At 75.3% G+C, this 55790-nt stretch carries 54 protein-coding genes, 2 tRNA genes, 1 other RNA gene and 1 pseudogene (2 of these 58 cut by a window edge); 32 read left to right on the forward strand and 26 right to left on the reverse strand.

Annotated elements, in window-relative coordinates; all coding sequences use genetic code 11:
• Window positions 1-452, reverse strand: partial view of a LacI family DNA-binding transcriptional regulator gene (locus ACQPX6_RS02185; RefSeq protein ID WP_433785115.1) — the start only. It extends 616 nt beyond the left edge of the window; only the first 452 of its 1068 coding nucleotides appear in the window; it begins with the start codon at window positions 450-452; the stop codon falls past the left edge of the window.
• 98 nt (window positions 453-550) lie between these two features.
• Here ACQPX6_RS02185 and ACQPX6_RS02190 point away from each other — a divergent pair, with 98 nt between their 5' ends.
• The 3 genes from ACQPX6_RS02190 (at window position 551) to ACQPX6_RS02200 (ending at window position 3782) form a co-directional block, all read left to right on the forward strand.
• Window positions 551-841 carry a hypothetical protein gene (locus ACQPX6_RS02190; RefSeq protein ID WP_433785116.1) on the forward strand — a complete coding sequence of 97 codons (291 nt, stop codon included), beginning with the start codon at window positions 551-553 and terminating at the stop codon, window positions 839-841.
• 103 nt (window positions 842-944) lie between these two features.
• Window positions 945-1838, forward strand: a complete 894-nt coding sequence (locus ACQPX6_RS02195; protein ID WP_433785117.1) for a hypothetical protein — start codon at window positions 945-947, stop codon at window positions 1836-1838.
• Between the two features lie 186 nt (window positions 1839-2024).
• Window positions 2025-3782 (forward strand): histidine kinase, encoded by a 1758-nt coding sequence (locus ACQPX6_RS02200; RefSeq protein ID WP_433785119.1) that lies wholly within the window; start codon window positions 2025-2027, stop codon window positions 3780-3782.
• 61 nt (window positions 3783-3843) lie between these two features.
• On the opposite strand, the gene ACQPX6_RS02205 is transcribed toward ACQPX6_RS02200, so the two are convergent.
• Complete coding sequence (locus tag ACQPX6_RS02205) at window positions 3844-4119, reverse strand: hypothetical protein (protein WP_433785120.1); 276 nt, start codon at window positions 4117-4119, stop codon at window positions 3844-3846.
• 222 nt (window positions 4120-4341) lie between these two features.
• Between ACQPX6_RS02205 and ACQPX6_RS02210 the strand changes: the two genes are divergently transcribed.
• Together ACQPX6_RS02210 and ACQPX6_RS02215 are read left to right on the forward strand one after the other, a co-directional pair.
• Window positions 4342-5151 (forward strand): hypothetical protein, encoded by an 810-nt coding sequence (locus ACQPX6_RS02210; RefSeq protein ID WP_433785122.1) that lies wholly within the window; start codon window positions 4342-4344, stop codon window positions 5149-5151.
• Window positions 5152-5243: 92 nt separating this feature from the next.
• Window positions 5244-5819: an LLM class flavin-dependent oxidoreductase gene (locus tag ACQPX6_RS02215; protein WP_433788170.1), complete on the forward strand. Its 576-nt coding sequence runs from the start codon at window positions 5244-5246 to the stop codon at window positions 5817-5819.
• Between the two features lies 1 nt (window position 5820).
• On the opposite strand, the gene ACQPX6_RS02220 is transcribed toward ACQPX6_RS02215, so the two are convergent.
• The 4 genes from ACQPX6_RS02220 to ACQPX6_RS02235 form a co-directional block, all read right to left on the reverse strand.
• Window positions 5821-6951, reverse strand: coding sequence for an ROK family transcriptional regulator (locus ACQPX6_RS02220; protein WP_433785123.1), 1131 nt, complete (start codon window positions 6949-6951; stop codon window positions 5821-5823).
• 89 nt (window positions 6952-7040) lie between these two features.
• A complete protein-coding gene (locus tag ACQPX6_RS02225; protein ID WP_433785124.1) occupies window positions 7041-8042 on the reverse strand; it encodes a Gfo/Idh/MocA family protein in 1002 nt (333 codons plus the stop codon).
• A gap of 13 nt (window positions 8043-8055) precedes the next feature.
• Window positions 8056-8868 (reverse strand): LmeA family phospholipid-binding protein, encoded by an 813-nt coding sequence (locus ACQPX6_RS02230; RefSeq protein WP_433785125.1) that lies wholly within the window; start codon window positions 8866-8868, stop codon window positions 8056-8058.
• A 61-nt stretch (window positions 8869-8929) separates the two neighbouring features.
• A tRNA-Ser gene (locus ACQPX6_RS02235) sits at window positions 8930-9017 on the reverse strand.
• Window positions 9018-9091: 74 nt separating this feature from the next.
• On the opposite strand from ACQPX6_RS02235, the gene ffs reads away from it, so the two are divergent.
• Together ffs and ACQPX6_RS02245 are read left to right on the forward strand one after the other, a co-directional pair.
• Window positions 9092-9186, forward strand: an RNA gene (gene ffs / locus ACQPX6_RS02240) — signal recognition particle sRNA small type.
• Window positions 9187-9233: 47 nt separating this feature from the next.
• Complete coding sequence (locus ACQPX6_RS02245) at window positions 9234-11279, forward strand: DNA polymerase III subunit gamma and tau (RefSeq protein WP_433785126.1); 2046 nt, start codon at window positions 9234-9236, stop codon at window positions 11277-11279.
• Here the strand turns inward: ACQPX6_RS02245 and ACQPX6_RS02250 are convergent.
• A complete protein-coding gene (locus ACQPX6_RS02250) occupies window positions 11276-12316 on the reverse strand; it encodes an aldo/keto reductase (protein ID WP_433785127.1) in 1041 nt (346 codons plus the stop codon). The genes ACQPX6_RS02245 and ACQPX6_RS02250 overlap by 4 nt on opposite strands.
• Before the next feature lie 78 nt (window positions 12317-12394).
• On the opposite strand from ACQPX6_RS02250, the gene ACQPX6_RS02255 reads away from it, so the two are divergent.
• On the forward strand, window positions 12395-12991 hold the full coding sequence (locus ACQPX6_RS02255; protein WP_433785129.1) for a TetR-like C-terminal domain-containing protein: 597 nt from the start codon (window positions 12395-12397) through the stop codon (window positions 12989-12991).
• Window positions 12992-12997: 6 nt separating this feature from the next.
• On the opposite strand, the gene ACQPX6_RS02260 is transcribed toward ACQPX6_RS02255, so the two are convergent.
• Window positions 12998-14824, reverse strand: a complete 1827-nt coding sequence (locus ACQPX6_RS02260; protein WP_433785130.1) for an alpha/beta fold hydrolase — start codon at window positions 14822-14824, stop codon at window positions 12998-13000.
• A gap of 52 nt (window positions 14825-14876) precedes the next feature.
• On the opposite strand from ACQPX6_RS02260, the gene ACQPX6_RS02265 reads away from it, so the two are divergent.
• The gene (locus tag ACQPX6_RS02265; RefSeq protein WP_116708628.1) at window positions 14877-15230 is read left to right on the forward strand and encodes a YbaB/EbfC family nucleoid-associated protein; all 354 of its coding nucleotides are present in this window, start codon (window positions 14877-14879) and stop codon (window positions 15228-15230) included.
• 5 nt (window positions 15231-15235) lie between these two features.
• Complete coding sequence (recR, locus tag ACQPX6_RS02270; RefSeq protein ID WP_433785132.1) at window positions 15236-15844, forward strand: recombination mediator RecR; 609 nt, start codon at window positions 15236-15238, stop codon at window positions 15842-15844.
• Here recR and ACQPX6_RS02275 read toward each other — a convergent pair.
• Window positions 15841-16068, reverse strand: coding sequence for a hypothetical protein (locus ACQPX6_RS02275; RefSeq protein ID WP_433785134.1), 228 nt, complete (start codon window positions 16066-16068; stop codon window positions 15841-15843). The genes recR and ACQPX6_RS02275 overlap by 4 nt on opposite strands.
• Window positions 16069-16331: 263 nt before the next feature.
• Here ACQPX6_RS02275 and ACQPX6_RS02280 point away from each other — a divergent pair, with 263 nt between their 5' ends.
• Together ACQPX6_RS02280 and ACQPX6_RS02285 are read left to right on the forward strand one after the other, a co-directional pair.
• Entirely contained in the window at window positions 16332-17201 is an 870-nt protein-coding gene (locus ACQPX6_RS02280; RefSeq protein WP_433785135.1) for a helix-turn-helix domain-containing protein, read from the forward strand.
• Between the two features lie 77 nt (window positions 17202-17278).
• Window positions 17279-17458: a DUF397 domain-containing protein gene (locus tag ACQPX6_RS02285; protein WP_433785136.1), complete on the forward strand. Its 180-nt coding sequence runs from the start codon at window positions 17279-17281 to the stop codon at window positions 17456-17458.
• Window positions 17459-17532: 74 nt separating this feature from the next.
• Here the strand turns inward: ACQPX6_RS02285 and leuA are convergent, their stop codons facing one another.
• Window positions 17533-19344: a 2-isopropylmalate synthase gene (gene leuA / locus ACQPX6_RS02290; protein ID WP_433785137.1), complete on the reverse strand. Its 1812-nt coding sequence runs from the start codon at window positions 19342-19344 to the stop codon at window positions 17533-17535.
• A gap of 317 nt (window positions 19345-19661) precedes the next feature.
• On the opposite strand from leuA, the gene ACQPX6_RS02295 reads away from it, so the two are divergent.
• The 6 genes from ACQPX6_RS02295 (at window position 19662) to ACQPX6_RS02320 (ending at window position 25102) form a co-directional block, all read left to right on the forward strand.
• Entirely contained in the window at window positions 19662-20021 is a 360-nt protein-coding gene (locus ACQPX6_RS02295) for a hypothetical protein (protein WP_433785139.1), read from the forward strand.
• Window positions 20022-20113: 92 nt separating this feature from the next.
• Window positions 20114-21379 carry an aspartate kinase gene (locus ACQPX6_RS02300; protein WP_433785140.1) on the forward strand — a complete coding sequence of 422 codons (1266 nt, stop codon included), beginning with the start codon at window positions 20114-20116 and terminating at the stop codon, window positions 21377-21379.
• Window positions 21380-21382: 3 nt separating this feature from the next.
• A complete protein-coding gene (locus ACQPX6_RS02305) occupies window positions 21383-22435 on the forward strand; it encodes an aspartate-semialdehyde dehydrogenase (RefSeq protein ID WP_433785141.1) in 1053 nt (350 codons plus the stop codon).
• Window positions 22436-22495: 60 nt separating this feature from the next.
• Window positions 22496-23050: a Fur family transcriptional regulator gene (locus ACQPX6_RS02310; protein ID WP_433785142.1), complete on the forward strand. Its 555-nt coding sequence runs from the start codon at window positions 22496-22498 to the stop codon at window positions 23048-23050.
• On the forward strand, window positions 23047-24525 hold the full coding sequence (locus ACQPX6_RS02315; RefSeq protein ID WP_433785143.1) for a catalase: 1479 nt from the start codon (window positions 23047-23049) through the stop codon (window positions 24523-24525). Before ACQPX6_RS02310 ends, ACQPX6_RS02315 begins: the two co-directional genes overlap by 4 nt.
• Window positions 24526-24625: 100 nt before the next feature.
• The gene (locus ACQPX6_RS02320) at window positions 24626-25102 is read left to right on the forward strand and encodes a Dps family protein (RefSeq protein WP_433785145.1); all 477 of its coding nucleotides are present in this window, start codon (window positions 24626-24628) and stop codon (window positions 25100-25102) included.
• A 79-nt stretch (window positions 25103-25181) separates the two neighbouring features.
• Here the strand turns inward: ACQPX6_RS02320 and ACQPX6_RS02325 are convergent, their stop codons facing one another.
• Entirely contained in the window at window positions 25182-27053 is a 1872-nt protein-coding gene (locus tag ACQPX6_RS02325; RefSeq protein WP_433785146.1) for a S9 family peptidase, read from the reverse strand.
• A gap of 82 nt (window positions 27054-27135) precedes the next feature.
• On the opposite strand from ACQPX6_RS02325, the gene ACQPX6_RS02330 reads away from it, so the two are divergent.
• Both ACQPX6_RS02330 and ACQPX6_RS02335 read left to right on the forward strand, forming a co-directional pair.
• Entirely contained in the window at window positions 27136-27927 is a 792-nt protein-coding gene (locus ACQPX6_RS02330) for an SAM-dependent methyltransferase (protein WP_433785148.1), read from the forward strand.
• Between the two features lie 31 nt (window positions 27928-27958).
• Window positions 27959-28690 carry an enoyl-CoA hydratase gene (locus ACQPX6_RS02335; protein WP_433785149.1) on the forward strand — a complete coding sequence of 244 codons (732 nt, stop codon included), beginning with the start codon at window positions 27959-27961 and terminating at the stop codon, window positions 28688-28690.
• Here ACQPX6_RS02335 and ACQPX6_RS02340 read toward each other — a convergent pair.
• Both ACQPX6_RS02340 and ACQPX6_RS02345 read right to left on the reverse strand, forming a co-directional pair.
• Window positions 28687-30150: an HAD-IB family hydrolase gene (locus ACQPX6_RS02340; RefSeq protein WP_433785151.1), complete on the reverse strand. Its 1464-nt coding sequence runs from the start codon at window positions 30148-30150 to the stop codon at window positions 28687-28689. The genes ACQPX6_RS02335 and ACQPX6_RS02340 overlap by 4 nt on opposite strands.
• A complete protein-coding gene (locus ACQPX6_RS02345) occupies window positions 30137-32512 on the reverse strand; it encodes a glycerol-3-phosphate 1-O-acyltransferase (protein WP_433785153.1) in 2376 nt (791 codons plus the stop codon). Before ACQPX6_RS02345 ends, ACQPX6_RS02340 begins: the two co-directional genes overlap by 14 nt.
• A 199-nt stretch (window positions 32513-32711) precedes the next feature.
• Here ACQPX6_RS02345 and ACQPX6_RS02350 point away from each other — a divergent pair, with 199 nt between their 5' ends.
• On the forward strand, window positions 32712-33725 hold the full coding sequence (locus ACQPX6_RS02350) for an alcohol dehydrogenase (protein WP_433785154.1): 1014 nt from the start codon (window positions 32712-32714) through the stop codon (window positions 33723-33725).
• A gap of 4 nt (window positions 33726-33729) precedes the next feature.
• Here the strand turns inward: ACQPX6_RS02350 and ACQPX6_RS02355 are convergent, their stop codons facing one another.
• From ACQPX6_RS02355 to ACQPX6_RS02375, 5 genes are all read right to left on the reverse strand, one after another.
• Entirely contained in the window at window positions 33730-34764 is a 1035-nt protein-coding gene (locus tag ACQPX6_RS02355) for a hypothetical protein (protein ID WP_433785155.1), read from the reverse strand.
• A 65-nt stretch (window positions 34765-34829) separates the two neighbouring features.
• The gene (locus tag ACQPX6_RS02360) at window positions 34830-36074 is read right to left on the reverse strand and encodes a hypothetical protein (protein WP_433785156.1); all 1245 of its coding nucleotides are present in this window, start codon (window positions 36072-36074) and stop codon (window positions 34830-34832) included.
• Between the two features lie 242 nt (window positions 36075-36316).
• Window positions 36317-36390: transfer RNA gene (locus ACQPX6_RS02365), tRNA-Pro, on the reverse strand.
• Between the two features lie 24 nt (window positions 36391-36414).
• Window positions 36415-37392 carry a metallophosphoesterase gene (locus tag ACQPX6_RS02370; protein WP_433785157.1) on the reverse strand — a complete coding sequence of 326 codons (978 nt, stop codon included), beginning with the start codon at window positions 37390-37392 and terminating at the stop codon, window positions 36415-36417.
• Window positions 37389-39758, reverse strand: coding sequence for a penicillin-binding protein (locus tag ACQPX6_RS02375; protein ID WP_433785159.1), 2370 nt, complete (start codon window positions 39756-39758; stop codon window positions 37389-37391). The genes ACQPX6_RS02370 and ACQPX6_RS02375 overlap by 4 nt, the downstream gene beginning before the upstream one ends.
• A 270-nt stretch (window positions 39759-40028) precedes the next feature.
• Here ACQPX6_RS02375 and ACQPX6_RS02380 point away from each other — a divergent pair.
• Window positions 40029-40304, forward strand: a pseudogene (locus ACQPX6_RS02380) (WhiB family transcriptional regulator); the annotation flags it as partial.
• 162 nt (window positions 40305-40466) lie between these two features.
• On the opposite strand, the gene ACQPX6_RS02385 reads toward ACQPX6_RS02380, so the two are convergent.
• Window positions 40467-41663 carry an ArsA family ATPase gene (locus ACQPX6_RS02385; protein WP_433785160.1) on the reverse strand — a complete coding sequence of 399 codons (1197 nt, stop codon included), beginning with the start codon at window positions 41661-41663 and terminating at the stop codon, window positions 40467-40469.
• Entirely contained in the window at window positions 41663-42679 is a 1017-nt protein-coding gene (locus ACQPX6_RS02390) for an ArsA-related P-loop ATPase (protein ID WP_433785162.1), read from the reverse strand. Before ACQPX6_RS02390 ends, ACQPX6_RS02385 begins: the two co-directional genes overlap by 1 nt.
• Window positions 42680-42774: 95 nt before the next feature.
• On the opposite strand from ACQPX6_RS02390, the gene ACQPX6_RS02395 reads away from it, so the two are divergent.
• From ACQPX6_RS02395 to ACQPX6_RS02420, 6 genes are all read left to right on the forward strand, one after another.
• Window positions 42775-42942, forward strand: a complete 168-nt coding sequence (locus tag ACQPX6_RS02395) for a hypothetical protein (protein WP_433785163.1) — start codon at window positions 42775-42777, stop codon at window positions 42940-42942.
• Window positions 42939-43412 (forward strand): RidA family protein, encoded by a 474-nt coding sequence (locus ACQPX6_RS02400; protein ID WP_433785164.1) that lies wholly within the window; start codon window positions 42939-42941, stop codon window positions 43410-43412. Before ACQPX6_RS02395 ends, ACQPX6_RS02400 begins: the two co-directional genes overlap by 4 nt.
• Before the next feature lie 62 nt (window positions 43413-43474).
• Window positions 43475-44149 carry a hypothetical protein gene (locus tag ACQPX6_RS02405; RefSeq protein ID WP_433785166.1) on the forward strand — a complete coding sequence of 225 codons (675 nt, stop codon included), beginning with the start codon at window positions 43475-43477 and terminating at the stop codon, window positions 44147-44149.
• On the forward strand, window positions 44142-46595 hold the full coding sequence (locus ACQPX6_RS02410; protein ID WP_433785167.1) for a hypothetical protein: 2454 nt from the start codon (window positions 44142-44144) through the stop codon (window positions 46593-46595). Before ACQPX6_RS02405 ends, ACQPX6_RS02410 begins: the two co-directional genes overlap by 8 nt.
• 223 nt (window positions 46596-46818) lie before the next feature.
• Window positions 46819-47640, forward strand: a complete 822-nt coding sequence (locus ACQPX6_RS02415) for an NUDIX hydrolase (RefSeq protein WP_433785168.1) — start codon at window positions 46819-46821, stop codon at window positions 47638-47640.
• Entirely contained in the window at window positions 47637-48455 is an 819-nt protein-coding gene (locus ACQPX6_RS02420; RefSeq protein ID WP_433785169.1) for an MBL fold metallo-hydrolase, read from the forward strand. Before ACQPX6_RS02415 ends, ACQPX6_RS02420 begins: the two co-directional genes overlap by 4 nt.
• Before the next feature lie 4 nt (window positions 48456-48459).
• Here ACQPX6_RS02420 and ACQPX6_RS02425 read toward each other — a convergent pair whose 3' ends face one another.
• Window positions 48460-49134 (reverse strand): Crp/Fnr family transcriptional regulator, encoded by a 675-nt coding sequence (locus ACQPX6_RS02425; RefSeq protein WP_116708603.1) that lies wholly within the window; start codon window positions 49132-49134, stop codon window positions 48460-48462.
• Between the two features lie 244 nt (window positions 49135-49378).
• The gene (locus ACQPX6_RS02430; RefSeq protein WP_433785170.1) at window positions 49379-49633 is read right to left on the reverse strand and encodes a hypothetical protein; all 255 of its coding nucleotides are present in this window, start codon (window positions 49631-49633) and stop codon (window positions 49379-49381) included.
• A 188-nt stretch (window positions 49634-49821) separates the two neighbouring features.
• Here ACQPX6_RS02430 and nth point away from each other — a divergent pair, with 188 nt between their 5' ends.
• From nth to ACQPX6_RS02450, 4 genes are all read left to right on the forward strand, one after another.
• The gene (gene nth / locus ACQPX6_RS02435) at window positions 49822-50508 is read left to right on the forward strand and encodes an endonuclease III (protein WP_433788171.1); all 687 of its coding nucleotides are present in this window, start codon (window positions 49822-49824) and stop codon (window positions 50506-50508) included.
• Entirely contained in the window at window positions 50505-51158 is a 654-nt protein-coding gene (locus tag ACQPX6_RS02440) for a TlpA family protein disulfide reductase (protein ID WP_433785172.1), read from the forward strand. The genes nth and ACQPX6_RS02440 overlap by 4 nt, the downstream gene beginning before the upstream one ends.
• Window positions 51159-51256: 98 nt before the next feature.
• Window positions 51257-51922 carry an NUDIX hydrolase gene (locus ACQPX6_RS02445; protein ID WP_433788172.1) on the forward strand — a complete coding sequence of 222 codons (666 nt, stop codon included), beginning with the start codon at window positions 51257-51259 and terminating at the stop codon, window positions 51920-51922.
• Window positions 51919-53115 carry a MarP family serine protease gene (locus ACQPX6_RS02450; RefSeq protein ID WP_433785173.1) on the forward strand — a complete coding sequence of 399 codons (1197 nt, stop codon included), beginning with the start codon at window positions 51919-51921 and terminating at the stop codon, window positions 53113-53115. The genes ACQPX6_RS02445 and ACQPX6_RS02450 overlap by 4 nt, the downstream gene beginning before the upstream one ends.
• Before the next feature lie 73 nt (window positions 53116-53188).
• On the opposite strand, the gene ACQPX6_RS02455 is transcribed toward ACQPX6_RS02450, so the two are convergent.
• The 4 genes from ACQPX6_RS02455 to ACQPX6_RS02470 form a co-directional block, all read right to left on the reverse strand.
• Window positions 53189-54037, reverse strand: a complete 849-nt coding sequence (locus ACQPX6_RS02455; protein ID WP_433785174.1) for an alpha/beta fold hydrolase — start codon at window positions 54035-54037, stop codon at window positions 53189-53191.
• Between the two features lie 71 nt (window positions 54038-54108).
• Window positions 54109-54597 (reverse strand): phage holin family protein, encoded by a 489-nt coding sequence (locus tag ACQPX6_RS02460; protein ID WP_433785175.1) that lies wholly within the window; start codon window positions 54595-54597, stop codon window positions 54109-54111.
• 211 nt (window positions 54598-54808) lie between these two features.
• Window positions 54809-55276 carry an alternative ribosome rescue aminoacyl-tRNA hydrolase ArfB gene (gene arfB / locus ACQPX6_RS02465; RefSeq protein ID WP_433785176.1) on the reverse strand — a complete coding sequence of 156 codons (468 nt, stop codon included), beginning with the start codon at window positions 55274-55276 and terminating at the stop codon, window positions 54809-54811.
• A gap of 17 nt (window positions 55277-55293) precedes the next feature.
• A protein-coding gene (locus ACQPX6_RS02470) for an acetate uptake transporter (RefSeq protein ID WP_433785177.1) crosses the window boundary here: on the reverse strand, window positions 55294-55790 show its 3' portion. 157 nt of this gene lie beyond the right edge of the window; the window shows 497 of its 654 coding nt (coding positions 158-654); its start codon lies beyond the right edge, outside the window; it ends in the stop codon at window positions 55294-55296.

Consider the following 55790-nt stretch of genomic DNA (forward strand, 5'->3'; position numbering starts at 1 on the left):
ACGACGACGAACGGCAGGCCGCGGTCGACGATGGCGGCGAGCTTGCCGTCGGCGGGCACGTCGCAGTAGCAGATCACCGCGTCCACGAGCGCGACGCGCGCGACCGCGCCGGCCGGGCCGCCACTGATCAGCACGAGTGCGAGGTCCTCGTGCTCGCAGACCTCGCTGACGCCCTGGAGGAAGAGGACCGCGGCCGGGTCGCTGAACGCGAAGGACATCGGGTCGTCGTAGACCAGCCCCAGCGCGTTGACCCGGCCCCGCGAGAGCATCGCCGCCAGCGGGTGCGGCCCGGCGTAGCCCAGATCCCGCGCGGTCTGCAGCACCCGCAGGCGCAGCGGCGGGCTGAGGCGCTCGGGGTGGTTGTAGGCGTTGGACACCGTCGCGCGGGAGACGCCGAGCGCGCTCGCCACCGTCGCGAGCGTGACCCGTCCGCTCGTCCGGCCCGTCTCCACGCCCCGATCCTCCCGCGCGCCGTCCGGAGCCGCGGAGCCCCTTGTGCGGGCGCACTTTGAACCGGTTTAGTAGACGGGCGACGACGAGGAGGGGCGCCATGGACCGGCGACGCGTGGGGCAGTGGTGGCGGGAGCGGTTCGGCGCCGGGCGTGCGGCGGCCCGCGAGGTCGCGCGCGAGGCCGAGCGGGTGGTCGCCCGGGTCGCGGCGCGCGACCGGCTCCGGGCGGTGGAGGCCGAGATCGCCCGGCTGCTCGCGGACCCGGACGTGCCGGCGCGCGGGCGTCGCCTCGCGGCGCTGGGGCTCGCGCGCGACGACCTGGAGGCGGAGCTCGCCGCGCCCGGCGACGTCCCCGTCCGCCGTTCCGCGCGCGGCGTGGCGCAGGGGTAGACAAGAGGAGGGGAGTATGGGCGGGTCGGTCCTGCGATCGGACTCCGAACGGTCGAACCGACGGCCGCCCACGGGCGAACACTGCGCGGAGACCGACGAGGAGGTGAGCGCGCGTGGACCGGTCAGCGGCCGCTTCGGCGAGGACGGCCCGCGCGTCGGCGTGAGCGGCTGTGTGCAGGCGGCCGACGTGGTCGGCGGCGCGTTCTCGGCCCTCGAGCCCGACGAGGAGCGCCTCCTCCAGGAGCACCTGGCGAGCTGCGCGGACTGCCGGCGCCTGCACGACGAGGCGAACGAGGTGGTCGCCGCGCTCGGCGCCGCCGTGCCGTCCGTCGAGCCGCCCCCCGAGCTCCGCCGCCGGATCCTCGACGCCGTGGAGGCCGAGCCCGCGCCCCCGCGGTCCCGGCCGACCCGGCGCGCCGACCCGTCGGGCCCGCCCGTCGCCGACACGCCCCGCCGCCGCGCCGCGTCGGCGCCCGGTGGTCACCGTCGCTGGGCCACCGCGATGCTCGGACTGGTCGCCGCGGTGGTGCTCGGCGTGGCGCTCGTCGCCGTGGGCGGCGTGCTCTCGACCCAGGACCGCGGCCCGGACACCCCGACGGTGGCCCTCGACGCGCAGGCCGACCGCGTCGTCGCCGACGCCCGGTCCCGTGACCCGGGGCTGCGCTCCGCGGTGCTGCGGGGCGAGCGCGGCGACGCGGCCGCGGTCGTCCTCGACCCGGCCGACGCCGCGGCGCCGCTGCGGATGGTGCCGCTGGCCCTGCCGCCCGCCGGTCCGGTGCGCGACTACGTGGTCTGGGCCACGGGGCTGCCGGGCAACGCGCCGGTGGCCGTGGCCGTCATGGACCCCGGCGACGGCGTGACCCGTCCCGTCGAGGCGGCGGGCGGTCCGTCGGGGCCGGGTGCGCCGGCTCCCCGCGGGTGGGCGGTGTCGGTCGAGCCGGACGGCCCCGTGCCCACGCGGCCCTCGACGGTCGTCGCCGTCGGACTGGCGGCCTGACCGGCCTTCCCCCGGGTGCGCCACACCGCACTGCGCCGTTCGTCGCGTCTCGCTGGTCCCCGGTCGCAACCGCCGCGTGCCGCGTGCGCGAGAGCGCTGTCACCGTCGGGCCGCGCGATTACCGTGGTGCACGTCGGCGATCACCTGGCCGGCGGGCGCGGCGAGTGCGGTCGGGGAGGTGGCGCGGTGACGGGTGTGGCGACCCTGGCGGACACCGACCTGCCCGGCGGCGCCGGTCCGGGCGAGGCGGCCCCGGGGCGCCCGATGCTCGCCAGCAGCGGGGACCTCCCACGCGGCGCCGGCTGGGCCTTCGAGTTCCTGTGGGACGGGCTGCGCTGCCTCGCGCGCACGGGCGAGGACGGGCTGCGCCTGGTCACCGACGCCGGGCGGGACGTCACCTCGCACTTCCCCGAGCTCGGCGTGGCCGCGCCGTGGACGGCCACGAGCGGGCTGGTGCTCGACGGCGTCGTGGTGGCGCTCGACGGGGTCGGGCGGCCCAGCGCGGGCAAGCTGCGCCGGCGCCACCGCGTCGCGCACCCCTCGGAGATCCTGCAGGCGCGGGTCCCGGTGTCGTACTACGTCTTCGACGTGCTCGAGGTCGCGGGCGTCTCGACGCGGCGGCTGCCCTACCGCCAGCGCCGCGAGCTGCTCGGCGAGCTCGACTTCTCGGGCAGCAAGGTGGTCATCCCGCCGTTCTTCCAGGGCGTCGACGCCGACGCGGTGATCGAGACGGCCCGGCGCTACGGTCTCGACGGCATCGTCGCCAAGCGCCTCGAGTCCACCTACCAGGTCGGGCGGCGCTCGCGGAGCTGGATCGAGACGCCGGTGCGCCGCAGCCAGGAGGTCGTCGTCGGCGGCTGGGTCCCCGCGCGCGGACGGCCGGACGTCGTGGGCGCGCTGCTGGTCGGCGTGCCGGGCGAGGCGGGGCTGCGGTACTCCGGGCGCGTCGTCACCGGCATCACCGCCGCCGCCCGCCGCGAGCTCCAGGGGGTGCTCGAGGTGCTCGAGCGCCCGGACAGCCCGTTCGCCGAGGCCCTGCCCGACGAGGCCGGCAGCGCGGTGCACTGGCTCGCGCCGCGCCTGGTGGGGCAGGTGGAGCACCGCCGCTGGACCGCCACCGGCCTGCTCGAGCGTCCCACGTGGCAGGGCCTGCGCCCGTCGCACCCCGCCACGGTCGCCGCGCCCGTGCTGGCCGCCCCGGTGGTCGACACCGACCTCGAGCTCGACGACCTCGAGACCACCGAGGGCCCCGAGGCGCCGGGTGCCCCGATCCGCCGCGTGGGCAGCGACCTCGTCGCCGCGCCGACCGCTGCGGACGTCGAGTCGGCGCTGCGCTCGCGGTTCTCGGCGCACTTCGTGCACAACACGCTCACCGCGATCGCGTCCTACGTGCGCACCGACCCGTCGCGGGCGCGCGAGCTGCTCACCGAGTTCGCCGACTTCACGCGCTACTCGTTCCGCTCGGGCGGGGAGATGACCACGGTCGGCGACGAGCTGCTCAACGCCGAGCGCTACCTCGTCCTCGAGCAGGCCCGGTTCGGGAACCGTCTGCGCGCCGAGGTGGCCGTGGCCCCCGAGGTGCGCAGCGTCCTCGTCCCGCCCTTCGTCGTGGCGCCGCTGGTGGAGAACGCGGTGCGCCACGGCATCGAGCCGGTGCCCGGGGGCGGTGCGGTCAGCGTGTTCGCCTCCGGCTCGGGGTCCGACTGCGTCATCACGGTGTCCGACGACGGCGCCGGCATGGGCCCCGACGCCACGCGCGCGGCGTCCCAGGTCGACCAGCGCCACGGCGGCATCGCCGAGGTCTCCCGCCGCATGCGCGCCGCGTTCGGCTCGCAGTGCGACCTCCACGTCGACACCCGCCCCGGCGTCGGCACGGCCGTGCGGCTCCGCCTGCCCGCGGTCACCGTCGCCGCCGCGGCCGCCGACCAGGTCCTGGTCGGCTGAGTCGGTCGAGCAGCGCGGGACCGGCCACCCCGGCCCCGCGCTTCGTGCTCGTCAGTCGATCTCAGTCGTCGTCGGCCCCGTCGTCCGCGATGGCGCAGGCCGCGTCGGTCGCCCCGTCGGTGCCGCCGAGGATGTCGGACAGGATCGGGACGCCCACGTCGAGCCCGCACGCCTGCACGGGCAGCAGGGTCAGGTCGTTGAGCAGCGCGATGCCGGTGATGTCGTCGTCGGTGGGGGGCGCCGGGGCGGGCGCGGCCTGGGCGAGCGGGGCAGCGGCGAGCAGCCCGGCGGTGGACAGGGCGGCCACCGAGAGGGAGGCAGCAGCGCGTCGGAACATGAGGGCGGACTCCTGACGAGCGGGTGAGGGGGGACGACCGTTCGTCGTACTCAATGTTGCGACGAACGGTCGAGAAGGACTCAACCCCTCGCCCACGGGCCGGGCAATCTGCGCGACGAAGGGCCACCGGAAAGCGTGGTGGCCGGTTGACCGCGTTCAGCGGCGCGCAACGCGCGACGGACGGTCGTGCTGACGCGAGGAGTGGTCGAGAGGAGACGATCCGTGGAGGTGCTCGCGGTGGACTGGTCGGGCGACCGGCGCACCGCCCGCCGGCGCATCCGCGTGGCCCGCGCGGACCCCGGGCGGCTGCTCGCGGTGCGGGGCGGGCTGGACCGCGAGGGGGTGGTCGAGTTCCTGCTCGCCCGTGCCGCCGCCGGCCCGGTGGTCGCCGGCCTCGACTTCTCGTTCGGCCTGCCGGCGTGGTTCGCGCGCGAGCAGGGCTGCGCCGACGTGGCGGCCCTGTGGGACCTGGTGGCCCGCGAGGGCGAGGGCTGGCTGGAGGCGTGCCGGCCGCCGTTCTGGGGGCGCGGGCCGCGGCCCCGCCCGCCGCTCGACCCCGCCCGGCCGGGCCTGCGCGTCACCGAGGCCGCCGCGCGCGCCGACGGGCTCGACCCGCGCTCGACGTTCCAGATCGGCGGCGCCGGCGCGGTCGGCACCGGGTCGCTGCGCGGGATGCCGCACCTCGCCCGGCTGCGGGCGGCCGGGTTCGCGGTGTGGCCGTTCGACGACGCCGGACACGCGACGGTCGTCGAGATCTACCCGCGCGTGCACACGGGGCCGGTGGTCAAGCGCTCGCCCGCCGCGCGGGAGCGCGTCGTCGACGCCGACGCGCGGATCCCGGCGGCCCTGCGCGACGACGTCGTGGCGAGCGAGGACGCCTTCGACGCGGCCCTCTCGGCCCTCGCCATGGCCGAGCACCTCGAGGACCTGCAGGCCCTGCGCGCGGCGCCGCCGGACCGCGCCGAGGCGATCGAGGGCGCGCTGTGGCGCCCGCCCGGTGACGGCGCTCCGGCGGACGGAGGCAGGATGTAGCCCGGCAGGGGCAGTCGGGGGGCAGGCGAGGAGGAGGAACGCGTGCGCCTCGGGTCAGCTCCGGTGCGCGTCGGGATCGTCGGGGCCGGCTGATCGTCGGGGTGGGCGTGGGCTGGGCGGGCGAGGAGTTCGCCGCGCTGGGCGTCGACCCGGACCGGCGCGGCGCGATCACCGACGAGTACCTGCGTGCGGTGCTGGCCCTCTGGGCCGGCGACGTCGTCGACGTCGCCGGTCGGGACGTCGACACCCGCCCGCGCCCTCGCCAGCGGCCCCACCCGCCGCTGTGGGTCGGCGGCAACACCGCCCCTGCCCGGCGCCGCGCCGTGCGGCTGGGTCAGGCCTGGCACCCCCTGCGCTTCCCCGCCGGCTGGCTGCGCGACCACGGCCTGCCGGGCCTGCGGGCGGCGGCGCAGGAGGCGGGCCGGCCCGTCCCGGCGCTCGCGCCGCGGATCGTGCTGCACCCCACCGCCGAGCACCGGCCCGACGACGCGCGACTGACCGGGCAGGGCCACCGCGACCAGATCCGCGCCGACCTCGACGAGCTGCGGGCGCTCGGCGCCACCCACGTCCTGCTCGACCCGCACCCCGACGCCGACGCCGCGGCCCGCGACGACGGTGCCCGTGACCGCGCGGTGGTCAAGGAGGCGGCGACCTGGGTGCTCGGGTGACTCACCCCCGCCCCGAGACCAGCGCCCCCCACGCCCGCCGGCGCGCCTCGGCCAGCGCGCCCCACAGCGGCGCCGTCCCGCCCAGCGCGCCGACCACCACCGGCACCTCGCGCGGCGCGAGCTCGGCCACCGTCGCGATGACGTGGGGGAGCAGCCCGGGCACCAGGCCCACCGGGCCGCCGAGCACGAGCAGGCCGGGGTCGACGGTCGCGCAGACCGCGACGGCCGCCTCGCCCAGCGTCCGCCCGGCGGCCTCGAGCGCGGTGTCGTCGATGGAGGCGCCGTCGTCCGGGGCCCGCAGCCCCCGCGCCGCCATCGCCTCGCCGAAACGGAAGCGCCCCTCGCCCGGCCCCACGGGCAGGTAGCCGATCTCGCCGGCGAGGCCGCGCGCGCCGCGGACGAGCAGCCCGTCGAGCACGAGGCCCAGCCCGACGCTGTGCCGCTCGCCGACGTAGAGGTAGGCGAAGGTCGACGTGCCGAGCGCGGCGCCGTGGTCGCGCTCGGCCAGCGCCGCGAAGTTGACGTCGTTGTCCAGCACGACCATCGCCGGGTCGACGCCACGGACGTCGTCGGCGCCGAGCACGCCGGCCGGGAACGCCGACTCGCGCAGCTCGACCACCCGCCCGGTCGCCGGGTCGACGGGGTTCGCGATCGACACGGCCACCGCCCGCAGCGGCCGTCCCTGCCCGCACCACCGCGCGCGCACGGCCTCGAGGACCTCGTCGAGCCGAGCCACGACGTCGTGGTCGTGCGGCGGGTCGTGGTCGGTGCTCTCGAGCGTGTGCCCGACCAGGTCGGCCACCGCCGTGCGCACCACCGACCGGTTGATCTCGACGGCCGCCACCACCCCGGTGCCCGGCGCGAGGTCGTACAGCGTCGCGACGGCACCGGGCACCCCCGAGCGCGGCCCGACCGAGACCAGGACCTCGTCGGCCTCGAGCCGCCGCACCGCCTCGCTGATCGCGGGCGGCGAGATCGACGTCCTCCGCGACAGCTCGGCGCGCGTAAGCGGCCCGTCCTCGTCCGCGACGCAGTCCAGGATCGCCCGCTCGGTCGTCGCGCGGCGCAGCCCACTGTGCGGCGACCCGGCACGCGGCCCGGGGACCGGTACCGCCTGTTCCCCCTCCGGCATGGCCCACCTCCCCCCTCGTCGCGTGCAGGGTAGGGGCCCTCGCCCGGCGGACACGCCCGTCACCCACGGTTGCGCCGTCCGGCTCGCCGTCACACGGTCGAGTCGTCCTCCCGGAAGACCAGTCCCAGTTGGTCGGCCGCCTCGGCGAGCACGCCCTGCACGGCCAGCGTGTCGTCCAGCGGCATAACCGTGGACTCGGTGGCGCCACGGCGCAGACAGTCGGTCACCTCCACCAGCTCGTGGTAGAGCCCCGAGCCGGTGGCGGGCAGCTCGATCCGCTCGCCCTCGTCGTCGGCGTCGTGGTGCAGCACGATCACGGTCGGGTGGTGGAACCGGGGCAGCACGTCGATCCAGCCGGTCGACCCGAACACCCGCGCCTGGCCGGGCGACGGGCTGTGGAACGAGGTGTGCATGGTCGCGAAGCGGCCCTCGGGGAAGCCGAGCAGCATCGCGCCGTCGGCGTCGACGCCGGTGGACTCGCGGGTGGCCACCGCGTGGACGCGGTCGGGCGTGCCCAGCACCATCTGCGCGAACGACACGGGGTAGACGCCCAGGTCGAGCAGCGCGCCGCCGCCGAGCTCGAGGGAGAACAGCCGGTCGTCGGGGTCGACGTCGCGCACGGTGCCGAGGTCGGCCTGCACCGAGCGGGGCTCGCCGATGGCGCCGTCGGCGATCAGCTCGCGCATCCGCACCACGGCGGGCTGGAAGCGCGTCCACATCGCCTCCATGGCGAACACTCCGTGGGTGCGGGCCGTGTCGACCACCCGCCAGGCCCCGGCCAGCGTCGCGGTGAACGTCTTCTCCACCAGCACGGCCTTGTCGGCCTCGAGGCAGGCCACCGCCAGCGCGGCGTGCTGCGGGTGGGGCGTGGCGATGTAGACGACGTCGACGTCCGGGTCGTCGACCATGGCGCGGTAGCTGCCGTGGGCGCGGGTGTCGGGCCCGCCGTGCTCGTCGGCGAAGGCGCGGGCGCGCTCCGGCGACCGCGAGCCGACGGCGGCCAGCGTCGTGCCCTCCACCAGGGCGAGGTCGGCGGCGACCTTGGCGGCGATGCGGCCCGGGCCGGCGACCGCCCAGCGGATGTCCTGCATGGCGCTCACTGTGTCAGGCACCCGGGGGGTCGAGGAGGTCGACGTCCTGCGCGGTCCCAGACACCACGAGCACCCCGTCCTCGGCGCGCAGCTCGGTCGCGGTGATGGCGAACGGGAGCTGCCCGGGGTCGACGCTCGTCGAGAACCCGGACAGCTGCTCGCGCAGCGCGGCGGCGGCCACGCGACCGTTCGCGTCGTCGGCGCCCTCGGTGCGGATGTCGCGGGCCTGCAGCGTGATCCGCCCGCCCGAGAGCCGGAACGACGCGACCACCGCGACCTGCACCGACTGGCCGCCGACCGTCGTCGTCGAGGTCAGGCGCACCGACGACGCGGGGTCGACGCCGGCGAGCGCGCGGCTGCTGCCCGAGGCGCCGGAGTCGTCGGCGTCGGCCTCGCTGCGCAGGCGCTCGAGGTCGGCGGCGGTGAGCGGCTCGATGGTCAGCTCGCCGACGTCGAGCAGCCGCGCGAGGTCGGTGGGGTTGACGCGCGCGGACGCGGTGACCCGCTCGGCGGGGATGCGCCGCACCTGCCCGTTGACCAGGTTCTCCAGCGGCACCGACACGCCCTCGAGGTCGGCGGTCAGCGTGATGTCGCGCAGCTCGCCGTAGGCGATGCCCGGCGCCGAGAGCCCGACGTCGTCGTAGCGCCCGGCGACGGCCTGGGTGAGGAACGGGAAGCCGCGGACGTCGACGTCCGGCGGGTTCGGCAGGTCCAGCGCGTCCTGCAGCGCGACGCCGACGCGGTCCTCGGCCACCCAGCGCGCCGCGAAGTCGACACCGACCAGGATGGCGACGATGACGACCAGGGTGATGAGGAGTCCGCGCACGGGCCCACCGTGTCATCGACGACGGTGGGCCCTCCGCTGCGGGTCGAGCCCGGCGGGCGGGTGGCGGAGGATACGGGATTCGAACCCGTGAGGGTGTGAGCCCAACACGATTTCCAATCGTGCGCCTTAGGCCGCTCGGCCAATCCTCCGCCGGAGAGACTACAGCCCCGGCACCGGTGGACCCCGGGGGCCGGGGCCGTCGCGGCGGCTTCGATACACTGTGGTCGGACCCCGCGCGGCGTCCATCCTGTGAACTCCCCCAGGGCCGGAAGGCAGCAAGGGTCAGCGGGCTCTGACGGGTGCGCGGGGTCCCCTTCTGTCTCGGTCCCCGTCTCGTCGTCGGACCGTCCGCGTAGCCTCGGGCCGTGGCTCTGGCGCTCTACCGCAGGTACCGGCCCGCGACGTTCGCCGAGGTCGTCGGGCAGGAGCACGTCACCGACCCGCTGCGCACCGCGCTGTCGGCCGGCCGGGTCAACCACGCCTACCTGTTCTCCGGGCCGCGCGGCTGCGGCAAGACCTCCAGCGCCCGCATCCTCGCCCGCTCGCTGAACTGCGTGCAGGGCCCGACGCCCGAGCCGTGCGGGGTGTGCGAGTCCTGCATCGCCCTCGCGCCCAACGGCCCCGGCTCCCTCGACGTCACCGAGATGGACGCGGCCAGCCACAACGGCGTCGACGACGCCCGCGAGCTGCGCGACCGCGCCCACTTCGCGCCGGTGAGCTCGCGGTACCGCGTCTTCATCATCGACGAGGCGCACATGGTCACCACGGCGGCGTTCAACGCGCTGCTCAAGGTGGTCGAGGAGCCGCCCGAGCACCTGATCTTCGTGTTCGCCACCACCGAGCCGGACAAGGTGCTCACCACCATCCGCTCGCGCACCCACCACTACCCGTTCCGCCTGCTGCCGCCCAGCACGCTGCGCGGGCTGCTCGAGCGCATCTGCACCGAGGAGGGCGTGACGGTCGAGCCGGCGGTCTACCCGCTGGTCGTGCGCGCCGGCGGTGGCTCGGCGCGCGACTCGCTGTCGGTCCTCGACCAGCTGCTGGCCGGTGCGGGCCCCGAGGGCGTCACCTACGCCCACGCGGTCGGTCTGCTCGGGGTCACCGACGTGGCGATCCTCGACGACGTCGTCGACGCGCTCGGCGCACAGGACGGGCCCGCGGTGTTCGGAGCCGTCGACCGCCTCGTCGAGGCGGGGCACGACCCGCGCCGCTTCGCCGCCGACCTGCTCCAGCGCCTGCGCGACCTCATCCTCGTCCACGCCGTGCCCGACGCCGGCGAGCGCGGCATGGTCGACGTCCCCGCCGACGAGCTCGAGCGCATGGTCGACCAGGCCCAGCGTCTCGGCCCGGCGGCGCTGGCCCGGCACGCCGAGCTGGTGCACACCGCGCTCACCGAGATGCGCGGGACCACCGCGCCGCGCCTGCTGCTCGAGCTGGTCTGCGCGCGGATGCTCCTGCCCGCGGCCTCGTCGGCGGACGCGGCGATGATCCAGCGCCTCGAGGGCGTCGAGCGGCGCCTGGCGGTGGGCGCGCCCGGGCCGGGCGGCGCCGGCGACGAGGGCGGGCGCTTCAGCCGGCCGTCGCAGCGCTCCGACGAGGAGGCCCCGCCCCGGGCCAGCGAGCTCGACGCCACCGTCGTCCCGCCCACCGACCGCCCGACGGCCACGGTCGCGAGCCGCGACGACCCGCCGCGCGACGCCCCGGCGCGGGCCGAGCGGCCCGCCCCTCCCGAGCGGCCCGCACCACCGGCGCGGCGGGAGACCCCGGCGCCGGCCCCGGAGCCGACACCGGAGCCGGAGCCCGCTCCCGCTCCCGCGCCCACCGGCGCGGTCGACGCCGCGGCGCTGCGGCGGGTGTGGCCCGAGGTCATGAACCAGGTGCGCGAGCGCAACAAGCCCACCCACGCGTTGCTGCAGAACGCCACGGTGACGGCGGTCGAGGGCACTACGGTCACGCTCGGCATGCCGACGCCGCCGCTGGCGCGCCAGCTCTCGCAGCCCAACCGCGCCGACCACGTCGCTGCAGCGCTCGGGGTGGTGCTGTCCGGGCAGTGGACGGTGCAGGCCGTGCATGGCGCGGGCGGCGGCGACACGGGCGGTGCCCGGCGGCCCGAGCCCGCGCGCCAGCGGCCCGACCCGCCGCGCCGGCCGGAGCGTCCGTCCCCTGAGGCCCCGGCGCGCCAGGGCGCCGGCTCGCCCCCGGCCCCGCCGGCCCGCCGGTCGGCGCCGCCGTCGGACATCCCGCCCCCGCCCGAGCCGCCGGAGGACGGTGACGTCACGGAGGACGACATGTACGCCGAGGCCGCCGCCGACCCCGGCGGCACCAGCGGCGGCGCGCGGATCGACCCGGAGGAGGCGGCGATGGAGCTGCTGACCTCGCAGCTCGGCGCGCGGCGGGTCGACGGGCGCTAGCGAGCCGCGATCGGCGGGTTGAGCCGGGCGAAGCCCTCCTGGCGCTCGTACGGGAAGTGCGGGTAGGGCGCGGGACGACGGCTGACCGCGTCGAGGCGGGCGAGCTGGTCGTCGTCGAGGTCCCAGCCGACGGCGCCGAGGTTCTGCTCGAGCTGGTCGAGGTCGCGGGCGCCGACGATCACCGAGCTCACCGTCGGGCGGGTCGTGAGCCAGTTCAGGGCGATCTGCGGGACGGTCCGCCCGGTCTCGCCGGCGATCGCCTCGAGGACGTCGACGACGTCGTGGAGCAGCTGGTCGTCCACCGGTGGCCCCGCGGCGGCGGTGGTGTGCAGCCGGCTGCCCTCCGGGAGCGGGGCCCCGCGGCGCACGCGCCCGGTGAGACGGCCCCACCCGAGCGGGCTCCAGACCAGCGCGCCGACGCCCTCCTCGGCGGCGAGGGGCATGAGGTCCCACTCGTAGTCCCGCCCGATCAGTGAGTAGTAGACCTGGTGGGCGACGCAGCGGGGCCATCCGTGCTGGTCGGCGCGCTCGAGGGCCCGCATGAGCTGCCACCCCGAGTGGTTGGAGACGCCGACGTACCGGATCGCCCCGTCGGCGACCAGCTGGTCGAGGGTCGAGAGCACCTCGTCGACCGGGGTGAACGCGTCGTAGGCGTGGAGCTGGAACAGGTCGATGTGGTCGGTGCCCAGCCGGCGCAGCGCGTCGTGCACGGCGCGCCGGAGGTGCTGGCGGGAGGTGCCGGCGTCGTTCGGGCCGGGCCCGATCGGCAGGGCGGCCTTCGTCGAGATCAGCACCTCGTCCCGGCGGCGTCCCAGGGCGGCGCCCAGGACCTCCTCCGAGGCGCCCTCGGAGTAGACGTCGGCGGTGTCGAACAGCGTCACCCCGGCGTCGAGGCAGCGGGCGACGATGTCCCGCGCCGCGGCGACGTCGGTGGAGCCCCAGGCCCCGAAGAGCTCGCCCCGCCCGCCGAACGTGCCGGCGCCGAAGCCCAGCACCGGCACGCGCAGTCCGCTGCGGCCCAGCGTCCGATGTTCCATGGTCTCCTCCTTAATGGTCCTGTAGTTCCGTTAGGAACCTTAACACAAACGGAACCAGAGAACCGATAAGCTGAGGACATGCCAGGAGCCGACGTCCGTCCGGGAGGCCGCGCCGCGCGGGTGCGGGCCGCGCTGCTCGACGCGGCGGCCGCGGCGCTCGTCGAGGGCGGGCCGTCCGGGATCGACCTTGCCGAGCTGGCCCGCCGGGCCGGGATCGGCAAGACCACCGTCTACCGGCGGTGGGGCACCGTCGCCGCGGTCGTCAGCGACCTGGTCGCCGACATGGCCGAGACGTCGCTGCCCCGCACCGACACCGGCACGCTGGACGGGGACCTCGCGGCCAACGCCGACCTCGTCCGCTCGACCCTCGCCGACCCCCGGCAGGGCCGGCTCTTCGCCGCGCTCGTGGCGGCGGCCACCGCCGACCCCGGCACCGCCGAGGCGCTGCGCGGCTTCTACGACCGCCGGATCGCCACGTGGAGCCCCTGCGTCGTCGACGCCGTGGAGCGGGGCGAGCTGCCGCGCGGGACCGATCCCGCCGCGGTGGTCCGCGCGGTGTCCGCGCCGATGTACTACCAGCTGCTCACCCGGGGCGAGGTGCCCACGGAGGACGACGCGCGCCGTGCCGCGCGGGCGGCGGCCGCGGCGGCGCGCGCCGGGGTGTTCGCGGAGTAGGGCCGGTCAGCCGATCAGCGCCCGCCCCAGGAACGCGACCGCGCGCGGGTAGGCGTCGAGGCGGTTGACGCGCTTCGCCAGCCCGTGGCCCTCGTCGTCGTAGACCACCATCTCGACCTCGACCCCGTTCGCCCGCACCGCGGCGGCCACCTGCTCGGCCTCCGACAGCGGCACGCGGGGGTCGTTGGCGCCGTGGATGACGAACAGCGGGGCCCGCACGTCCCCGATCCGGTTCAACGGCGACGCGCGCTCGAGGAACTCCCGGTCGCGCTCGAGCGAGCCGTACTCCCGCTCGCGGTGCGCGCGGCGGTACGGCGAGGTGTTCTCCAGGAACGTCACCAGCGACGAGATGCCGACGATGTCGACGCCGCCGGCCCACAGCTCGGGCTGGAACGCCAGGCCCGCCAGCACCATGTAGCCGCCGTACGAGCCACCCCACAGCGCCGAGCGCGCCGGGTCGAGCCCGAGGCGCGGGAGGTAGGCGTGCAGGGCGGCGAGGTCGGCCACCGAGTCCAGCCGGCGCTCGACGTCGTCGAGGGAGTACCAGCGCTTCCCGTAGCCCACCGAGCCGCGCACGTTGGGCACGAGCACCGTGTGCCCCTCGCCGACGAGGGACTGGACGATCGCCGAGAACGAGCGCACCGACTGTCCCTCCGGCCCGCCGTGGACGATGACGACGCTGGACCCCCTATCGGCGTGCTGTCCTGCCCCGTGCGGCGCGTAGACGAAGCACGGCACCGTCTCGCCGTCGGGCGTCGGGACGCCGTGGCTGGTGGGGGCGACGAGCGCCAGGCCGTCGAGCTGGTCGCGGGACGACGCGACCGTCGCGGCGCGCCCGCGCCCGGCGTCGACGAGCACGACGTCGGCCGGGGTCGCCGGGTCGGTCCACGTCAGCGCCAGGCCCGTTCCGTCGGGCGACCAGCGGGGCACGGCGAGGAAGTCGGCGACGCCGCCGGCGTAGTCCGCGGGCAGCGCGACGTCGCGGCGGAACGTGCCGTCCGCGTCGTGGATCGCCAGCCGGCTCGCGCCGTCGTCGTCGGTGACCACGAGCAGGGACTCGCCGTCGGGGGACAGGCGCGCGGTGACGTCGTGGTCATCGTCGGTGACCAGCCAGTGCAGGGCGCCGGTGACGACGTCGAGCCGGGCCACGCCGAGGTGGTCGCGCCCGGAGTCGGTGGTGATGACCGCGGCCTCGCCCCGCGGCAGCCACTGCGGGCCGAGGTAGCGGGCGTGCTCGTCGGCGTCGGTGAGCTCGGTCGTCGTGTCACCGACGAGCAGCAGGACCTGCGAGCTCAGCGCCGGGAGGCCGGGGCGGGTCATCAGCGCGCGGGTGCCGTCGTGGCTGACCGCGGCACCGCCGACCATCCCGCCACCGTCGTAGAGCACGGTCTCGGTGCCGTCCGCGACGCGGCGGACGACGAGGTCGAAGTCGACGCCGTTGCGCCGGTTCGTCGTGTAGACGACCTCGCCGGTCGGGAGGACCTCGACCAGGCCGTGGATGTACGCGGGGTCGTGCACGAGCGGCGTCAGGCCGTCCTCGCCCACCGGCTCCACCACGGCGTCGGGATCGAGCAGCGAGAGCTGCGCGCGCTCGTCGCCGCCCGCGTCGTGGGAGACGACGACCGTCCGCGCGCCCGGCACGTAGCGCCCGTGGCAGGCGCCGGGCAGGGCGGTCAGCGGCGTGCGGGACCCGTCGGGGCGCAGCTCGACGAGCTGGACCGTCCCCGAGGCGTCGTGCCCGGCGAGGATGCGGCCCTCGCCGTCCACGTCGAAGGCGCGCCAGGTGGTGGCGTCGAGCAGGCGGTGCAGCAGGGTGCTGTGGGTCGAGTCCATCGGTGCCCAGCGTGCCCGGTCGCCGCGTCGGGGGCGCGGTTAGGCTGGCGACATGCAACCCGGTCAGAACCCCGAAGGCATGGACATGGGCGCCCTGCTGCAGCAGGCGCAGGCCATGCAGGAGCAGCTGATGTCCGCCCAGGCCGAGCTGGCCGAGGCCGAGGTCACGGGGCAGGCCGGCAACGGGCTGGTCACGATCACGCAGACCGCCACCGGCGAGGTCCGCTCCGTGAAGATCGACCCGAAGGTCGTCGACCCCGACGACGTCGAGACGCTGCAGGACCTCATCGTGGGCGCCATCGCCGACGCGGCGCAGGCGGCCGCGGAGCTCCAGGCCGAGAAGATGGGGCCGCTGGCGGGCGGGCTCGGGGACATGGGCGGCGGGCTGGGCCTGCCCGGGCAGTAGCTCCGGTGTTCGAAGGCCCGGTCCAGGACCTCATCGACGAGCTCGGCCGTCTGCCCGGGATCGGGCCCAAGAGCGCCCAGCGCATCGCGTTCCACCTCCTCGCCACCGAGGAGGCCGACCTGACCCGCCTGCAGGACGCCCTGCAGAAGGTCAAGATCGGTGTCGTGTTCTGCGAGGTCTGCGGCAACGTCTCCGAGCGGCCCCGCTGCCGGATCTGCGCCGACGCCCGCCGCGACGCGTCGCTGGTGTGCGTGGTCGAGGAGCCCAAGGACGTCATGGCCGTGGAGCGCACCCGCGAGTTCCGCGGCCGATACCACGTGCTGGGCGGGGCGCTCGATCCGCTCTCGGGCATCGGCCCCGACCAGCTGCGGGTGCGCGAGCTGCTCACGCGCATCGGCGGGGCCGGCGACGAGCCGGAGATCGCCGAGGTCATCCTGGCCATGGATCCCAACACCGAGGGCGAGGCCACGGCCACCTACCTCGTGCGCCTGCTGCGGGACTTCCCCGGGCTCACGGTGACCAAGCTGGCCTCCGGCCTGCCCATGGGCGGCGACCTGGAGTTCGCCGACGAGCTCACGCTCGGCCGCGCCCTCTCGGGTCGCCGCGCCTTCTAGGGCTGGATCACGTCCCGGACACGCACGAGCCGGCGTCCGGCGAAGAGATCGGCACGGTCGATCTCCAGGTCCTCGCGGTCGAGCTCGAGCTCGACGCGGTCCCGATCGAGACGGTGGGTGCGGCGTCGCGTCGCCTCGCGGTGCACCGAGATGCCCACGAGCACACCCACCACGAACAGTGCCCAGAAGACGACCACCGCGACGATGATCATCATGGCGGTCATCGGAAGCCCCCGGCGAGCCCATTCCCGCGCGTGCTCCTCGTGCTCTCCGTCGTCGTCATGGTCGTTCCCCCCGTCGGGTCGTGCGGTCCACGGCGCCGGTCGGGCCGTGACTTGAGAGTGCCGTGCGCCACTGCATCGCACAAGTGTGCTGTGCAATTGCAGGCAACGATTGCGTGACGACATGGCCGTCTGCGGTCTACCGTGTACGGACCGATGCCGGCCGGGGGGAGCCGGCGCCCGCGCCCGACCCCGGAGGCGTCCGCATGACCTGGTCACCCGGCCCCGTGGTGACCCGTCGCCGCCTTGGTGGCGAGCTCCGGCGGCTGCGCGAGGGCGCGGGCCTGAAGCTCGAGGACGTGGCGCGGCGGCTCGAGTGCTCGCCGTCGAAGATCAGCCGGCTGGAGAACGGCAAGGGCGTCCCGCGCTGGCGCGACGTGCGGGACATGCTCGACGTGTACGCCGTCGCGGAAGACGGCCACCGTGATCGTCTCCTCGAGTGGGCGCGCACCGGCCGCGCACCGACGTGGTGGCAGGCCTACGCCGACGTCCTCCCGCCGGGCTTCGACACCTACGTCGAGCTCGAGTGGGACGCGGCGCGCATCGTGGCCTACGAGCCCTACGTGGTGCACGGACTCCTGCAGACCGCCGACTACGCACGCGCCGTGCTCCGCAGCAGGTGGGACGGGGTCTACTCGACGTCGCAGGTGGAGCGCCTCGTCGAGGTCCGCCTCAAGCGGCAGGAGGCGCTCGCGCAGGAGCACGGGCTCGACTTCCACTGCATCCTCGACGAGTCGACGCTCTACCGCGGGGTCGGCTCGCCGGAGGTCCTGCTCGCCCAGGTGCAGCACCTGGTCGACGTCGCCGAGGCCGACCACGTGGACCTGCGCGTCCTGCCGTTCTCCGCCGGCCTCGTCGCCGCGAGCCGGAGCCCGTTCGCGAAGCTCGAGTTCTCGGCCGGCATCGAGCACGGGATCGTGCACCTCGAGAACGCCGACGGCGCGTCGTTCCTCGCCGACCCGGGCGAGCTCGCGGCCTACGAGTCCCGGCTGGCGACGCTCGACCAGGTCGCGCTCTCCGAGCCCGAGTCCATCCCGCTCATCGAGCGGGCGGCGCGATGGATCCGGGACGGGTGAACCTGCACCACGAGGAGCGCCCGGACGTATCGGTTGCGGCCGCCTGTCGTTTCTCGAGAGTGGATCAGCGCGCCGTCGTGACCAGCAGCTTCTGCACCGACGGCGGGTGCGTCGGCGTCGCGATCGAGGCGGGCGAGGTCCGGGTCGTCGACACCAAGTCCGGCGACGCCCCGGCCCTGCGGTTCACGCCCGCGGAGTGGGCGGCGTTCGTGGCCGGCGTCAAGGCGGGCGAGTTCGACCTGCCCGGCTCGCCCTAGAGATCTTGCTCCGACTTCGGTGACGAACCCCGCGCCTAGCGCGGGATCCGCCACCGAAGTCACGAGCGGGACCGTCAGCGCATCGCGCGGTTGACCGCCGACACGACGGCCTTGAGCGACGCGGTCAGGATCGAGCTGTCGATCCCCACGCCCCAGACCTCGGTGTCGCCCACCGCGGCCTCGACGTAGGCGGCGGCGCGGGCGTCGTCGCCGGCGGACATGGCGTGCTCGGCGTAGTCGAGGACGCGGACGTCGTAGCCCACCGAGGCGAGCGCGTCGACGAACGCCGCGATCGGGCCGTTGCCGACGCCGGTGACCTCGTGGATGTCGCCCTCGACGCGCAGCGTGGCCTCGAGCTCGGCCTTGCCGTCGTCGTGGGTGGCGACGCGCGAGCGCACGAGCTCCAGCGGGACCCGGCGCTGCAGGTACTCCTCGACGAAGATGTCGTGCATCTCCTTGGCCGAGACCTCGCCGCCCTCGGTGTCGGTCTGCTCCTGCACCCGGCGCGAGAACTCGATCTGGAGCCGGCGCGGCAGCTCCATCTGGTGCTCGGTCTTCATGAGGTAGGCGACGCCGCCCTTGCCCGACTGCGAGTTGACCCGGATGACCGCCTCGTACGTGCGGCCGACGTCCTTCGGGTCGATGGGCAGGTACGGGACCTCCCACGGGTGCTCGGCCACCTCGTGCCCGGCGTCCGCGGCCTCGGCGGCCATCGCCTGCAGGCCCTTGTTGATCGCGTCCTGGTGCGAGCCCGAGAACGCGGTGAACACGAGGTCGCCGCCCCAGGGGTGGCGCTCGGGAACGGGCAGCTGGTTGCAGAACTCGACGGTGCGGCGGACCTCGTCGATGTCCGAGAAGTCGATCTGCGGGTCGATGCCCTGGCTGAACAGGTTCATGCCCAGGGTCACGAGGCAGACGTTGCCGGTGCGCTCGCCGTTGCCGAACAGGCAGCCCTCGACGCGGTCGGCCCCGGCCTGGACGCCCAGCTCGGCGGCGGCCACGCCGGTGCCGCGGTCGTTGTGGGGGTGCAGCGACAGGATGATCGAGTCACGCCGGGCGAGGTTCCGGTGCATCCACTCGATGGAGTCGGCGTAGACGTTCGGGGTCGCCATCTCCACCGTCGCCGGCAGGTTGACGATCATCGGGCGCTCGGGCGTCGGCTCCCAGACGTCACCGACGGCGTCGACGATCTCCTTGGCGTAGGAGAGCTCGGTGCCCGTGTAGGACTCCGGCGAGTACTGGAAGCGCCAGTCGGTGGCGGGCCGCTTCTCGGCCTCGGCGCGGACGTGCGCCGCCCCGTCAGTCGCGATCTTCGTGATCCCGTCGCGGTCGGAGCGGAAGACGACGCGGCGCTGCAGGATCGACGTCGAGTTGTAGAGGTGCACGACGGCCGAGTGCACGCCCTCGAGCGACTCGAAGGTGCGGGTGATCAGCTCGGGCCGCGCCTGCGTCAGCACCTGGATGCGGACGTCGGCGGGGATCGCGCCCTGCTCGACGATCTCGCGGACGAAGTCGAAGTCGGTCTGCGAGGCGGCCGGGAAGCCGACCTCGATCTCCTTGTAGCCCATGCGTACGAGCAGGTCGAACATGCGGCGCTTGCGGGCCGGGGACATCGGGTCGATCAGCGCCTGGTTGCCGTCGCGCAGGTCGACCGCGCCCCACAGCGGCGCCTTCTCGATCACCTTGTCCGGCCACGAGCGGTCGGGCAGGGAGACCTTCTCGACGAGGTCGGCGAAGGGCTGGTAGCGGTGGACCGGCATGCGGCTGGGCCGCTGGGTGTTCCACGCGGGCTGGTCCGCCGGGATGTCGCCGTCGGGATGGACGACGGTCGAGCGGATGTCGGCGATCGGTTCGTCGCTCGCCGTCGCGCCGGGGATTATGCTCATGGGTTGTCGCGCTCCTGGATCCTGCAGCACTGCGAGGGATGGCGACCGGCAGCGCGCATCACCCGCGGCGAGGGGCCGGTCTGTTCAGACCCCGCCGCGGCGGCGAAGGAGCAGGCTCGTCGGGAGCGACGGAGCTGCGGGCGCGGAGAACATCGTGGTCACGGTAACGCCGCGGGGACACCTCCCGGTACCCCGGCTCCCCGAGCGGGGGTCGCACGGGCCGCTGATCATGGTGCTGACCTGCGACGACGGGGGTGCGGTGACCGAGGTCGCACGCCCGGCTACCGACGCGTCAACGGCCGTGCCATGATGCCCACATGGCGCAGGATGCGAGCTCGGACACGGCCGAACAGCGGCGTTCCCACACCTCGGAAGACCTCCGTGCGCTGGCCCGGAAGGTCCTCACGGTCGCCGCGTCGGTGATCCGGGTCCTCACCGTCATCTTCGCCGCGATCCTGGTGGTCCACGTCGTCCTCTCGGTGGCGGGCGCCAACCCCTCGAACGGCATCACGGTGTTCTTCCGCGACCTCGCGTCCAACCTGACGTTGGGCATCGGCGACCTGTTCCTGCCGGCCAGCGAGTCGCTGCGCATCATCCTCAACTTCGGCCTCGCGGCCGTGGTGTGGATCGCGATCGGCATCGTCGTCTCCAAGCTGCTCAACGCCCTCGCGCCGTAGGGCCGCGTGGGTGGCGGCGACCACCTCGTGACCCGGCGCGCCTCCGATAGGGTCGGACGAACAGTTCGGCCCGCAGGTGGAGGTCAGTCGCGGTGGCACTCGTCGTCCAGAAGTACGGCGGCTCGTCCGTCCAGGACGCGGAGCGCATCCGCCGGGTGGCCGAGCGGATCGTGCGCACGGGCAAGGACGGCCACGACGTCGTCGTCGTCGCCTCGGCCATGGGCGACACCACCGACGAGCTGACCGACCTCGCGATGCAGGTCCACCCCAGCCCGCCGCTCCGCGAGCTGGACATGCTGCTCACCTCCGGCGAGCGCATCTCCAACGCGCTGCTGGCGATGGCCATCAATGCCCAGGGCGGCCGGGCGCGCTCGTTCACCGGCTCGCAGGCCGGCATGATCACCACCGGCAAGCACGGCGACGCGCGGATCGTCGACGTCACCCCGGGGCGCATCCACGCCGCCCTCGCCGAGGACCACATCGCGCTCGTCGCGGGGTTCCAGGGCGTGAGCGCGGACTCCCGGGAGATCACCACCCTGGGTCGCGGCGGCTCGGACACCACGGCGGTGGCCATGGCCGCCGCCATGAAGGCCGACATCTGCGAGATCTACACCGACGTCGACGGCGTCTACTCGGCCGATCCGCGCATCGTCCCGGACGCGAAGCTGCTCGAGACCATCACCTACGAGGAGATGCTCGAGATGGCCGCGTGCGGGGCCAAGGTGCTGCACCTGCGCGCGGTCGAGTACGCGCGCCGCGAGGGCGTCCCGCTGCGGGTGCGCTCGTCGTACAACGACAAGCCCGGCACGACGATCGTCGGGTCGATCGAGGAGCTCAGCGTGGAACAGGCCGTCCTCACCGGCGTCGCGCACGACCGATCCGAGGCCAAGGTGACCGTGGTCGGCGTGCCCGACCAGCCCGGCTTCGCGGCGCGGATCTTCCGCGCGCTCGCCGACGTCGACGTCAACATCGACATGGTGCTGCAGAACGTCTCGCACCTGAAGACGGGCAAGACCGACGTGACGTTCACGCTGCCGGTCAAGGACGGCCCCCGCGCCGTCGACGCCCTCGCGGCGGTGCAGGCCGAGGTCGGGCACGAGGACGTCCTCTACGACGAGCACGTCGGCAAGGTGACGCTGGTCGGGGCGGGCATGCGCAGCCACCCCGGTGTCACCGCCACGTTCTGCGAGTCCCTGGCCGAGGCGGGCGTGAACATCGAGATGATGAACACCTCGGAGATCCGCATCTCTGCCCTCCTCCGCGACACCCAGCTCGACGACGCCGTCCGCGCGCTGCACGCCGCCTTCGAGCTGGGCGGCGACGAGGAAGCCGTCGTCTACGCAGGAACGGGGCGCTGACCCATGACCACGCTCGCCATCGTCGGCGCGACCGGGGCCGTCGGCTCCGTCATGATCGACATCATCGACGCGCGCGAGACCGTGCCGTGGAGCGAGATCCGGCTGATCGCCTCCCCGCGGTCGGCGGGCCGGCGCCTGCGGGTGCGCGGGGAGGAGATCGAGGTCGTCGCCCTCTCGCCCGAGGCGTTCGACGGCGTCGACATCGCGATGTTCGACGTCCCCGACGCCGTCAGCGCCGAGTGGGCGCCGGTGGCCGTGTCGAAGGGCGCCATCGCGGTCGACAACTCCGGGGCCTTCCGCATGGACCCCGAGGTCCCGCTCGTGGTGCCCGAGGTCAACGCCGAGGCGGCGCACACGCGGCCCAAGGGCATCGTGTCCAACCCGAACTGCACGACGCTGTCGATGATGGCTGCGCTCGGCGCGCTGCACCGGACGTTCGGGCTGCGCGAGCTGGTGGTCGCGAGCTACCAGGCGGCGTCCGGCGCGGGCCAGGAAGGCATCGATCGGCTGCAGGCCGAGCTGTCCGCCGTCGCCGGCAAGGACGTGGGCAACCGCCGCGGCGACGTCGCCGAGGCCATCGCCGCGGCCGGGCTGCCGTCCGACTCGCCGTTCCACGCGCCGCTCGCGCTCAACGTCGTGCCCTTCGCGGGCTCGCTGCGCGACGGCGGGTGGACCTCGGAGGAGCTCAAGGTCCGCAACGAGTCGCGCAAGATCCTGGGCCTGCCCGAGCTCAAGGTGTCGGCGACCTGCGTGCGCGTGCCCGTCGTGACCACGCACTCGATCGCCGTGCACGCCACCTTCGAGGGCCCGGTGGACGTGGCGACCGCCCAGCAGGTGTTCGCCGCCCAGCCCTCGATCGTGCTGGTCGACGAGCCGGAGGCCATGCGCTTCCCGTCGCCGGTCGACGTCGTGGGCGAGGACCCGACGTACGTGGGCCGGGTGCGCCAGGCCCTCGACTTCCCGAACACCCTCGAGTTCTTCGTGTGCGGCGACAACCTGCGCAAGGGCGCGGCGCTGAACACCTACGAGATCGCCGAGGAGCTCGTGCGGGCCTGAGGGGCGCCCACCCCCGCTTTTCTTGACTCGTTCCAGTCTCGGTGGGACGGTGAGGTCACCATGACCCCACGCACCGGTGCCGAGGACGGCCTCGCGACGCCCTCCGCGGACCCACGCCACCACGTGGCCGATCCGCGGGCGCGTCTGCGCGCGGCCGGTCTGCGCGTCACGGCCCCGCGCCAGGCGGTGCTGGGCGTGCTCGGCGAGCACCCGCACTCGACGGCCGACGCCGTCGCGTCCGCGGTCCGGCGCCGGCTGGGGTCGGTGTCCACCCAGGCCGTGTACGACGTCCTCGCCGCGTGCGTGGACGCCGGACTGGTCCGCCGCATCGAGCCCGCGGGCTCGGCGGCGCGGTACGAGACGCGCACCGGCGACAACCACCACCACGTGGTGTGCCGGGCGTGCGGCGCCACCGCCGACGTCGACTGCGTCGTCGGCGAGCCGCCGTGTCTCACGCCGTCCGACACGGGCGGCTTCGTCGTCGACGAGGCCGAGGTCGTGTTCTGGGGCACCTGCCCGTCCTGCGCCCTCCGCGGCGCGGACGACGGGGCCGTCCGGCCGGGCGTCCGCCGCCCGGTCGCGGCGCTGCACGACAGCCACCACCACGAGAGGTGAACGTGAGCAACTACGCCACCGACGACGCCGGTATCCCGGCTCCGAGCCACGAGTTCTCCGCGACGGTCGGGACCGACGGTCCGCTGGTCCTGCAGGACCACTACCTGATCGAGCAGATGGCGAACTTCAACCGGGAGCGCATTCCGGAGCGCCAGCCGCACGCCAAGGGCAGCGGCGCGTTCCTGCAGTTCGAGGTCACGCAGGACGTCACGGCGTACACGAAGGCCGCCGTGTTCCAGCCCGGCGAGACGACCGAGGGGATCATCCGGTTCTCCACCGTCGCCGGCGAGCGGGGCAGCCCCGACACCTGGCGCGACCCGCGCGGCTTCGCTCTCAAGCTGTGGACCCGCGAGGGCAACTGGGACATGGTCGGCAACAACACGCCGGTCTTCTTCATCCGCGACCCCATGAAGTTCCAGAACTTCATCCGGTCGCAGAAGCGCCTGGCCCGCAACGGCCTGCGCGACCACGACATGCAGTGGGACTTCTGGACGCTCTCGCCGGAGTCGAAGCACCAGGTCACGTGGCTCATGGGCGACCGGGGCATCCCCAAGGACTGGCGCCACATGAACGGCTACTCCAGCCACACCTACATGTGGATCAACGCCGCCGGCGAGGAGTTCTGGGTCAAGTACCACTTCAAGTCGGACCAGGGCGTCGAGTGCCTGACCGAGGAGGAGGCCGGCCGCCTCGCGGGTGAGGACGCCGACTACCACCAGCGCGACCTCTACGAGGCCATCGAGCGCGGGGAGTTCCCGAGCTGGACCCTCCACGTGCAGATCATGCCGTTCGAGGACGCGAAGACCTACCGGTTCAACCCGTTCGACCTGACCAAGGTGTGGCCGCACAGCGACTACCCCCTGCAGGAGGTCGGGAAGCTGACGCTGAACCGGAACCCGGAGGACTACCACACCGAGATCGAGCAGGTCGCGTTCGAGCCGAACAACCAGCCCCCGGGGCTGGCGCTGTCGCCGGACAAGATGCTGCTCGCCCGCGGGTTCTCCTACGCGGACGCGCACCGCGCCCGCCTCGGGGTCAACTACAAGCAGATCCCGGTGAACGCCCCCCAGGGCACCACGGCGCACGCCTACACGGTCGCCGGCGCCATGCGCGTGCAGAACGTCAAGGACCCGGTCTACGCCCCCAACACGAAGGGCGGCGCGCAGACCACCGAGACGATCCAGCCGCCGACCTGGTACTCCGACGGGCAGATCCAGCGCGCGGCGTACGTGCCGCACGCCGAGGACACCGACGAGGTGCAGGCCCGCACGATGATGCTCGAGGTCTGGGACGACGACCAGCGCGACCGCTTCGTCGAGAACGTCTCGGGCCACCTGTCGAAGGGCGTCGGCGACGACGTCCTCGAGCGCGCGTTCGACTACTGGAAGTCGATCGACCAGGGCATGGGCGAGCGCGTCGAGGCCCGCGTCCGCGAGCTGACCGGCAAGGAGCAGAAGGTCCTCAGCCAGAGCTGAGCCCGCGCTGACGGAGCAGCTCCCGGAACAACCGCGACCCGTCCCGCGCTGTACGCGGGGCGGGTCGCTGGTTTCCCGCACGAAGGAGGAACACCACCGCATGGCCACCGCACCGATCTCGAGTCCCCTGCCCGACGAGGCCCAGCAGGCCGTCGGCGCCGTGCTGCAGGACAGCCTGGCCGACTTCGTCGACCTGTCGCTGACCGCGAAGCAGTGGCACTGGAACGTCGTGGGCCGCAACTTCCGCGAGGCGCACCTGCACCTCGACGAGCTCGTCGACCTCGCGCGGCAGTACGCCGACGAGGTCGCGGAGCGCGCCGCCACCCTGGGCGTCTCACCCGACGGGCGCGCGGAGACCGTCGCCAAGAGCAGCGGGCTGCCCACCACCGACGAGGGCTGGCACCAGGTCGACGACGTCAACGCCGCCGTCGTCGAGACCCTCGCGCAGCTCATCGCGCGCATGCGCGAGCGCATCGCGGTCACCGATGAGCCCGACCCGGTCACCCAGGACCTGCTCATCGCCCAGACGGCCAAGCTGGAGGAGGCCCACTGGATGTGGCAGGCCAAGACGGCCTGACGCACCGGTCTCCACCACGGCACCACCACACCGCCGGCCCGCCCGCGTCCCTCGCGGGCGGGCCGACGTGTGCCCCGGGTCAGGCGGGCACGGGCAGGCCGAGGGCGCGGCGGGCGAACGCGATCTCGGCGACCGTGTGCTTGAGCGTCTCGGCGACCACCAGCGAGCCGTGGCCCGCGTCGTAGCGCACCATCGCGTACTCGCGGCCGCGCTCGGCGAGCGCGTCGAGGTAGTTGTCGATCTGGCGGATCGGGCAGCGCGGGTCGTTCTCGCCGGCCAGCACGAGCACCGGCGCCCGCACCGCGTCGACCCACGTGAGCGGGGACGCCTCGGTGTAGCGCTCGGGCACCTCGTCCGGCGCTTCTCCGAACAGCGAGCGGTCGAACGCGCGCAGCGGCTCCATCTCGTCCTCGTACGCCGCGAGGTAGTCGGCCACGGGCACGCCCGCGCAGCCCACGGCCCAGCGCTCCGGCTGGCGGCCCAGGCCCAGCAGCGTCAGGTAGCCGCCCCACGACCAGCCCTCGAGCACGCAGGCGGCCGGATCGGCGAGCCCCGACGACACCGCCCAGTCGTGCACCACGGCGACGTCCTCGAGCTCCGTCGTGCCCGGGCGCCCCTCGATCGCGTCGCGCCACGCTGAGCCGTAGCCCGACGAGCCGCGGTAGTTGACGTGCACCACCGCGAAGCCGGCGTCCACCCACACCGCGCGCACCGGTGACCAGCGGTCCTCGTCCGCCGCCTGCGGCCCGCCGTGGATCATGAACACGGTCGGGACCGGCCCGGTGGTGCCCGCAGGCCGGGTCCACAGCGCGTGCACCGGCCCGGCCGGTCCGTCGACCCACGCGTCCTCGAGGGCGACCGAGGGCTCCGGCCGGTCCCCGGGCGGGGCGAGCAGCTCGATGTCGGTGCCGTCGGGGCGCAGCGCCCGCACCGACGACGGGTACGCCGCCGACGACCACCCGTACTCGACGGTGCCGTCGGGACGCACGTCGGCGCCGCCGACCGATCCCGCGGCCGTCGGCAGGTCGCTGAGCTCGCCGGTCGCGAGGTCGTAGCGGTGCAGCGTGGTGCGCCCGGCGCGGGTGTGGGCGACGAGCAGCGCGGTGGCGTCCGGGTAGAAGCCGGCCGAGAGGTCGCCGGGCAGGTCGATGTCCACCTCGGTCTCGGTGTCGGTGGCGAGGTCCCAGATCAGCAGCTCGTCGCGGCCACGGCGCTCGTGGCCCACGAGCAGGCGCTGGTCGCCCTCGACGGGCGCGAACTCGATCGGGTCGAGGCCCTTGCCCTCGCCGTCGTGGCGCTCGCCGACGCTGCTGCCGTCCGCGACCCGCACGACGCGCACCGCCGGGTGGCGCGAGTCCCCGTGCTCGGCGTGCGAGATCGCCAGCAGCGTCTCGTCGCGCGAGAGCGCCCCGACGCCGGCGTCCTCGGTGTGGGTGTAGATCACGCGGGCCTCGCCGAACCCGCTGCCGCCGTCCTCGCTGACCGCCAGCGTCGAGCCGTCGTCGGTGGACCAGCCCACCGCGACCGTGCGACGTCCCAGGTCGAGCCCGGCGGGGTAGCCCGGGGCGGCGCCCGCCACCGCCGGCGTGGCCCCGTCGGCGCCGGCGTCGAACGGCTCGCGGACCCACACCCCGAACTCGTCGCCGTCGGTGTCGTCGAACCACCAGATCGCGGTGCCGTCGGTGCTCAGCGTGCCGCCGCGCGTGCCCTGGGGCCGGTCGGTGACGCGGCGGTGGGCGTCGGTGGCCCGGTCCCAGGCGTAGATCTCCCAGGTGCCGGTGGCGTTGGACGAGTAGACGCTGCGATCCGGGGCATCCCGCGCCCAGTCGGGGACCGACACGCGCGCGGCCGTGAACCGGCCCCGCCAGCGGCTCTCGGCGGCGTGGTCGGCGAACAGGACGTCGGGGATCTCCGGAACGGGGTCCTGGCGGCGGGCCGGCGGCGGGTTCATGACCCGGATCCTGCCCGTCGGTGTGCCGGGTCCGCCTCGGGGACCTGTTCGTGGGAGAGGATGCGCACCGGGGGGAGGGACCGTGACCGATCTCGAGCCAGAGGACGAGGAGACGCCGCCGAACATGGCGCGCGTGTTCGACCACTACCTGGGGGGCACCGACAACACCGTCGTCGACCGCGAGTTCGCGGCCGAGGTGGACCACGTGTTCCCGGCCATGGGTGACCTGTGCCGCGGCCACCGCCGGTTCTCGGCGGCCGTCGTCGACCGCTGGTGCGCGCAGGGCATCGACCAGTTCCTCGAGCTGGGCGCCGGACTGCCGACGATGGACCACGTGCACACCCGGGCGCGCCGCGTGCACCCCGGCGCGCGGGTGTCGTACGTGGACACCGACCCGCTCGTCGTCGTCCACGCCCGCCGCGTCGTCGCCGGGCTGGACGGGGTGGCGGTCCTGGAGGCCGACGCGGGCGACGCGCAGAAGGTGCTCGCGGCCCCCGAGGTGCGCGACGTGCTCGACCTCGGGCGACCGGTCGGCCTCCTCGCGGTCGCCGTCCTGCACTACCTCACCGACGCCGTCGCCGAGACCGCGATGCGCGACTACCGGGCCGCGCTCGCGCCGGGCAGCGGGATCGCCGTCTCGCACCTCACCGGCGTCGCCCGCCCCGACATCCACGGGTGGGCCACCATGAACCACAGCGGCTGGAGCTACGCGCCCCGCCTGCGCGACCCCGAGGACATGGACCCCTGGCTGGCGGGCACGGAGCTCGAGGGTCCGGGGTGGGTGTCCGCGCCGCACTGGACGCCCGACGGCCCGGCGCCCGGCCCCGCGGAGACCGGTAGCGGCCTGTGGGGTGTGGTCGCGCGCGTGCCGTGACGCCGGGGATGATCGCGGCCGTGATGACCCCGTGATCGGCACCCACCGCCACGACGCCGGCGTCCACGAGATCCGGCTCGACCGCACCGAGCGGCGCAACGCCCTCGACACCGCCCACTGCCGCGACCTCCACGCGGCGGTCGACGCCGCGGTCGACGAGGGTGCCCGGGTGCTGGTGCTCAGCGGGGAGGGCACGGCGTTCTGCTCGGGGGCGGACCTCGACACGGTCGGCGACCACGACTTCCTCGCCGCGCTCTACGCGATGCTGCACCGGCTCGCCGAGGTCCCGGTGCCCGTGGTCGCCGCGGTGCACGGGCCCGCGATCGGCGCCGGCACCCAGCTCGCGCTCGCCGCCGACCTGCGCGTGGTCGACGCCGCCGGGGTGTTCGGCCTGCCGACCGCCGCGCTCGGGCTCGCCGTCGACCCCTGGACGGTGCGCCGGCTCGCGCTCATCGCGGGCGGCGGCGCGGCGCGGCGGATCCTACTGGCCTGCGAGCGCCTCGACCACGACGCCGCCCGCGCCGCGGGTCTCGTCGACCGCGTCGGCGACCGGGAGACCGCCCTGGCCTGGGCCGCCGAGATCGCCGCGCTCGCACCGCTGACGCTCGCCTACAACAAGCTCGCCGTCGCCCGCCTGCTCGAGGACGCGCCGGTGCCCGACGAGGTGGCCGCCGCGTTCGACGCCTGCTGGGCCAGCGAGGACCTCGCCGAGGGTCGCCGCGCGCGGGCGGAGAAGCGGGCGCCGGTGTTTCGAGGTCTCTAGTCCTCGCCCGGCCAGTGCGCCAGCGTGTGGATGTAGCGCTGGCGCACCTCCTCGATGCGCTCGTCGAGGTCCTCGCGGGTCCAGGACGACACGTCGATGGGCGGCAGCACGGCCACCTGCACCACGCCAGGGTGGATGATCATGGCGTTGCGGCTCATCAGCTCGCCGGTGTTGCGGAACACCAGGGGCACGATCGGCACGCCGGCCTGCATGGCGAGGTGGAACGCGCCCTTCTTGAACTTGCCGGGCGTCGGGGTGGGCGAGCGGGTGCCCTCGGGCGCGATGACGATCGAGGTGCCCTCCCGCAGGCGCTCCACCGCGGGCTCGAGGGCCTTGCGGGCCTGGGCGTTGTCGGCGCGGTCGATGAACGCGGTCTCGAGCAGGCGCATGAGCCCGCCGAAGAGCGGGTCGTTGGCCAGCTCCTTCTTCGCCACCGGGGCGAAGTTGCCGCGCAGCAGCCCGCCGAGCACGAGGACGTCGAGCTGGCTCTGGTGGTTGAACAGGAAGACCGCCGGCTGGGCCTCCCAGATGTGCCGGGCGCCGTGGACGTCGAGGGCCACCCCCGAGGCCATCAGCGACAGGTCCCCGCCCAGCCCGATGCCGAGGTTGAGCCCGGCGCGCCGCGAGCCCCCGAGCAGCCCGAGCCCGAGGCCGGTGGCGAAGCCGCCCATCATCCCCGCGAACGTCGCGGCGGTGCGGGCGATCTCCAGCGGCGTGGTCCAGGGGCGGCCGCCGAAGTCGAGGGCGGGCCAGCCGCGCTCGGCGGCGGCCCGCCGCAGGCCCGCCGACGGGTTCACCGCGGCGGGGTGGGCGACCGTGCCCAGGAACGGCACGTCCTCGCCGCCGTTGGAGTAGGCGAAGCTCTGGTCGAGGTCGACGTCGTGCGCGGCGGCGAACTCCTTGACCGCCGCGGCCTTGCCCTCGCCGTAGGGGGAGCGGCCGTCGGGGCGCCCGGTGAGCGTGCCGTCCTCGCCGACCTCGACCGCGGTGTAGATCGTGTGGTCGACGCCGAGGGCCTTCGCGGCGGGCTCGACCTGGAAGCGCGTCGCCGAGCTGGCCAGCACGACCGTGTGGCCCTTCTCCAGGTGCGCGCGCACCAGCCGCCAGGCCTCGGGGTAGACGCTCGGCCCGATCTCGTCGCGGAAGAGCTGGTTGCCCAGCTTCTCCAGCTCCTCGGGCGTGCGCCCCGCCCAGGTGCGCAGCGTGATGCCGAGGAACTTGCGGAAGTCCTCCTCGCCGTGCAGGCCCTGCCACCCGCTGGCCAGCGTCTCCAGCGTGGTGCGCGGGTGGAAGTCGAGGTTCTTGACGTGGTGGAGCATGAACGAGGTCACCGAGTAGCCGGCGATGACCGTGCCGTCGAAGTCGAAGAACGCCCCGACCTGCGGCCCGTCGGGGGCGGCGGCGACGGCGTCCATCAGGTCAGCAGGGGTGACCTGGGTGGTGTTCTCAGGGTCGGACACCCGCGGACTCCTGTCGGTTGGTCGCGTCGGTCTCGTCGATGGCCACGACCCGTTCCACTACCCCGCGGACCTCGGCGGCGAACGCGCGCCGCCGGGTCGCGAGGTCGGGCTCACCCTCGCGGGCGGCGCTGCTCGGGGCCAGCAGCCCGCGGTTGCTGGCCAGGCGCACCGCCGACGCGAAGAGCTCGCGGGACAGCGACTCGGGCCCGTGCAGCTTGCCCTGCAGGAGCAGCTGCTGCCCGACGGCGGCGCTGCGGTCGAGCAGCGCGTCCTCGTCGACGGGGGTGTCGGGGTCGTGCTCGGCGAGGCGCTCGGCCACCACCCACTGGGCGTCGACGAACGAGCGCAGCACCCGGTGCGCGCAGAGGAACCGGCTCTGGAGCAGCAGCTTGCGGGTGCGGGCGACGTCGCCGTCGTCGGTGCGCCAGTCGGGGTCGATGAGCGTGAGCTCCTGGATCAGCTCCGCGCGGAAGGTCTCCTTGTCGGGGAAGAAGAACTCGTACTTGAGCAGGTCGCGCAGCCCCAGCGCCGCCTGGAAGCCGCGGGCGAGCGCGTCGCGGCCGGTGAGGTCGCCGACCTCGAGGATCGACAGCTCGACGATCGCGCGGTTGACGAAGTGGTGGATCGCCGAGTTGCGGTAGAACGCCGCGACGATGTGGTGGCCGGGCTCGATGGAGAACACCGGCTCGGAGCCCTCGGTGTAGGCGCTGACGACCTTCTCGCGCCGCAGGGACAGCAGCGCCTCGGCCACCCCGCCGTTGGTGCGCAGCGACTCGACGCCGGTGTGGGGCAGGCCGCGGGCGTCGACGTAGTCGAGCACCGGCTCGACGACCCGGCGCACCTGCGACAGCGTCAGGGCGCGGTCGCGGACCCCGAGCAGCGCGAGCGCCGCCAGCGCGATCGGCGTCACCGGCGTCACGCGGTTGATGCGGACGAACACCTCGAACGCGGTCTTCTGCAGCGCCAGGCGGCGGGCCGGTGAGTCGTCGACGGCGCTGTGGGGGTCCTCGGACGGGCGGGCGTCCAGCGCCGGGTCGTGGGACGCGTTGAGCGCCGAGCGGAGCGACAGCGGCTCGCCGAAGCTGACGTGCACCCCGCCGACGGGACGGCGCTGTGCGCGGGCGTAGCCCATGAGCCAGCGCAGGCCCTCCGGCGTCTTGGCGGCCCCGGTCTGCTCGGCCGCCATCTGGTGAACCTCCTGCAGCTGGTCGTGGATGATCGACACGGGCACGAGGTAGACGTCCTCGGTGCGTCGGGTCTCCACGGCACTGGCCACGTCGGAGAGCAGGCCGTACTTCGGCGGGCGCAGCTTGCCGGTGCGGGTGCGCCCGCCCTCCATGTACCACTCGAGGTTGAAGCGCTTGGCGCACAGCCACGAGAAGTACTCGCGCACCACGGCCTTGTAGACCGGGTCGCCGCCGAAGCTGCGGCGGATGAAGATGATGCCGCTGCGCCGGGCGAGCTGCTCGAGCCCGATGATGCGCAGGTTGTCGCCGCCGAGCACGTGGTTGCGCGGGAAGTCGTTGCTGCGCAGCACGTCGGCCAGCACGAACGGGTCGGTGTAGGACCGGTGTGACGGCAGGAAGACCAGCGCGTGGTTGGCGTTGAGCTCGCGCAGCGGCTCGAGGCCCGCCGTGTCGGCGTGCACCGTCCACGCCTTCTGGTGCATCGGGCGCAGCACGCCGGAGAACAGGTCGACGGCGGCGGGGTCGAGCGACGCGACGATGCTCTCGAGGTCGGTGGCGGCCTCGGTCGCGACCTCGTCCTCGGGCCGGCCCGTGGTGGCGGCCAGGCGGCGGATCTCGCGGCTGAAGTGCGCGGACCCGACGATCTGCCCGGCGACCTCGCGCGGCACCTTGAACCGGTTGCCCGTGAGGGCCCGCTCGGCCCGGTCGAGCGCGAGCGTCGCCTGGCGGGCGACGAAGCGCACGAAGTCGGCGGTGTCGGGCTGCGCGCGCTCGCGGCGGTGGCGGCGCAGCAGCTCGCGGACCGTCGCCGGCCGGCCGACGACGACGCGGTGGTGGTGCGGGCCCCGGCGGGCGGCGCGGGCGCGGGATCGCAGCGCCCAGCCGCGGGTGAGGACGTCGGCGAGGCGCAGCAGCGTGCGGTCGGGCTCGGGGTCGGGCGACCACACGACGCGCACCGGCACGAGCAGCGGGTTGTCGCCGCGGGTGAGGCGCGAGGCGAGCTGCTCGCCCTCGGCGGGGAGCACCTCGAGGCCGCGGCCGTTGCGCCCCTTGCGGGCGTCGGCGAGCCAGCGGTCGATCATCCGCCGCTCGATGGTGGACGGGGCGTCGACGAGGACGACCAGGGACCGCTCACCCGCGTCGGGGAGCACGGCCGTCTCGTCCTGCGTGCTCACGCGGCCCCTCCTTCACGACGCCGCGGGCCCGGACGTCCCCGCTCCTGGTCGTCGCGACCTTACCCGTTGGGGTGGCCCGGCGACCGGCGGTGAACGGGGGTCCCCCACCGGACCACCCGCGTGGCTGCGGGGGTGCCCGGGTACGCATCCGACGACCGGTTGAACGACGAACGGAACGGGGGCACAACAGGTGCCGACGATGCGCGCAGTCCAGGTCACGCAGCCCGGGGGCGACCTCGAGCTCGTCGAGAGGGACGTGCCGACGCCCGGCCGGGGCGAGGTCCGCGTCCGGGTGCAGGCCTGCGGGGTCTGCCACAGCGACATGTTCGCCAAGGAGGGCGTCATGCCGGCGACGCCCTTCCCGATCATCCCCGGCCACGAGATCGTCGGGGTGGTCGACGAGGTCGGTCCCGACGTCCTCGGCCACTGGAGCACCGGCGACCGGGTCGGCGTCGGCTGGTTCGGCGGGGCGTGCCACCACTGCGACCCCTGCCGCCGGGGCGACTTCATCACCTGCGAGAACGGCCGCATCCCCGGCGTGACCTTCGACGGCGGCTACGCCGAGGCGGTCGTCGTCCCCGCGGACGCGCTGGCGCGGGTGCCCGAGGAGCTGTCGTCCGAGGAGGCGGCGCCCCTGATGTGCGCGGGCGTGACGACCTACCACGCGCTGCGATCCAGCCCGGCGCGCGCGGGCGACCGCGTCGCGGTGCAGGGCGTCGGCGGGCTGGGCCACCTCGGCATCCAGTTCGCGGCGCGGATGGGCTTCGAGGTCGTCGCGGTGTCCCGCGGCCGGGAGAAGGAGGACCTCGCGCGCAAGCTCGGCGCGCACGCCTACATCGACAGCGAGGCCGGCGATCCGGGGCAGGCGCTCGCGGAGATGGGCGGCGCCACCGTCGCCCTGGCCACCGCCACGAGCGGCGAGGCGATCTCCGCGCTGGTCCCGGGCCTGGACCGGCGCGGGCAGCTCCTCGTCGTGGGTGCCGCCGAGAGCCCGCTGCAGATCGAGGCCATGAGCCTCATCGGGCCTGCCGCCGGGGTCACGGGGCACCCGTCGGGCACGTCGATGGACTCCGAGGACACGCTGCGCTTCGCGCGGCTCACCGACGTCCGCCCGATGATCGAGACGCTGCCGCTGGAGCGGGCCGCCGAGGCCTACGACCGGATGATGGCGAACGACGCCCGGTTCCGGATGGTGCTGACCACGGGGCAGTAGGTCCCTAGGCGGGCGCGGTGAAGCCCCGCGCGATGCGGGTGAACTCCCAGGGCGCCTGGTCGATGCCGCTGCAGTCGTCGGTCTCGTCCTCGGTGCCGGGGCAGGAGCCGTTGTCCCGGGCCACGGCCCAGAACCCCACGCCGCCGTAGCCCGCGGCGCGCGCGTCGTCCACGACGGCGCGCGCGTCGGCGGGCGTGGTGGTCATGTCCATGTCGTTGCGACCGAGCATGAACGTGATGCCGGTGCGTCGTCGCACGTCGGCGGGCTCGCTGCCGGGCCAGACGCCCTCGAGCTGGCCGACGGCCGTGCGGGCGGCGCCGATCATGGCGCCGGCCCAGGTGCCGCCCCCGTACGAGTAGTTCATGACCATGAGGTTGACCCGCGCCGCCACCCCGGCCGCCGTGGTCTGCCGGACCAGCTCCTGCGCGTCGGCCGACAGGCCCTCGTCGACACCGTCGATCTGCACGGTCAGCGTGACGCGGGTGCCGCGCTCGCGCTGGAGCAGCGCCAGCGCCTCGGCGATGCGGCGCACCGACACCTCGCGGCCGCGGTCGGTCTCGACGTCGACGTCGAGGTGGTCGGTGCCGACGACGTCGAGGGCCGTTCCGTAGGCGCGCGCCAGCGACGGCGCGTCGGGGCAGGCGGCCTCGAGGTAGTCGCCGATCGCGCCGCCCGAGGACACGGTCATCGTGCCGCCGCGGGCCTTGAGCGCCGCGATCCGTTGGCCCACCGCGGGGTCGGCCAGGGGCGTCGTGCCGCCCCAGGTGGGCGCGCACGCCCCGTCCTCGCCGGCGAGGACGAACGCGAGCACGACGTCGGCCTGCCCGGTGGCGTCGGCCATGTCGGTCAGGGCCGGCAGTGGCGGGGTGGTCAGGTCGACGTAGGGGGCGACGCCGACCGTCGGCAGCGGACCCTCCGGCGCGGTGACGCCCGGGCGCCGCGGGGCGTCCCCGCCCGTGCCGCCGGCGGCGAGGGAGTCGGCGAACGCGGGCGACGGGGTCGGCGTCTCGCCCGTGACCACGGGCCCGGTGACCAGCACCGCGACGACCGTGGCCAGCAGGACCGCGCGCAGCGACGGACGGACCGTCCTGCGGCGGGCGCGACTCAGGTGTCGGCGGCGTCGTCGTCGGCGGCGCCGCCGTTCTGTTCCACCGGGGGCTGGGGCTGGGTCTCGGCGACCCGCTGGGGGGCGACGTCCTGGGCCGGCGGGACCACGGGCTGGGCCGGGGCGACGACGACCGCGCGCGGCGTGGTGCGCGGCGCCCGGGCCGCCGTGGAGCGCGGGGCGCTGCGGGTGGTGGAACGCGCGGCGCGGCTGGTGGTGGTCGGCTCGACCTCGGCCACCGCGCGGGCCTCGACGGGCGGGGCGGCCAGGGGGGCCGCGGAGGGCGCGGACGCCGGCAGCAGGGTCGGCGACGCGGTCGGGCCCACGGGACCGGCCACCGCGCCGACGGCGACCACGCCGACGTACGAGGCGCACACGGCCGTCGCGGCGATCGCCACGGTGCGGAAGCGCCGGGCCCGGCGGCCGGTGCGGTCGGCGAACACGGGCTGGCCCAGGACCTGGGCCGCGGGCGCGACGGGGACCGCGCGCTCGGGGCGGGGCTCGGGACGGAGCTCCGGGTGCACGGCGACCGCGGACTCGGCGGACTCGCCGGCGGCGGCACGCCGGCCGGCCGCGCGGGCGGCGATCTCGGCGGGGTGGGAGCGCCGGGCGGCGGGCTTGCGGGTCGTCGCGGCCGGGGACGCGTTCGGCGTCGGCCGGGGGGTGGGCGCCGAGGTGGGGGTGACCACCGTGGCGACCGGGGCCGCGGGCGTCGGGGCGGCGGTGACCGGGGCGGCACGGTGTACGGCGGTCGCGGGCCGCGCGGGGAGCGGAAGCTCGGGCCGGGGAGGGAGGGGCGGCGCGGGGCGGACGGTAGAGGTCACGGTCGACGCGACCGCGCTCGGGGCGACGGGGACGCGCGGGGCGGCGGGGCGCGGTGCGACCGCGGCGGTGCGCGGCTCGGGCGCGACGCGGGGCGTGGGGACCGCCGTGTGCCGGGACGCGGTGCGCGGGGCGGCGGTGGCCAGGGCGGCCGCGGACGTCGTCCCGGTGGTCATGCCGGCCCAGGGCAACGCCGCCGGGCTCGCGTCGGCCAGCAGGTCGGCCAGGCGGGGCGTGCGGCGGGACTCCTCGCCGGCGCGGACGTCCTCGGGGACGGCGCGCAGGTGGCGGCCCGTCGACGCCGGGCGCGGCGTCTCCTCCGCGGCGCGGCGCGCGTGGCGACCGCTGCCGGTCGCGGCGCCGGTGGGCGCCGAGGCGGCATGGCGTCCGGTGGGCGGGTGCGGTGCCCGTCCGTGTTCCATGGTGTCCCCGATCCGTGTGACAGCCCCCCGACAGGGTGATCCGAGAGAGGCATCGTCCGCCGACATCGTGTCGTTACCGGACGGAGACCGCCAGGTGCTTCCGGCGTACGGGTTTCGTGACCTTCACGATCGAGTGGTGCGCGCGGGGCCCGTGGGGCACGAAGAATCCCGTCGCGGCGTTCGAGGCCCCGGGGAACGACGAAGGCCCCCATCCGAGTGGATGGGGGCCGACGTGCGGCGTGTCGGGGTGGCGGGATTCGAACCCACGGCCTCCTCGTCCCGAACGAGGCGCGCTACCAAGCTGCGCCACACCCCGGAGGCGATCCGCGCAGCCGTGACTCTACCCGCTGGCCCTCGAGCGGGCGGACGGGGGCCGTCCCTCCGCGGGGGCTGCACGGCCGGTGTCGCCGGCGCGCGGCACGAGCTCGAGCAGGGTGGCCTCGGGGCGGCAGGCGAAGCGCGCCGGGGCGTACGGCGAGGTGCCCAGACCGGCGGAGACGTGCAGGCGGGTGTGCGCCCCCCACCGCGACGCCCCGCGGGCGCGCGAGCGGTCGACCCCGCAGTTGGTCACCAGGGCGCCGTAGCCGGGCAGGCGCAGCTGGCCGCCGTGGGTGTGCCCGGCGAGGACGAGGTCGTAGCCGTCGGCGGCGAACGCGTCGAGCACCCGTGGCTCGGGGGAGTGGGTCAGCCCCAGGCGCAGGTCGTACGGCTCGTCGGCGGGCCCGGCGATGCGGTCGTAGTCGTCCCGGCCGATGTGGGGGTCGTCCACCCCGCCGACCGCGATCCGGACGCCCTCGACGGTCAGGGTGTGCCGGGTGTGGGTGGCGTCGAGCCAACCGTGCTCGACGAACGCGGCGCGCAGGTCGCGCCAGGGCAGCTCCGGGCCCAGCACGCGGTGCTGCGGGCGGAACAGGTAGTTCGCCGGGTTCTTGGGCCGCGGGCCGTGGTAGTCGTTGCTGCCCCACACGAACAGCCCGGGGCGCGTCAGCAGGCTCCCCAGCGCACGCAGCACCTCGGGCACGGCGCGCGGGTGCGACAGGTTGTCGCCGGTGTTGACGACGAGGTCGGGCTCCAGCGCCGCCAGCCCCTCGACGAACCGCCGTTCCAGGCGCTGCCCCGGCCGCAGGTGCAGGTCCGAGACGTGCAGCACCCGCAGCGTGCGGCCGGCGGCGGTCACGGGGTCGAGCACCTCGAGGCGCGCGCGGCGCAGCGCGAACCACTGCCGCTCGACGCCGACGGCGTACCCGAGGCCCAGGGCGCCGGTCGCGGTGAGCCCGGCGCCGGCGCGCAGCACCCGTCGCCCGAGCGTCGCGCTCATCCGCCGGTCCCCAGCGCCCCGGTCAGCGGTGGCGGACCGTTCGGCGGGTTCGGCGCCGCGGGCACGATCCCGTTGGACACCTGCAGCGTGATCACCTGGTCGGGCAGCACCGACCCGCGCGGGTTCTGGCCGACGACGGTGCCCGCCGGCGCCCGGTTGCCCACCGGGACGGGCTGCACCTGGAAGCCGGCGTCGCGCAGCTCGGCGGTGGCCTCGTCGACCTGGTCGCCGATCACCTCGGGCACCTGCTCGTTCGAGCCACCCTGCAGGTAGCGCGGACTCGTCGGTGGCAGGGGCGCGACCGGCAGCGGCGCGAACAGCGGGTTCATCGCCTTGAACCAGGTGAGTGCCGGTGTCTTGCCACCGAAGATGTTCGGGTCGCCGCAGGGGAACGGCGGGTTGTCCCCGCCGCTGTCGCACAGCCCGCGCGGGGACGACGAGTCGTCGAACACGATCACCGCGCCCGAGTACTGCTGGGTGAAGCCGAGGAACGCGGCCGACTTGTTCTGCTGCGTCGTCCCGGTCTTGCCGGCCATCGGCCGGTTCCAGCCCTGCGAGGTCGCCGCGGCGTTCGAGGTGCCGCCCGGCTGGTCGTCCTTGCTCAGGCCGGACATGAGGGTGTCGGCCAGCGCGGGGTCGACGACCTGCTCGCACGGCTGCTCGGAGAGCGGCACGGGCGCCCCGGACGCGTCGGTGATCGACTCGACGGGCGTCGGCGGGCAGTACATGCCGCCCGAGGCCAGCGTGGCCCCGGAGTTCGCCAGCTCGAGCACGCTGGTGGGCGTGACGCCGAGGGTGAACGAGCCCTGGTTCTGCTCGCGGACCGTGTCGGCGATCGAGACGCCGTCGGGGCCGGGCTCGGCGAGCGAGCGCATGCCCAGCCGCACCGCCATGTCGACCACCGGCGCGACGCCGGTGTACTCCATGAGCTTGACGAAGCCGGTGTTGGGGGACGTCGCGAGCGCGTCGGTCATGCTCAGCCGCGGCGGGGCCGGGCTGGCGTTGCGCACCGGGAACGGGTTGCCGCTGCCGTCGCGGTAGATCGGCGACGCGTAGCCGTCCGGCGGGATCTCCATCTGGTAGTTGATGCCGAGGCCCTTCTCCAGGGCCGCGGCGGCGGTGAAGACCTTGTAGACCGACCCGGCGCCGAGGTTCACCGGCTCCCACGGCAGCCCGTAGCTGGTCTCCAGCGCGTCGCCGTCGACGCCGAACACCCGGCTGGCGCCCATCGCGACGACCCGGTGCCGGTCGCGGCCGGGCTGCACGTTGGCCATCGTGTCGGCCACGTTGCGCTGCCCGGGCGGCACCTCGTCGGTGAGCGCCTGCTGCATGAGGTTCATGGCGTTGCGGTCGAGCGTGGTGCGGATGGTGTAGCCGCCGCGGTTGAGCTGCTCGGCCGAGATGCCGGCCTCGCCGAGGTAGTCGACGACGTACTTGCAGAAGAACGCCGCGTTGCCGGCGCCGATGCAGCCGTTGGACGGCGTGGCCAGGGGCTCGACGATGCCCAGGGGCGAGGCGACGGCCTCCTGCGCCTGCTGCTGGGTGATCATGCCCTGGCCCAGCATCTGGTTGATGACCTCGTTGCGCCGGCCGGTGGCGGCCTCGGGGTGGCGCGTCGGGTCGAACTGCGTCGTCGACTGCACCATGCCGGCGAGCAGCGCCGACTGCGCGATCGTCAGGCGCTCGGGCGTGGTGTTGAAGTACGTGCGCGCGGCCGCGGCGACGCCGTAGGAGTTGTTGCCCAGGAAGACGATGTTGAGGTAGCGCTCGAGGACCTCGTCCTTGGCCTCGCGCTTGGTGCGCCCGGCGGCGAGCTGGCGCTCGAGCTGCAGGGCGACGCGGACCTCGCGCAGCTTGCGGGCGTAGGTCGGCTCGGTCGCCTGCAGGCGCTCCGACTCGGTCTGTGCGGTGACGTAGAGCTGGTAGTTCTTGATGTACTGCTGCGTCAGCGTCGAGGCGCCCTGCTGGGTCGAGCCGGCGGTCTGGTTGGTCACCAGCGCGCGCAGCGTGCCGGTCCAGTCGACGCCGTCGTGCTCGTAGAACCGGCGGTCCTCGATCGCGACGATCGCCCCGCGCATCGCCGGCGACATCTGCTGGAGCGACACCGGCTGGCGGTTCTGCTCGTAGAGGTAGGCCAGCGGGGCGCCCTGGTTGTCGGTGACGGTGGTGACCGACGGGAGCTGGCCCGCCGCGAGGTCGGACGACGTGGCGTTGACCGTGTCGCTGGCGTCGTTGGACACCAGCCCGATCCCGCCCACGAAGGGGAACGCCAGCCCGGCGAGGATCACCCCCGCGACCAGGCAGATCGCCAGGAGCTTGGTGATCGGCCGCACCTTTGCCCCGATGTTCCGCTCGCCCCTCGCCACGAGGAAGAGGGTACGCGGTCGGGGGTGAGGAGCCTGTCGGCGAGGACCCCGCGCGCCGGGGGTCCGGGCACGCATGGTGACGGATCCTTCCGATTCCGTTGTGGGTGGAACCGGGCGCTCTTAGAGTGCGTCAGACCCAGTGACGGGCAGGACGCGGCCGGGGACCGATCCGGCGCGCGCTCCGTGGCCACACCGGCGGGGAGGTGTGCCGCGGACACAGGGGCCCGCACGGGGAACAGAGGGTGGGGACACGACGTGACAGGAGAGTCGGTGCCGTCCGCGGCGGGGACGTCGGTGGACTGGCGGCACGCCGCGCGGTGCCGGAACGAGGATCCGGAGACCCTGTTCGTCCAGGGCGCGCAGCAGCGCGACGCCCGCGAGGTGTGCACGGCCTGCCCGGTGCGCACCGAGTGCCTGGCGCACGCCCTGGACAACCGCATCCGCTTCGGGGTCTGGGGCGGCATGACCGAGCGCGAGCGCCGCGCCCTGCTCAAGCGCCGTCCCGATGTCATCTCCTGGGCCGCGCTGCTCGAGTCGGCGCGCCGCGCGGCCGCCGCGAGCCCCGCCGCCAACCCGTCGGCGCCCGCGCGCCCGCGCCGCACCGCCCGTCCCGTCGAGCCCGCCGCCGAGACGGAGGCCCGGCCGGCCGGGCGCGCCGAGCGGCGGCACGCCGGCTGAGTCGTCCTCGAGCCCCGGCGCGCCGGCCGCTCAGGAGGCCAGGCGGCGGCCGATCTCGCGCAGGCCGTCGAGATCGTGCACATCGGTGGCCATGGCGGGCACGTCGATGATCGGCACGGCCGGGTGCGCGCGTGTGAAGCGCCCCAGCACGCGGCGCTCGCGCTCGGCGGTCTCGACGCGGTCGGCGTGCAGGCGCAGCACGGCCGCGGCCAGCTCGTCGGAGCGCGACGCCTCCAGGGCCTCGGCGCCCTCGCGGGCCCGGGCGCCGGAGAGCGTGGCGTGCACGGGGTGGGTCCGGTTGAGCACCAGGCCGGCCAGCGGCATCTTCTCGGCCGACAGCCGCTCGACGAAGTAGCTCGCCTCGCGCAGGGCGTCGGGCTCGGGCGCGGCGACCACGACGAACGACGTGCCCGGGGCGCGCAGCAGCTGGTAGGTCTTGTTCGCCCGCTCCTGGAAGCCACCGAACAGCGTGTCGAAGGCCTGCACGAACGCCGAGGCGTCGGCCAGCATCTGGCCGCCGAGGATGGTCGAGACGGCCTTCGCGAACAGGTTGAACGTCGACCCGACGAGCTTGCGGAAGGCGTTGCCGCCGGCGCGGGCGGGCGCCGAGAGCAGCCGGATCATGCGCCCGTCGAGGAACGACGACAGCCGCTGCGGGGCGTCGAGGAAGTCCAGCGCCGAGCGCGACGGCGGGGTGTCGACCACCACGAGATCCCACGCCCCGGTGGCCGTGAGCTGCCCCAGCTTCTCCATCGCCATGTACTCCTGCGTCCCGGAGAACGAGGAGGAGATCGTCTGGTAGAAGGGGTTGTCGAAGATCGCCTGGGCCCGGTCGGGCGTGGTGTGGCCGGCGACCATCTCGTCGAAGGTCCGCCGCATGTCCAGCATCATCGCCTGGAGCTCGCCGTCGGTGCGCCGGCCCGCCTCGGGGCGCAGGGCTCCGGGCACGGTGCGGGGCTCGTTGTCCAGCTCCTCGAGCCCGAGCGACTGCGCCAGCCGGCGCGCGGGGTCGATGGTCAGCACGACGACGCGGCGGCCCATCTCGGCGGCGCGCAGGGCCAGCGCGGCCGCGGTGGTCGTCTTGCCGACCCCGCCGGAGCCGCAGCAGACGAGCACCTTGGTCGAGCGGTCGGCCAGCAGCCCGTCGAGGTCGAGGTGACGCGGACGTCCCCCGCGGGTGCCGGCGGCGTCGGTGCGGTCGGTCCGGTCAGCGCGTTCGGCGGCCATCAGCGCACCCCCTGCTCGCGCAGCAGCTCGGCGAGCTCGTAGATGCCGCCGAGGTCGACGCCCTCGGTCAGCTCGGGCAGGTCGAGCTGGGGCAGCCCGGCCGCGTCGAGGCGGGAGCGCACCGCGGTCTCGACCTGCACGCGCTCGGCGTGCTCGACGGTCTCGCTGACCAGGCCGTCCACCTCGTCGTCCTTGAGGAACAGGCCCGCGGCCTCGAGCCCGGAGCGCAGGTCGGTGCCGATCGCGGCGCCGGTCGCCGCGGCGGTGAGCGCCGTGGCGGGCAGCCGCGAGGGCCGGATGCGGTTGACCATCACGGCGCCGGTGGGCAGCCCGGCCTCGGTGATCTCGTCGACGGTGTCGAGGGTCTCCTGCACCGGCAGGTCCTCGAGCTGCGTGACCAGGTGCACCGCGGTCTGCGGCGAGTGCAGCAGCTGGACCACGCCCTCGCTCTGCGAGTGGATCGGGCCGGTGCGCGCGAGCGAGCCCATCGCTTTCGTGACGTCGAGGAACTTCACGACCCGTCCGGTGGGCGGCGCGTCCAGGACGACGGCGTCGTAGAGCGGCACGCGCCCGCGGCCGCCGCGCCCGTCGCCGACGGTGCGCCCGACGCACTCCTTGACCTTCCCGGACAGCAGCACGTCGCGCAGACCCGGCGCGAGCGTGGTCGCGAACTCGATCGCGCCCATCCGCCGCAGGGTCCGTCCGGCGAGGCCGAGGTTGTAGAACATCTCGAGGTACTCGAGCAGGGCCGCCTCGGCGTCGACGGACAGCCCGCGGACCTCGCCGCCGTCGGGCGCGACGGCGATGCGCTGCTCGGCGTAGGGCAGCGGCGGGGTGTCGAAGACCTGGGCGATGCCCTGCCGGCCCTCGACCTCGACGAGCAGGGTGCGGCGCCCGCCGGCGGCCAGCGCGAGGGCCAGCGCGGCGGCGAGCGTCGTCTTGCCCGTGCCGCCCTTGCCGGTCACCACGTGCAGCCGGGCCTCGGCGAGGGCGGCGGGCCAGCGCTGATCGGTCACGCGCTCCAGCGTAGGCCCGGCCGCCGGACCCCGCGGGCGGTGCGCCCGGGGTGCGGGTCACACCGGTGTCGGGGGCCTTCTCTACCCTCGGCCCCATGACTGCTGATGCCGTGAACTGGGAGTACGCGACGGTTCCGTTGCTGACCCACGCCACCAAGCAGATCCTCGACCAGTGGGGAGAGGACGGTTGGGAGCTGGTCACCGTGCTCCCGGGCCCCACCGGTGAGCAGCTCGTCGCGTACCTGAAGAAGCCGCGAGCGTGACCGCGGCGGGCGCGGACGGGCCCCGGGCGCGCCTGGCGGCGCTGGGGCTCGAGCTCCCGGCGGTCGCGGCGCCCAAGGGCGTCTACGTGCCCGCCAAGCGCACCGGCGACCAGGTCTGGACCTCGGGCCAGCTCCCGCTCGTGGGCGGCGAGCTGCCGGCCACCGGCCTGGTGGGGGCCGAGGTCTCCACGGACGACGCGGCCGCCTACGCCCGCATCGCCGCGCTCAACGCGCTGGCCGCGATCGACGCCCTCGTCGGGCTCGAGGCGATCGCGTCGGTGGTCAAGGTCGTCGGCTACGTGGCGTCCGCGCCCGGGTTCGGCGGCCAGCCGCAGGTGGTCAACGGAGCGTCGGAGCTCCTGGGCTCCGTGTTCGGTTCGTCGGGTGAACACGCCCGCTCGGCGATCGGAGTGGCGGCGCTGCCGCTGGGCGCCCCCGTCGAGGTTGAGGTCGTCGTCGACCTCACGTGAGCTGGCGGTACCGGCCCGGACGACGGTGGGCCGCGGCAGAGCAGGTGGATCGGAGCGCACAGGTGGACACGAGGACCGGATCCGGGACCGAGGCCGAGCGGGCGTGTCACGACGTCCTGCTGGCGATGGCCGGCCGGCTGCCGGACCGCCTGCTCTGGCGGCTGCGCGACTGGCTCGCCTGCGAGGCCCACGTCGCCCTGCGCACGGCGCTCCCGCGGGCGCTGCTGCGCCACCGCGTCGGGGTCACCGAGGACGAGCGGGCCCGCCTGCGCACCGCCGTCCTCGCGTGGGGCGGTCCGTCGCGGCTGGTGGACGCGGTGCTGCACGTCGACGCCGTCCCCGAGTCGTCCGCCCGCTTCGTGGCCCCCGGCGCCGGTCCCGGCTGGGACGACACCGACCTCGTGCTGCGCGCGCTCGCCCCGGTCACCGCGGGCGTCTCGGCGGTGCGCCGCGCATGGCGTGCGGGTGGCCCCGGGGGGCCGGTGCGGGTCGTGCTCGTCGCGGCCGACGGTGTGGACAGCGCGGCCCTCACCGGAGCGTTGCAGCGCGCGCTGCGGGCGCGCGGCGAGTCCGACCCGTGCGTCGAGGTCACCGGCCCGGCCGCCACCCCGACGCCCTACCGCCGCGACGCGCTCGCGGCCGCCGAGGTGCTGTGGCGCCGCGACGCCGGCCGCGTGCCCTCGCCCGTCCGCGCCGGGCTCGGCGCGAGCACGGGGGAGCTGGTGGGGCATGGCTGAGCGCGACATGACCGGCGAGGACCGTCCGGACCGCGTCGGCGTGCCCGACGAGGGCGGCCTGGTCCGGCGCCGCGGCGACCACCCGCGCATCGGGCGGCTCGGCTTCGAGGGCTTCGGCGAGGACCTCGGCGGGCTCGCCGGCGGCGGGGGCGACCTCGCCAACCTGCCGCCGTGGTCGGTGCGCGACGACGCGACCGACCGGCCCGACCGCGACCCCGTGGCCCTCGCGGCCTGGCGGCGCGTCGCCGAGCGGCGGCGCCTGCGGGCCTCGGGCGTGACGGGGGAGCAGGCCGCGGTGGACCCGGCGCCCGTGGAAGCGGCGGTGCCGGTGGAGCCGGTCGAGCCGGTGGAGGTCGAGGCGCCCGTCGTGGAGGTCGAGGTGCCGGTCGTGGACGACGGCCCCGATCTCGAGGACCTGCCCGCGCTCGAGGACCTCGACGAGGACCTGGCCGAGGTCGAGCCGGAGCCCGAGCCCGTCGCTCCTCCGGTGTCCGAGGCGCATGACCCCCAGCCCGGCCCGGCGGAGCGCCCGACCGCCGCGCCCGCGGCCCGCGGGGGCAGCGACCCCCGGCCCGGCACGCCGCCCCGCACCGAGACGGGCGGCCGTCACGAGGTCCTGCTGTCGCTCGCGGGACGCCTCGACGACGACGCCCTGACCTCGGTGCGCGAGCTCGTCGCCGTCGAGGACGACGCGGCCGCCGCCGAGCTGCTCGGCGGCTCGCTGCTGGCCGCCGGCGTCGGGGTGACGCCGCGCGAGCACGCCGTGCTCGGGCGCTGGTTCGCCTCCTCACGCGTCGACCCCGAGCTGGTCGACGCCCTGCCGCGCGACCCCGAGGCCGACCGCCGCGACGAGCACCGCTTCTCCGCCGACCCGCCGGCCGGCACCGGTACCGCCGGCGCGGGCGATGTCGTCGCGCGGGCCGCCGCCCGCCTGCCCGGGGTGGCGCGCGTGCGCCAGAGCTGGCGCACCACGCCCGCGGGCACCGCGCCGGGCCCCGTCCCGCACCGCGTCGTGCTGGTCGAGACGCACTCCGCCGACGACTGCGAGCACGTCGCCCACCACGTGGCGCACGCCGCGCGGGAGCTGGGCGCCGTGTCGGTCGAGGTGTTCGCCGCGGGCGCCGAGCTGCCCGCCTACCACCGCGCCGCCGTCCGGGCGGCCCGTCCGCTGGGCGCCGGTCCGGTCGGCACCTCCACCCCGTGGACGGCGGCCGCGTCCGACCGCGTCGACGGTCCCGCCGAGAGTCGCGTCGTCGAGCCGCGCCCCGCCGCCCCGGCTCCGCCGGCACGGCGCACCGCCGAGGACGAGGTGCCGCCGTTCGGCGTGCCCGTCGCGCCGTCCCGCCCGGCCGCGCCGGTGCCCGAGGACGTCGTCCGGGCCGAGCCGGCGGAGGAGGTCGAGCCGGCGGTGCAGCCCGAGCCGCCCGAGGAGGAGTACCGCACGGTCGCCGCCGCGGGCCGTGACCCGCTCGAGCGGCCGGACCGGGCCGGGCCTGATCCCGAGGACCTCGAGCCTCCGATGCCCGAGCCCGTCGTGCCCGAGCCCGTCGAGGAGACCGTCGAGCCGCCCGCCCCGGCGGAGCTCGACCCGGACACCACCGCCGAGCGGATCGCCGCGCTGTGGCGCACCCCGCCGCCCGACGAGATCCTCTCCGACGAGCACCCCCTGTCGTCGTGGACCGACAGCCCTCTCGGCGTCTCGTTCGGGCCCGACGGCGACGGGTCGTCGCCGGCCGTTCCCGAGCGCACGTGGGAGCCGGTCGACGCCGGCATCGACATGGGCATCGACATGGACGCCGCCACCGGCGACATCCCGATCGTCGACGCGTCGTCCCCCTCGCCCGCCGCGTACGGCGTGGACGGCGCGGCGCCCGAATCGTCGATGGTCAACGGCGCCCGGCTGCGGCGCAGCCGGCACAGCCGCAGCGAGACCGGCGAGTTCGCCGCGCAGGTCGACGGCCAGGTCGAGTCCCCGCCGCCGTACACCAACGGCCACCACCACGGGCCGGAGAGCGCGGACGGCGTCGGCGACGCGGTCACCGAGCCGGTCCACCGGCCCGCCCCGTCGCCGGCCCCGACGAGCCCGACGCCGACCCCGCCGCGTCCGTCGTCGGGCCCGGACTCGGTCGACTCCCAGCTCTCCGACCGCGAGCGCGAGCTGCTCGCGCGCCTGCACGAGGAGCTGGCCTCCCGCGAGCGCCTCGAGGCCCACGCACCCGACCCGCTCACCGGGCGGCCGTCGGGACCCCCGCACGGGATGCCGCCGGGCCCGCCCGGCTCGGAGGACACCACGGCCCCGCGCCCCCGGCCCACGGGACCGCACCCCGGTCCCCGCCCGCCCGGCCCGCCCCCGCCCTCGGGCGGCAGCAACGGCCACGTCAACGGGCACGGCCTGCCCCGTCGCGGAGATCACGACGGCGAGGACGGCACGCCCCGCGACGGGTAGGTCGTCCCGGCGACGAGGGAACGGCACGACATCGCTCCTCCGTCGCGCTGTCGTGCCGTTCCCGCGCCTCTGTCTCCCCGGCGACGAGGAGACGACCCGACATCGCTCCTCCGTCGCGCTGTCGTGCCGTTCCCGCGCCTCTGTCTCCCCGGCGACGAGGAGACGACCCGACATCGCTCCTCCGTCGCGCTGTCGTGCCGTTCCCGCGCCTAGGGTGCGGCGGGTGACCACCGAGCTCGTCGACCTGCCCCCGCGGTTCGCGATGGACCGGCCCGCCTTCGACCGGCTCGGCGCCCGGCCGCCGGGCGAGCTGCGCCGGGCCGCCTCGGTCGTGCTCGTGCGCGACGGGGCGGACGGCGTCGAGGTGTTCGTCCTCGAGCGCGCCGCGGAGATGGCGTTCGCGGCCGGGATGACCGTGTTCCCCGGCGGCGGGCTGGACGCGGCCGACGGCGAGGCCCTGGCGCAGGGACTCGTGGACGAGGCCGCCGCGGCCGACGCCGCCCGCGCCTGGTCGACCACCCCCCGCGCGGCGGCGGCGCTGCTGGCCTGTGCGGTGCGCGAGACCTACGAGGAGACCGGGGTCCTGCTCGCCGACGCCCGACCCGAGGCCGGCGCCCGCGCACGCCTCGTCGCCGGCGGGAGCGCATTGGCCGACGTGGTGGGGCGCCTCGACGCGGACCGGCTGCGACCGTGGGCGCGCTGGATCACCCCGGAGGCGATGCCGCGCCGCTACGACACCGCGTTCTTCCTCGCCGCCGTCCCCGCCGGCCAGGAGCCCGACGGCGCCACCACCGAGGCCGTCGGCGCCCGCTGGTGCACCCCGGCGCGGGCGCTGCGGGAGTGGGAGGACGGCGAGCGGGGGCTCATGCCGCCGACGTGGGCGGTGCTCAGCGAGATCGCCGCGGCGGGCGGCACGGTCGCGGCGCTGCTCGACGCGGCCGCGGGTCGTCGCCCGGAGCCCGTCACCCCGCGCTTCCGCCCGGACGGCGAGGACGACCGCGTGGGCCTCGTCGTGCCCCCGCACGCGCTCGGAGCCTCCCGGTGAGCGGGCGCGTGGTCCCGGGGGGCCAGGCCTCCGAGCACCCGGCCTACGGCGAGCTGCGCCCGGTCACGGAGGCGGCGTCGGTGGTGCTGGCCGAGAACCCGTCACCGATGACGCTGGACGGCACCAACACCTGGATCCTGCGGGCCCCGGGGCAGCGTGGCTGCGTCGTCGTCGACCCCGGCCCCGAGGACCCGGCGCACCTCGACCGGCTCGCCGCCCAGGGCCCCGTCGAGCTCGTGCTGCTGACCCACCGCCACCTCGACCACACCGAGGCCGCGCGCACCTTCGCCGAGCGGGTCTCCGCGCCGGTCCGGGCCCTCGACCCGACCCTGGTGCTCGGCGCCGAGGGCCTCGGGGCCGGCGAGCGCCTGGCCGTCGCCGGGCTCGACCTGCGCGTGCTCCTCACGCCCGGCCACACCGACGACTCGCTGTCCCTGGTGGTCGACGACGACGGCAGCGTGCTCACCGGCGACACCGTCCTGGGCCGCGGCACGACCGTGCTCGGCGACTACGACGGGGCGCTCACCGACTACCTGGACTCGCTGCGCAGCCTCGCCGAGCTGTCACCGGGCACGACGCTGCTGCCCGGCCACGGTCCCGACCTCCCCGACGCGGGGGAGACCGCCCGGTACTACCTGCGCCACCGCGAGCAGCGGCTCGACCAGGTGCGGGCGGCCCTGGACCAGCTCGGCCCGGACCCGGCGCCGCGCCGGGTGGTGGAGATCGTCTACGCGGACGTCGACGAGTCCCTCTGGCCGGCGGCCGACCAGTCGGTGGCCGCGCAGCTCGCCCACCTGGAGCGGACGGAGAGCTAGCGGGTCAGCGGGCTCGGCGTGCCAGGCGGTCCGGCTCGAGGATCAGCACGCTCTTGCCCTCGAGGCGCAGCCAGCCGCGGGCGGCGAAGTCGGCCAGGGCCTTGTTCACCGTCTCGCGGGAGGCGCCGACGAGCTGCGCGATCTCCTCCTGCGTGAGGTCGTGGGTGACCCGCAGCAGGCCGGCCTCCTGCGAGCCGAAGCGCTGCGCGAGCTGCAGCAGCGCCTTGGCCACGCGGCCGGGCACGTCGGTGAAGATGAGGTCGGCGAGCAGGTTGTTCGTGCGGCGCAGGCGCCGGGCCACGACGCGCAGCAGCTGCTCGGCGATCTCGGGGCGCTGGGCGATCCACTCGCGCAGCGCGTTGCGGTCCATCGTGTAGGCGCGCACGTCGGTGACGGTGGTGGCCGTCGACGTACGGGGACCGGGATCGAAGATCGAGAGCTCGCCGAACATGTCGGACGGGCCGAAGATCGAGAGCAGGTTCTCCCGGCCGTCCGGGGAACGTCGGCCGATCTTCACCTTGCCGGTCGAGACGATGTAGAGCCGGTCGCCCGGCTCGCCCTCGTTGAAGATGACCGTGCCGCGCGGGAACTCCACGCGCTCGAGTGACTCCGTGAGCACCTCGATGGCGGCGGGATCCACCCCCTGGAAGATTCCGGCCCGCGCCAGTACCTCGTCCACCGTCCGCTCCTCGCCGACTCTCGCTCGACCGCGCGCGGGCTCTGGGCCGTCCGGCCCCACCCGCACCTCTGTGTCACCAGTCACGTTCGCCGCAGCATAGTCACGTCTATGCCCGTGATCACGCCACGCCGAACCCAGGGAACTCACCGCATCGGGGCCGATCGACCGTTCTCGTGGCCATCATTCGCCCGTTCGGACCATGATAGCGGCAGAGATCCGGCAGCGTCGCTGCCCTGCGTGAGCGTCAGTCCTGGTCCTTGGCCCGGCGGGCGCCGAGGCCGCCCCGCTTCCCCAGGTTCCGCAGGCGGAACATCTGCAGTGCGCCGCCGATGCCCTGCCGGAACAGGGCCTTGACCTCGTCGGGGCGGGCGCGCTCGAGGAAGTCCTCGACCTCGTCCTCGCGCACGGTGCCCGACCGCAGGCGGGTCTCCAGGCGCTCCATACCGAGCGCGAAGACCATCACCAGCAGCGGGATGAGGATGGAGAGCCAGGCGGTCATGGTGTGCGCATCGTCGCGCACCGGCCCGTGTCGCCCGGCATCGGGGTCCGTCCGGCGTGTCGCGCGGCCGCGGGCGCCGGGCCCGGCCCGGCCGCGCCGGGCGCGCGTCCTACCCTGGGTGGGTGAGCAGGGCAGCACGCGCCGTCGGTGAGGAGAGCCGCCTCGCGCTGGTGCGGCGCGCGCGGCGGATGCACCGCGACCTCGCGATCGCCCACCCCGACGCGCACGCCGAGCTGGACTTCACCTCGCCGTTCGAGCTGCTCGTCGCCACCGTGCTCTCCGCACAGACCACCGACGTGACGGTCAACCGCGTCACCCCGGCGCTGTTCGCGCGCTACCCGGACCCCGCCGCGCTCGCGGGCGCCGACCGCGTCGAGCTCGAGGAGATGCTCAAGCCGACCGGATTCTTCCGGGCGAAGGCGGAGTCGGTGACCAAGCTCGGCGCCGCGCTGGTCGAGCGCTACGACGGCGTGGTGCCCGGACGCCTCGAGGACCTCGTGACGCTGCCCGGCGTCGGGCGCAAGACCGCCAACGTCGTGCTCGGCAACGCCTTCGACGTCCCCGGCATCACCGTCGACACCCACTTCGGCCGCCTCGCGCGCCGTTTCGCGTGGACGGCGTCGGAGGACCCGGTGCAGGTGGAGAAGGAGGTCGGCGAGCTCATCCCCCGCAAGGACTGGACGATGCTCTCCCACCGGATGATCTTCCACGGCCGCCGCGTCTGTCACGCGAAGAAGCCGGCGTGCGGGGCGTGCTCGCTGCGCCGCGACTGCCCGTCCGCCGGCATCGGCGAGAACGACCCCGTCAACGCCGCGAAGCTCGTCAAGGGCCCCGACGCCGCGCACCTGCTCGCCCTCGTCGGCCTCGAGCGGTGACGCGTGCCGAGGTCCGGGCGACGCTCGTCGTCGTGGTACTGGCCGTCGTCGGCGTGATCGCGCTCTGGCCCCGCGACACCGCCCCCACCTCCGCCGGCACCGACCCGGCGTCGGTGCTCCAGCCCGCGCCCGTGGCCGGACCCGACGACCCGGGGGAGCTCGCCGCGGCCCGCGGCGCCGCCGGGCTCGCCCCCTGCCCGGCGCCGCAGCCCGCCGCCGCGCCCGTGGCCGCGCTCGCCGGGCTGACCCTGGAGTGCCTGGGCGCGCCCGGGCCGGTCGACCTCGGCGCCGCGCTGGCCGGTCGGGACACGCTGGTCAACCTGTGGGCGTCGTGGTGCGGGCCGTGCCGCGACGAGATCCCGGCGCTCGAGGCCTACACCGCCCAGCCCGGGGCCGTCGCCGTCCTGGGTGTCGACGCCGGCGACCGCGCGAGCACCGCCCTCGCGCTGCTGGAGAGCCTGGGCGCGCGCTACCCCTCGGTGAGCGATCCCGCGCAGGTCCTCGGGCCGCGGGTGGGCGCGCCGCCGATCCTGCCCGCGAGCGTGCTCGTGCGCGCCGACGGCAGCATCGTCGACATCCCGCCGCAGGTGCTGCGCACGCCCGAGCAGGTGCGCGCCGCCGTGGACGCGGCCCGGGGCGGTGCCGGGTGAGCGCCCGCGACGAGGACCGCGCCGACGACCGCGCCGACGACCGGGACGACCGGGACGTCTGCCGTCCGGACGCGGCCCCGGAGTGGCTCGCGCCGCTCGTGGAGGCCTGCCGGCACCTCGGGCCCGACGACGTGCCGTTCCGCCGCCGCGTCGCCGGGCCCGGCAACGGCCGGCGGGCGGCGGTCCTCATGCTCTTCGCCGAGGCCGACGAGGGCCCGGAGCTGCTGCTCACCGAGCGCGCCCCGGACATGCGCGCGCACGCCGGGCAGGCGGCGTTCCCCGGGGGCGCGATCGACCCCGAGGACGCCGGCCCGGTGGCCGCCGCGCTGCGCGAGGCCCGGGAGGAGACCGGCCTCGACCCCGACGGCGTGGTGCCCCTGCTGACCCTGCCGCCGCTGACCATCCCGGTGACCGGGTTCGCCGTGACGCCGGTGCTCGCGCACTGGGCGCGCCCGGCCCCGGTCCGCGTCGTCGACCCCGGCGAGACGGCCGCGGTGGTCCGCGTGCCGGTCGCGACGCTGGCCGATCCGGCGACCCGGTTCCGCGTCACGGGGCCGGCCGGGTACACCGGTCCCGCGTTCGCCGCAGGGGGACTGCTCGTCTGGGGCTTCACGGCGGGTCTGGTGGACTGGATGCTCACCCTGGGCGGGTGGGCGAGACCCTGGGACGGTTCCGACGTGCGTGACCTCGACGAGGCGTGGGCGCAGCGGCACGACCTGAGCTCTGCGAGCACGGCGCATCCCGAAGGAGGTCCGGTCCGGTGAGCTGGGTCGACGTCGTCGTCGTGCTGCTCGCGCTCGCCGCGGGCATCTCGGGCTGGCGCCACGGGCTCGCCGTCGCGGCGCTGAGCTTCCTCGGCGTGCTCGGCGGGGCGCTGCTGGGTCTGAAGATCGCGCCGGCGCTGGTGGACGGGTTCGAGGGCACGACCTCGCGCATCGTCGTCAGCGTCCTCGTCGTCGTCGCGCTGGTGGCGCTCGGCGAGACCCTCGGGGTGTACCTCGGGCGGGCGCTGCGCGACCGGATGCGCCTGCCCGCCGTGCGCACCGTCGACTCCGCGTTCGGCTCGGTGCTCCAGGCCATCACCGCCCTGATCGTCGCCTGGCTGATCGCGCTGCCGCTGGCCGGCTCGTCGCAGACCGCGCTGGCGTCGTCGCTCAAGGACTCCCGCGTGCTTGGGGGCGTCGACGCCGTCATGCCCGACCCGCTGCGCCAGCTGCCCAACGAGCTGCGCGCGCTGTTCGACGCCTCGGGCTTCCCCGACGTCCTGAGCCCCTTCTCGTCGACGCCGATCGCCGAGGTGCCGCCGCCGGAGCAGGCGCTCGTCGAGGACCCGATCGTCCAGCAGGCCCGCGCCAGCGTGCTCAAGGTCCGGGGCCGTGCGCCGTCGTGCCAGCGTGCTCTGGAGGGCACCGGCTTCGTGGTCGGCGAGGACCGCGTGATGACCAACGCGCACGTCGTCGCGGGCACCGACGAGGTGTCGGTCGAGGTCCCGACCTCCGACGGCGACAGCCGCACCCGCCCTGCGCGCGTCGTCTACTACGACGACGAGGTCGACGTGGCCGTGCTCGCGGTGCCGGGACTGAACGCCGAGCCGCTGCCGTTCGACTTCTCCGGCGCCGAGACCGGCGACAACGCCGTGGCGCTGGGCTACCCCCTCGACGGGCCGTTCTCGTCGTCGCCGGCGAAGGTGCGCCAGCGCATCCAGCTGCGCGGCCCGAACATCTACGAGAGCGAGACCGTCACCCGCGACGTCTACACGATCCGTGGGCAGGTGCGGTCGGGGAACTCGGGCGGCCCGCTGGTCGACCCGCAGGGCCGCGTCATCGGCGTGGTCTTCGGCGCCGCGGTCGACCAGGGCGACACGGGCTTCGTGCTCACCGCCGACCAGGTCCGTCCGGCCCTCGACGCCTCACCGGGCGCCACCGGCCGCGTGAGCACGGGGTCCTGCGCGGCCTGATCGGTGTGTCAGCGTGGGGGCCACGCTGGCGATCCGATACAGCACGCCGATAGGGCGAGGAAATCCCCCACGATCACCGGTCCAGGAAGTCCAGCAGCGCATCGGTGACGTGCTGCGGCGCTTCCTGGTGCGGGAAGTGCCCGACGCCCGCGAGCGTCCGGTGCACGTGCCCCGCCGCGCACCAGCGGGCCGAGGCGCGGGCCACGCGGTCGGGCACCCACGGGTCGTCGGCGCCGTGGACCTGCAGCACGGGCACGGTGATCCGTCGGTCGACGGCGGCGGCGTAGCGGGCGCCGTCGGGGCGAAACTGCGAGCGCACGCTCCAGCGGAAGCCCTCGACCGCGGTGTGGGGCACGCGGGGCGCGAGCATCGCCGCGCGGTGGCGGTCGGCGACCTCGGCGAACTCGGGCGCCGCCGCCCAGCCCGCGCCCGCGCCGCGTCGCAGGAAGTCGGCGACCCAGATGCCGTCGTCGCGGCGCAGCCGGCGCTCGGGCAGGCGGGGCAGCTGCGCGGCCGCGAGGGTGCGCAGCGCCGGCGCCCACGGCCGGCGGCGGACCGCGGCGCGCAGGGCCAGCGGGTGCGGCGCGGCGAGGACGGCGAGGCGGTCGACGACGCCGGGGCGCAGGGCGGCCAGCGTCCACGCCACCGCCCCGCCCCAGCCCGCACCCACGACCGTCGCCTCGCGCGCCCCCAGCGAGCGCACGAGGCCGGCGGCGTCACCGGCGAGCGTCCACAGGTCGTAGCCGCGGGGCGGGCGGTCGGAGTCGCCGTAGCCGCGCAGGTCGGCGGCGACGACGCGGTGCCCCGCCCCGGCCAGCGCCGGCAGCTGGTGGCGCCAGGCCCACCAGAAGCCGGGGAAACCGTGCAGCAGCAGCACCAGGGGACCGTCCTCCGGTCCCGCCGTGGCGACGTGCAGCTGCACGCCGTTGGCGGAGACCGTGCGGTGGGTCCAGGGCCCGGGCAGCGCGAGCGCGGACCCGGGGGTCGCCGTGCTCAGGCGGCGTCGGTGCGCGTGTCGCGGCTGCGGCGCAGGACCTCGACCGACTCCTTCGCGGTCTCGATCGTCCGCTCCGGGGCCTTGATCTTGCGGACCTTGAGGTAGCCGAGGAGACCCGCGAGGCCGGCCGCCCCGATCATCAGCACGAACGTCACCGCGTAGCCGGCCCACTGCTGCGACGGCCAGATGAGGTTGAACGCCTCGGCCACCGCGATGAACAGGAAGAACAGGCTGAAGACCGCGATCGCGCCGGCGACGACGAAGAAGACGCTGCCCTGCACGCCCTTCTTGACCTCGGCGGTGATCTCGGTCTTGGCCAGCTCGACCTCGGCCCGGACCAGCGTCGAGACGTGGGTGGTGACCTCCTTGACGAGCGAACCGACGGAGGCGTCACCGTCCTGGCGCACCGGCTCGGCGTTGAGGGGGATCGACGGCACGACCGGCGGGGCGGACGAGCCGCTGGCGGGCTGCTCGGGGCGGGTCACGGGCCCTCCTGGCGGGGTCGGGTCGCTCGGGGAACGGACGGTGCGAGCGCTGAGGTCGGTCATCGTGCCACGTCACCGGCGGTGGGCCGCGACGAGCGGCGCCGTGTCGATGGTCCGGCTCCGCTGCGCTCCGCGTCCCTCCGTGTGATCACGGCGGCGCAGGTCTTCCCCGTGCCCGCGGGGCCTACGCCGCCCGTTCCCCCGTCGGTGTCTACTCGCCGCTCCCTCCGCGGCCCGGAGATCGCCGCAGCGCCTTGACCGCGCCCTGGCGGCGCTTGGCCTCGAGACGGCGCCGCCGGGCGCCACGGGAGGGGGCGGTGGGGCGGCGCGTGGGCGGGTCGGGAGCCAGCGCGTCGCGCAGCAGGGCGACGAGCCGCTGGCGCGCCGAGCGCCGGTTGCGCCGCTGGGACCGGTCGTCGGACGCGACGACGCTGAGGACGCCGTCGTGCAGGCGTCCGGCGAGGCGGGTGAGCAGCCGCTCGCGGTCGGCGTCGCGCAGCGCCGCGTGGCGGAGGTCGACGGAGAGCTCGACGCGGGAGTCGGTGGTGTTCACGCCCTGGCCGCCGGGGCCGCCGGCGCGGGAGAAGCGCCACTGGAGGTCGGCCGCGGGCAGCACGACGTCGCGGGTGACCAGGAGGTCACCCGCGACGTCGTCACGCTCGGGCCCGGCGGGCTGCACGCCCGCAGGGTGCCCGCTCAGCTGCGCGGACCCACCGGCAGGACGGTGCGGCCCCAGGTCTCGTTGGTGACGATCGCGGCCGAGGTGTACCAGGCGCACAGCGCGCTCACGAGGCCCAGGATGCCCCCCACGACGGCGAGGCCCGACGCACCCAGCAGGTCGGCGAGTGCCAGCAGCAGGAAGGTCAGGAACAGGGTCGCGAACACGGCGATGAGCCCGGCGTTGGTGCGCAGCGAGGCCACCAGCATGTACAGCGTGAACAGGGCCCAGCCGACGAGGAACAGGCCGGTCGCGAACTTCACGTCGGTCTCACTGGCACCGGAGGCCGTGAGCTTGGGCTCGATGAACTGCACGTAGGCGGCGAAGGCGATCCAGAAGGCGCCGTACGAGCTGAACGCGGTGGCGCCGAACGTGTTGGCCTTGCGGAACTCCCACATCCCCGCCAGGAACTGTGCGACGCCGCCGTAGAACAACGCGAGGGGGAGGACCACCGGCTCCAGCGATTCCGGCGCGA

Source organism: Actinomycetospora sp. CA-101289, from assembly GCF_050955895.1.
GTDB lineage: Bacteria > Actinomycetota > Actinomycetes > Mycobacteriales > Pseudonocardiaceae > Actinomycetospora.

Bases quoted from the DNA above. Each gene is read 5' to 3' on its own strand.
- ACQPX6_RS02310 (WP_433785142.1), top strand. From the start codon at position 22,496: ATGACCCCACGCACCGGTGCCGAGGACGGCCTCGCGACGCCCTCCGCG.
- ACQPX6_RS02305 (WP_433785141.1), top strand. From the start codon at position 21,383: ATGACCACGCTCGCCATCGTCGGCGCGACCGGGGCCGTCGGCTCCGTC.
- ACQPX6_RS02280 (WP_433785135.1), top strand. From the start codon at position 16,332: ATGACCTGGTCACCCGGCCCCGTGGTGACCCGTCGCCGCCTTGGTGGC.
- ACQPX6_RS02190 (WP_433785116.1), top strand. From the start codon at position 551: ATGGACCGGCGACGCGTGGGGCAGTGGTGGCGGGAGCGGTTCGGCGCC.
- ACQPX6_RS02360 (WP_433785156.1), bottom strand. From the start codon at position 36,074: ATGGAACACGGACGGGCACCGCACCCGCCCACCGGACGCCATGCCGCC.
- ACQPX6_RS02205 (WP_433785120.1), bottom strand. From the start codon at position 4,119: ATGTTCCGACGCGCTGCTGCCTCCCTCTCGGTGGCCGCCCTGTCCACC.
- ACQPX6_RS02255 (WP_433785129.1), top strand. From the start codon at position 12,395: ATGCCAGGAGCCGACGTCCGTCCGGGAGGCCGCGCCGCGCGGGTGCGG.
- ACQPX6_RS02320 (WP_433785145.1), top strand. From the start codon at position 24,626: ATGGCCACCGCACCGATCTCGAGTCCCCTGCCCGACGAGGCCCAGCAG.
- leuA (WP_433785137.1), bottom strand. From the start codon at position 19,344: ATGAGCATAATCCCCGGCGCGACGGCGAGCGACGAACCGATCGCCGAC.
- ACQPX6_RS02275 (WP_433785134.1), bottom strand. From the start codon at position 16,068: ATGACCGCCATGATGATCATCGTCGCGGTGGTCGTCTTCTGGGCACTG.
- ACQPX6_RS02350 (WP_433785154.1), top strand. From the start codon at position 32,712: ATGCGCGCAGTCCAGGTCACGCAGCCCGGGGGCGACCTCGAGCTCGTC.
- ACQPX6_RS02370 (WP_433785157.1), bottom strand. From the start codon at position 37,392: ATGAGCGCGACGCTCGGGCGACGGGTGCTGCGCGCCGGCGCCGGGCTC.
- ACQPX6_RS02410 (WP_433785167.1), top strand. From the start codon at position 44,142: ATGGCTGAGCGCGACATGACCGGCGAGGACCGTCCGGACCGCGTCGGC.
- ACQPX6_RS02395 (WP_433785163.1), top strand. From the start codon at position 42,775: ATGACTGCTGATGCCGTGAACTGGGAGTACGCGACGGTTCCGTTGCTG.
- ACQPX6_RS02265 (WP_116708628.1), top strand. From the start codon at position 14,877: ATGCAACCCGGTCAGAACCCCGAAGGCATGGACATGGGCGCCCTGCTG.
- ACQPX6_RS02430 (WP_433785170.1), bottom strand. From the start codon at position 49,633: ATGACCGCCTGGCTCTCCATCCTCATCCCGCTGCTGGTGATGGTCTTC.
- ACQPX6_RS02250 (WP_433785127.1), bottom strand. From the start codon at position 12,316: ATGGAACATCGGACGCTGGGCCGCAGCGGACTGCGCGTGCCGGTGCTG.
- ACQPX6_RS02385 (WP_433785160.1), bottom strand. From the start codon at position 41,663: ATGGCCGCCGAACGCGCTGACCGGACCGACCGCACCGACGCCGCCGGC.
- nth (WP_433788171.1), top strand. From the start codon at position 49,822: ATGCACCGCGACCTCGCGATCGCCCACCCCGACGCGCACGCCGAGCTG.
- ACQPX6_RS02220 (WP_433785123.1), bottom strand. From the start codon at position 6,951: ATGCCGGAGGGGGAACAGGCGGTACCGGTCCCCGGGCCGCGTGCCGGG.
- ACQPX6_RS02325 (WP_433785146.1), bottom strand. From the start codon at position 27,053: ATGAACCCGCCGCCGGCCCGCCGCCAGGACCCCGTTCCGGAGATCCCC.
- ACQPX6_RS02225 (WP_433785124.1), bottom strand. From the start codon at position 8,042: ATGCAGGACATCCGCTGGGCGGTCGCCGGCCCGGGCCGCATCGCCGCC.
- ACQPX6_RS02295 (WP_433785139.1), top strand. From the start codon at position 19,662: ATGGCGCAGGATGCGAGCTCGGACACGGCCGAACAGCGGCGTTCCCAC.
- ACQPX6_RS02260 (WP_433785130.1), bottom strand. From the start codon at position 14,824: ATGGACTCGACCCACAGCACCCTGCTGCACCGCCTGCTCGACGCCACC.